Annotated in this window: 46 protein-coding genes (2 of these 46 cut by a window edge); 18 read left to right on the top strand and 28 right to left on the bottom strand. The window is 50.7% G+C overall.

Features of this window, described 5'->3' with window-relative positions; translation table 11 throughout:
* Window positions 1–1,021, bottom strand: partial view of a TMAO reductase system sensor histidine kinase/response regulator TorS gene (gene torS, locus C9I92_RS12540; RefSeq protein WP_047883447.1) — the 5' portion only. Its footprint begins 2,096 nt before the window's first position; 1,021 of the gene's 3,117 nt are visible here — the first part of the coding sequence; the start codon lies at window positions 1,019–1,021; its stop codon lies off the left edge, out of view.
* Between the two features lie 390 nt (window positions 1,022–1,411).
* Between torS and torT the strand changes: the two genes are divergently transcribed.
* Together torT and C9I92_RS12530 are read left to right on the top strand one after the other, a co-directional pair.
* Window positions 1,412–2,479, top strand: coding sequence for a TMAO reductase system periplasmic protein TorT (gene torT / locus C9I92_RS12535; protein WP_047883620.1), 1,068 nt, complete (start codon window positions 1,412–1,414; stop codon window positions 2,477–2,479).
* A 203-nt stretch (window positions 2,480–2,682) separates the two neighbouring features.
* Window positions 2,683–3,141, top strand: a complete 459-nt coding sequence (locus C9I92_RS12530; protein ID WP_047883619.1) for a methylglyoxal synthase — start codon at window positions 2,683–2,685, stop codon at window positions 3,139–3,141.
* On the opposite strand, the gene C9I92_RS12525 is transcribed toward C9I92_RS12530, so the two are convergent.
* Entirely contained in the window at window positions 3,142–3,354 is a 213-nt protein-coding gene (locus tag C9I92_RS12525; RefSeq protein ID WP_047883446.1) for a hypothetical protein, read from the bottom strand.
* Window positions 3,355–3,550: 196 nt separating this feature from the next.
* Between C9I92_RS12525 and C9I92_RS12520 the strand changes: the two genes are divergently transcribed.
* The gene (locus tag C9I92_RS12520) at window positions 3,551–4,531 is read left to right on the top strand and encodes a zinc-binding dehydrogenase (RefSeq protein ID WP_047883445.1); all 981 of its coding nucleotides are present in this window, start codon (window positions 3,551–3,553) and stop codon (window positions 4,529–4,531) included.
* Window positions 4,532–4,743: 212 nt separating this feature from the next.
* Here the strand turns inward: C9I92_RS12520 and helD are convergent, their stop codons facing one another.
* Window positions 4,744–6,831, bottom strand: coding sequence for a DNA helicase IV (gene helD / locus C9I92_RS12515; RefSeq protein ID WP_047883444.1), 2,088 nt, complete (start codon window positions 6,829–6,831; stop codon window positions 4,744–4,746).
* Between the two features lie 257 nt (window positions 6,832–7,088).
* Here helD and yccS point away from each other — a divergent pair, with 257 nt between their 5' ends.
* Window positions 7,089–9,299 (top strand): YccS family putative transporter, encoded by a 2,211-nt coding sequence (gene yccS, locus C9I92_RS12510; RefSeq protein WP_047883443.1) that lies wholly within the window; start codon window positions 7,089–7,091, stop codon window positions 9,297–9,299.
* Window positions 9,300–9,598: 299 nt separating this feature from the next.
* On the opposite strand, the gene C9I92_RS12505 is transcribed toward yccS, so the two are convergent.
* On the bottom strand, window positions 9,599–9,820 hold the full coding sequence (locus C9I92_RS12505) for a hypothetical protein (RefSeq protein WP_146149689.1): 222 nt from the start codon (window positions 9,818–9,820) through the stop codon (window positions 9,599–9,601).
* 238 nt (window positions 9,821–10,058) lie between these two features.
* Entirely contained in the window at window positions 10,059–10,451 is a 393-nt protein-coding gene (locus C9I92_RS12500; protein ID WP_047883441.1) for a DUF2391 family protein, read from the bottom strand.
* 494 nt (window positions 10,452–10,945) lie between these two features.
* Between C9I92_RS12500 and C9I92_RS12495 the strand changes: the two genes are divergently transcribed.
* From C9I92_RS12495 to C9I92_RS12480, 4 genes are all read left to right on the top strand, one after another.
* Window positions 10,946–12,157, top strand: a complete 1,212-nt coding sequence (locus C9I92_RS12495) for an MFS transporter (protein WP_047883440.1) — start codon at window positions 10,946–10,948, stop codon at window positions 12,155–12,157.
* Between the two features lie 27 nt (window positions 12,158–12,184).
* A complete protein-coding gene (locus C9I92_RS12490) occupies window positions 12,185–13,120 on the top strand; it encodes an alpha/beta hydrolase (protein ID WP_047883439.1) in 936 nt (311 codons plus the stop codon).
* 449 nt (window positions 13,121–13,569) lie between these two features.
* Window positions 13,570–14,352 (top strand): hypothetical protein, encoded by a 783-nt coding sequence (locus tag C9I92_RS12485; protein WP_047883438.1) that lies wholly within the window; start codon window positions 13,570–13,572, stop codon window positions 14,350–14,352.
* Window positions 14,353–14,548: 196 nt separating this feature from the next.
* The gene (locus tag C9I92_RS12480) at window positions 14,549–16,492 is read left to right on the top strand and encodes a S9 family peptidase (RefSeq protein WP_047883437.1); all 1,944 of its coding nucleotides are present in this window, start codon (window positions 14,549–14,551) and stop codon (window positions 16,490–16,492) included.
* Between the two features lie 151 nt (window positions 16,493–16,643).
* Here C9I92_RS12480 and C9I92_RS12475 read toward each other — a convergent pair whose 3' ends face one another.
* A complete protein-coding gene (locus tag C9I92_RS12475) occupies window positions 16,644–17,546 on the bottom strand; it encodes a LysR family transcriptional regulator (RefSeq protein WP_047883436.1) in 903 nt (300 codons plus the stop codon).
* A gap of 134 nt (window positions 17,547–17,680) precedes the next feature.
* Between C9I92_RS12475 and C9I92_RS12470 the strand changes: the two genes are divergently transcribed.
* Window positions 17,681–18,271, top strand: a complete 591-nt coding sequence (locus C9I92_RS12470; protein WP_047883435.1) for a LysE family translocator — start codon at window positions 17,681–17,683, stop codon at window positions 18,269–18,271.
* Window positions 18,272–18,426: 155 nt separating this feature from the next.
* On the opposite strand, the gene C9I92_RS12465 is transcribed toward C9I92_RS12470, so the two are convergent.
* The 7 genes from C9I92_RS12465 to C9I92_RS12435 form a co-directional block, all read right to left on the bottom strand.
* Window positions 18,427–19,011, bottom strand: a complete 585-nt coding sequence (locus tag C9I92_RS12465; RefSeq protein ID WP_047883434.1) for a DJ-1/PfpI family protein — start codon at window positions 19,009–19,011, stop codon at window positions 18,427–18,429.
* Between the two features lie 108 nt (window positions 19,012–19,119).
* On the bottom strand, window positions 19,120–19,968 hold the full coding sequence (locus tag C9I92_RS12460) for a GNAT family N-acetyltransferase (RefSeq protein WP_047883433.1): 849 nt from the start codon (window positions 19,966–19,968) through the stop codon (window positions 19,120–19,122).
* Between the two features lie 90 nt (window positions 19,969–20,058).
* Window positions 20,059–20,562 (bottom strand): GNAT family N-acetyltransferase, encoded by a 504-nt coding sequence (locus tag C9I92_RS12455; protein ID WP_047883432.1) that lies wholly within the window; start codon window positions 20,560–20,562, stop codon window positions 20,059–20,061.
* Window positions 20,563–20,614: 52 nt separating this feature from the next.
* Window positions 20,615–21,124, bottom strand: coding sequence for a GNAT family N-acetyltransferase (locus C9I92_RS12450; RefSeq protein WP_211263814.1), 510 nt, complete (start codon window positions 21,122–21,124; stop codon window positions 20,615–20,617).
* An 89-nt stretch (window positions 21,125–21,213) separates the two neighbouring features.
* Complete coding sequence (locus tag C9I92_RS12445; RefSeq protein ID WP_047883431.1) at window positions 21,214–21,822, bottom strand: pyridoxamine 5'-phosphate oxidase family protein; 609 nt, start codon at window positions 21,820–21,822, stop codon at window positions 21,214–21,216.
* A gap of 437 nt (window positions 21,823–22,259) precedes the next feature.
* Window positions 22,260–22,979: an SIMPL domain-containing protein gene (locus C9I92_RS12440; protein ID WP_047883430.1), complete on the bottom strand. Its 720-nt coding sequence runs from the start codon at window positions 22,977–22,979 to the stop codon at window positions 22,260–22,262.
* Between the two features lie 238 nt (window positions 22,980–23,217).
* Window positions 23,218–23,949: a riboflavin synthase gene (locus C9I92_RS12435; RefSeq protein ID WP_047883429.1), complete on the bottom strand. Its 732-nt coding sequence runs from the start codon at window positions 23,947–23,949 to the stop codon at window positions 23,218–23,220.
* A 532-nt stretch (window positions 23,950–24,481) separates the two neighbouring features.
* On the opposite strand from C9I92_RS12435, the gene C9I92_RS12430 reads away from it, so the two are divergent.
* Window positions 24,482–25,123, top strand: a complete 642-nt coding sequence (locus tag C9I92_RS12430) for a LysE family translocator (RefSeq protein ID WP_047883428.1) — start codon at window positions 24,482–24,484, stop codon at window positions 25,121–25,123.
* Window positions 25,124–25,242: 119 nt separating this feature from the next.
* Here the strand turns inward: C9I92_RS12430 and treC are convergent, their stop codons facing one another.
* The 3 genes from treC to treR form a co-directional block, all read right to left on the bottom strand.
* Entirely contained in the window at window positions 25,243–26,919 is a 1,677-nt protein-coding gene (gene treC, locus C9I92_RS12425; RefSeq protein ID WP_047883427.1) for an alpha,alpha-phosphotrehalase, read from the bottom strand.
* Between the two features lie 70 nt (window positions 26,920–26,989).
* Window positions 26,990–28,435, bottom strand: coding sequence for a PTS trehalose transporter subunit IIBC (treB, locus tag C9I92_RS12420; RefSeq protein WP_047883426.1), 1,446 nt, complete (start codon window positions 28,433–28,435; stop codon window positions 26,990–26,992).
* Window positions 28,436–28,666: 231 nt separating this feature from the next.
* The gene (gene treR / locus C9I92_RS12415; RefSeq protein ID WP_047883425.1) at window positions 28,667–29,611 is read right to left on the bottom strand and encodes a trehalose operon repressor TreR; all 945 of its coding nucleotides are present in this window, start codon (window positions 29,609–29,611) and stop codon (window positions 28,667–28,669) included.
* A 366-nt stretch (window positions 29,612–29,977) separates the two neighbouring features.
* Between treR and C9I92_RS12410 the strand changes: the two genes are divergently transcribed.
* Window positions 29,978–31,144: a Card1-like endonuclease domain-containing protein gene (locus C9I92_RS12410; protein ID WP_047883424.1), complete on the top strand. Its 1,167-nt coding sequence runs from the start codon at window positions 29,978–29,980 to the stop codon at window positions 31,142–31,144.
* Between the two features lie 182 nt (window positions 31,145–31,326).
* On the opposite strand, the gene ygjK is transcribed toward C9I92_RS12410, so the two are convergent.
* The 8 genes from ygjK to C9I92_RS12370 all read right to left on the bottom strand — a co-directional run bounded on the left by ygjK (window position 31,327) and on the right by C9I92_RS12370 (window position 45,258).
* On the bottom strand, window positions 31,327–33,900 hold the full coding sequence (ygjK, locus tag C9I92_RS12405; protein ID WP_047883423.1) for an alpha-glucosidase: 2,574 nt from the start codon (window positions 33,898–33,900) through the stop codon (window positions 31,327–31,329).
* 787 nt (window positions 33,901–34,687) lie between these two features.
* Window positions 34,688–35,455, bottom strand: coding sequence for a uridine phosphorylase (udp, locus tag C9I92_RS12400; protein WP_047883422.1), 768 nt, complete (start codon window positions 35,453–35,455; stop codon window positions 34,688–34,690).
* A 490-nt stretch (window positions 35,456–35,945) separates the two neighbouring features.
* Window positions 35,946–37,895, bottom strand: a complete 1,950-nt coding sequence (locus C9I92_RS12395) for a HAMP domain-containing methyl-accepting chemotaxis protein (protein WP_053061699.1) — start codon at window positions 37,893–37,895, stop codon at window positions 35,946–35,948.
* A gap of 454 nt (window positions 37,896–38,349) precedes the next feature.
* On the bottom strand, window positions 38,350–40,788 hold the full coding sequence (locus C9I92_RS12390) for a zinc/cadmium/mercury/lead-transporting ATPase (RefSeq protein ID WP_047883421.1): 2,439 nt from the start codon (window positions 40,786–40,788) through the stop codon (window positions 38,350–38,352).
* 125 nt (window positions 40,789–40,913) lie between these two features.
* Complete coding sequence (locus tag C9I92_RS12385; protein ID WP_047883420.1) at window positions 40,914–41,387, bottom strand: response regulator; 474 nt, start codon at window positions 41,385–41,387, stop codon at window positions 40,914–40,916.
* A 14-nt stretch (window positions 41,388–41,401) separates the two neighbouring features.
* Window positions 41,402–42,817, bottom strand: coding sequence for an SLC13 family permease (locus tag C9I92_RS12380; RefSeq protein ID WP_047883419.1), 1,416 nt, complete (start codon window positions 42,815–42,817; stop codon window positions 41,402–41,404).
* A gap of 421 nt (window positions 42,818–43,238) precedes the next feature.
* A complete protein-coding gene (locus C9I92_RS12375) occupies window positions 43,239–43,655 on the bottom strand; it encodes a CBS domain-containing protein (protein ID WP_047883418.1) in 417 nt (138 codons plus the stop codon).
* Between the two features lie 301 nt (window positions 43,656–43,956).
* Window positions 43,957–45,258, bottom strand: coding sequence for a DUF945 family protein (locus tag C9I92_RS12370; RefSeq protein WP_047883417.1), 1,302 nt, complete (start codon window positions 45,256–45,258; stop codon window positions 43,957–43,959).
* Window positions 45,259–45,463: 205 nt separating this feature from the next.
* Here C9I92_RS12370 and C9I92_RS12365 point away from each other — a divergent pair, with 205 nt between their 5' ends.
* From C9I92_RS12365 to C9I92_RS12350, 4 genes are all read left to right on the top strand, one after another.
* Complete coding sequence (locus tag C9I92_RS12365; RefSeq protein ID WP_047883416.1) at window positions 45,464–47,452, top strand: ATP-binding protein; 1,989 nt, start codon at window positions 45,464–45,466, stop codon at window positions 47,450–47,452.
* Window positions 47,449–47,949 (top strand): response regulator, encoded by a 501-nt coding sequence (locus C9I92_RS12360; RefSeq protein ID WP_047883415.1) that lies wholly within the window; start codon window positions 47,449–47,451, stop codon window positions 47,947–47,949. Before C9I92_RS12365 ends, C9I92_RS12360 begins: the two co-directional genes overlap by 4 nt.
* A 126-nt stretch (window positions 47,950–48,075) precedes the next feature.
* Window positions 48,076–49,065, top strand: coding sequence for a 2-hydroxyacid dehydrogenase (locus C9I92_RS12355; protein WP_047883414.1), 990 nt, complete (start codon window positions 48,076–48,078; stop codon window positions 49,063–49,065).
* A gap of 237 nt (window positions 49,066–49,302) precedes the next feature.
* Window positions 49,303–49,851 carry a hypothetical protein gene (locus tag C9I92_RS12350; RefSeq protein ID WP_047883413.1) on the top strand — a complete coding sequence of 183 codons (549 nt, stop codon included), beginning with the start codon at window positions 49,303–49,305 and terminating at the stop codon, window positions 49,849–49,851.
* A 226-nt stretch (window positions 49,852–50,077) separates the two neighbouring features.
* Here C9I92_RS12350 and dsdC read toward each other — a convergent pair whose 3' ends face one another.
* Together dsdC and C9I92_RS12340 are read right to left on the bottom strand one after the other, a co-directional pair.
* Complete coding sequence (dsdC, locus tag C9I92_RS12345; RefSeq protein ID WP_047883412.1) at window positions 50,078–50,980, bottom strand: DNA-binding transcriptional regulator DsdC; 903 nt, start codon at window positions 50,978–50,980, stop codon at window positions 50,078–50,080.
* Window positions 50,981–51,076: 96 nt separating this feature from the next.
* Window positions 51,077–51,664, bottom strand: a complete 588-nt coding sequence (locus C9I92_RS12340; RefSeq protein ID WP_047883411.1) for a TfoX/Sxy family DNA transformation protein — start codon at window positions 51,662–51,664, stop codon at window positions 51,077–51,079.
* A gap of 277 nt (window positions 51,665–51,941) precedes the next feature.
* Here C9I92_RS12340 and C9I92_RS12335 point away from each other — a divergent pair, with 277 nt between their 5' ends.
* From C9I92_RS12335 to C9I92_RS12325, 3 genes are all read left to right on the top strand, one after another.
* The gene (locus C9I92_RS12335; RefSeq protein ID WP_047883410.1) at window positions 51,942–52,535 is read left to right on the top strand and encodes an LON peptidase substrate-binding domain-containing protein; all 594 of its coding nucleotides are present in this window, start codon (window positions 51,942–51,944) and stop codon (window positions 52,533–52,535) included.
* A 106-nt stretch (window positions 52,536–52,641) separates the two neighbouring features.
* Window positions 52,642–53,565, top strand: coding sequence for an HDOD domain-containing protein (locus C9I92_RS12330; protein WP_047883409.1), 924 nt, complete (start codon window positions 52,642–52,644; stop codon window positions 53,563–53,565).
* A 220-nt stretch (window positions 53,566–53,785) separates the two neighbouring features.
* Window positions 53,786–54,685, top strand: a complete 900-nt coding sequence (locus C9I92_RS12325) for a LysO family transporter (protein WP_047883408.1) — start codon at window positions 53,786–53,788, stop codon at window positions 54,683–54,685.
* 474 nt (window positions 54,686–55,159) lie between these two features.
* On the opposite strand, the gene ptsG is transcribed toward C9I92_RS12325, so the two are convergent.
* Window positions 55,160–56,590, bottom strand: a complete 1,431-nt coding sequence (gene ptsG / locus C9I92_RS12320) for a PTS glucose transporter subunit IIBC (protein WP_047883407.1) — start codon at window positions 56,588–56,590, stop codon at window positions 55,160–55,162.
* A gap of 469 nt (window positions 56,591–57,059) precedes the next feature.
* Window positions 57,060–57,671: the 3' portion of a TatD family hydrolase gene (locus tag C9I92_RS12315; RefSeq protein WP_047883406.1), read on the bottom strand. 165 nt of this gene lie beyond the right edge of the window; only the last 612 of its 777 coding nucleotides appear in the window; its start codon lies beyond the right edge, outside the window — the gene reads right to left on this strand; its stop codon occupies window positions 57,060–57,062.

The raw sequence follows: 57,671 nt of genomic DNA, 5'->3' as shown, positions 1-57,671 counted from the left end.
CAATCAGGCTGTTACGGGCAACGGTCAGGGTTTGCTCAACCTGCGTCACCGCCTGCGTTGTCCCGGTGTTCGCAGCGGTGATAATGTCATCAACGGTCTGATTCAGCTGCTGGAACAACAACAAGTTTTGCTGCTCCATACGCTCGACGTCCTGCCGGGCCTGAATCAAGGACGACAAGTCATCAAAAAATGTTCCTGACTGGTTCAGTTTGGTCGTAAACGTCAGTAACTGCTGTGAACGACTGGGATCTTCAACCGATTTCACCCGCTGGTGCATCACCGATACCGCATAGCTAAAACGTTGCTTCAGGTTATCCAGCGCCTCCTGATTGGTCACGCGGCTGGTATCATCCAGCAGATTGATGACCTGCAATGACAGGAAACGCAGTTCAAACAGGCGCTCGCTGAGATCCATGTCGACTTCCACCAGGCTGTCTAACGCCTGATAAACGGCCTGATCGTCTCCTTGCTTGACTAGATCGTAAATACGGGCAACGTTCGCCACCGCGATAGTATTGGCATTGGAGACCTGCGACTGAGACAGCGAGTCAATCTGTATGGTCGCTGCCGTCAGCGCCTGATTCTGATGCTCCACCTGCTCTGCCAGTTGCAGCTTACGCCCCACCAGCAGGCCGAGTTGAGCCAGATTCTGGACGATACTGTCAACATCCGCCTCCAGCTGCTGCATCAGCTCTGGGGCAAACGAATACTGCTCCAGCGCATCAAGGCTTTTTTTCAGTGACTGGATATGGACCGTCAGCGATTTCCCCTGTCGCTCACGTTCCTGCTCATCTTTGGATTTGGCCAGCACCTGCGCACTGAAAATAATGCGGGTACTGAGATCTGATAACTGACGCGCTTCCGCCAGCGCCGGTACCGCCGAATTGATCACCGTTCGTTCCGTTTGTGCCACCAGCGAAAAACCAGCTACACCGATAACAACCGCGATCATCATCAATCCGGCCATCATCGAAAAGGCGATCAGTAATTTCTGACCAATGCCACGGGGAGTAAGTGTCATATTTATCAACCACGAGGTATAAAGCCGCCGACCATTCACTTAACAGTGTCAGACCCACGGCTCACAGAAAACGCTAAAAATGGTATTATACCTGACTGTCAGTAAGTTGCAGGCAACTCGGATCAAGCCGAGGCCGCATCGAAACACACAACCACCAGCACTGCCATAGTGGCCGCTGATGTTTATCGAACCCGCTCCCTTGGTTTTGTCGTGATGAATGTTATGAAGTTACCGGCTTTTGATACCTACTTTGCCAGATTTTCCACCGCCCGGTTACATCGAGCCGGTGTCCTGCTGTCTAAGCTTTGGACATACCTGGTAACCCGTCTTTCGGTAACTACGTTACAAGGAACTAAGCCGCAAGGGACTAAGTCGCAAGGAATTAAGCGGCTGGCAAACACGCCACTGCACTCGATCCTGATACTGGCGTTGTGCGCTCCGGTCTATGCCGATGATGTCTTGAGTATTAAACCACCTTTTGCCGCAGGTAAAGCAGGCACCCCCATACACTATCAGCCGCTTAAAGCGGCCAGCCAGCCCTGGAAACTGTGCGCTGTGTACCCGCACCTGAAAGATTCATATTGGTTGTCGGTCAATTACGGGATGGTGGAACATGCCCGCCAGCTCGGCGTTCGCCTGAAAGTACTGGAAGCCGGAGGCTACCCAAACCTCTCCCGCCAGATTGAACAGCTGGAAGCATGCCGGGAATGGGGGGCAGATGCCATTATTCTCGGTACTGTCGACAGCCATGCCTACGACGGGCAACTGAGTAAGATCACCGGCCAGATCCCAGTATTTGCCACCATCAATTATCTCGATACGCAGAATCCGGACAGCGCCAGCACCGTCATTGCACGGGTCGGCCTGGACTGGACGGAGATGGGGAAAGCAACCGGAGAATTTCTGGCAAAACGTCATCCTAAAGGCAGCGGAGTGGTCAGGGTGGCCTTGTTACCGGGGCCTCAAAGCCGCGGTGGAACCAAGCCTGTCGTGCAAGGATTCCTTGATGCCATCGCAGGCAGTGACATTCAGGTTGTGACCACACTGTGGGCCGATAACAGCAAAGAGCTGCAACGCAATCTTATCCAGCAGCTTTTCGCCAGTGACCAGCCAATCGACTATATCGTCGGGGGAGCCGTCGCCGCCGAGGTTGCCGTCAGCGAACTTCGCGCCAGCCAGCGTGAACAGACAGTTCATGTGGTCTCGACCTACCTCAGTCACGGGGTATATCGTGGCTTACTGCGGCACAAAATCCTCTTTGCCCCGACGGATAAAATGGCACAACAGGCCATGTTATCCGTCGATCAGGCCGTTCGCTATTTAGAACATCAGCCTGTCGAATTGGATCTCGCCACGGTGGTCGAAGGGCTGACGCCCTCCCATTTGCCGGACGCTGTGATCGCCGATTCTTTGTCACCCGCAGAGTTCCGCCCGGTCTTCAGTGTAGGTCCGCCTTAACAGTACACAGGCAGCGTCGGGTGCAATCACCAATGGCATGAGGTTGTCACTGAGTTTTCTGTTAACTATCTTTGATTTCAACAGAATTATTTGTACTTCGGCGACGGGCTCTGGTAGTTATAACCGCAGCTTTCAGGTGTTTTCCAGTGACGGAAGCCCTGACCGACTTACTCAAGTTATCTATTTGCAAACTGGAGCGCCAGATGCACGTAACAACCCGTAAAATGCAACCTCAAAAACATATTGCCCTTGTTGCGCATGACAACTGCAAATCTCATCTGCTGAGATGGGTGCTCGAGCACAAGGACAAGCTGATCGGCCATACTCTGTATGCCACCGGTACAACCGGCCACCTGATTGCCCGCGAATCTGGCTTGGAAGTGAACTGCCTGCTCAGTGGCCCTATGGGCGGCGATCAACAGTTAGGCGCACTGATCTCCGAAGGCAAAATCGACATGATGATCTTTTTCTGGGATCCCCTCAATGCCGTGCCGCATGATCCGGATGTCAAAGCCCTGCTGCGTATCTCAGCGGTCTGGAATGTGCCGGTTGCCACTAACCGCGCCAGTGCAAACTTCATGATTTCTTCGCCAATGCTGAGTGAAGAGGTGGAGATCGAGATTCCGGATTACAACGCGTACCTGGATGAACGTCTGGGCTAATCACCCCCTGCCCCATGAAATTTGACTCCTCTGGCTGCCTGTTTTGCCCTCAATCGGCGTGATGGCAGCCAGTTTGTTTTCACCGACTCCTTTCTTAGCTGCTTTAGCCTGACCTATTTGAGACTGTCTTGTTTTAGCCTGACCGGTTTTACCTACATTGCTTAGCGAATCGTTTGTACCCACAACCTGTGCCAAACCATTTTTCACAGCCATGGTTAATCCCCTCACCTGTTCTTCTGATAAACAGTCCAGCTATTAAGCACCACACCGGTTAAGTATCACACCAGCTCAGCCTGACAGTTCAGCAAACCCGCCAAGCGGATGATTCGCCCCCGTTTTCAATAATTTGGTTTATGGTTAATAAGATAACGACAACACTAAATTCTTATAATTTTCCAGGTGGTGGCTGATGAAAGCATGGAAACTGACTCAACCCGAGGGCATTCAGTGCCTTAAACTCTCTCGGGCATCCCGCCCGACACCAGCAGCCGATGAGGTCTGTATCAAGGTGAATGCTGCCGGGCTCAACCCCATCGATTACAAACTGGCACACTGGGGCTACGCCACTTGGTCGTATCCTCACATTATTGGCCTGGACGTCGCGGGAACGGTTGCCAGCGTGGGGGATTCCGTCCGGCATTTTCGACCGGGAGACCGGGTCATGTGCTTTCTCGATCCCCGGGTTGCAGGTGGTTTTGCGGAATATACGCTGGCAAAAGCTTATGCCGTCAGCCGGTTGCCGGAGACGGTCAGCTTCACAGATGCCGCGGCCTTGCCCTGCGCCGGTTATACGGCCTGGCTGGCAGTGCACGACAAATTGCGGTTACAAACCGGACAAAGCGTAGTTATTTCCGGTGCCGGTGGTGGCGTAGGCGGCTTTGCGGTACAACTGGCGAAACAGGCGGGAGCAACTGTCTATGCCATCGCTGAAAACCAGCACCACATGCGGTTGTACGATTACGGTGCCGATCATGTCATTGATCCGGAAACCGAAAATACGGCCATGCGGTTGATTGAGCTGACTGAAGATAAACGGGTACACGCGGTCATCGACTGTATTTCGGCGAAATCCGGCAGCATGCTCAGTGCGCTTATTCGCTACAACGGCCATATTGTCATGATTGCCGACCAGTTTAATCAGGTGCCCTTAATGGCCACGACCAAAGCGATCAGCCTTCATGAAGTGGCCCTTCATGGCACGTACGCCCATGGCTTGATCGAACACATCCAACATCTGGCCGATATCGGTAATCAGCTGGCAAACTGGGTCGCCGAGGGCCGACTGGATGCCATGGTCAGTCAGGTTTTCTCTTTTGACGCGCTGCCTGAAGCACTGGAGTTGCTTAAACGTCAGCAACACAGCGGAAAGCTGGTACTCAGCTTGGAGTAAGCCGTCTTTGGAAGCTTTGGCCAAGGTACTGAGGAATAAAACTGATGATCCTAGGAAATAGACTTAACCAAAACGTTTAGATCGCTCGTTGCTGCAAACAACACCAAGTGCTTAATCCGACCAATAACAAAAAACCCGCTGACGCAAAAACGCAGCGGGTTTTATCTTTCATTCATCAAGAGGTATGTGATCACCTCGTCAGATGACGGCGGTTATTTTTGCTTGGCCTTCACACGCTTGATTTTATTGACAACCGGATAGTTATCATCAATCAGCTCATTCACAAACGGCGAGGTTTTCTCCGGCTCGGCACACACCCAGACATGTTTCTTGGCACGGGTCAGGGCAACATAGAACAAGCGGCGCTCTTCTGCATCCGTAAAGCTTTCGCCCCGCGCCTGCAAGCAAGCGGCCAGCCCGGTATCACGATCCGGTGCCGGGAACACTCCCCGGTTCACATCGAGCACAAAGACGTAATCGCCCTCACGGCCTTTACTTGCATGGCAGGTCATGAAGGTTAGTCCCAATTGTGGCCATTTTTCCTGCCACTGCTTGAGCTTTTCCGGACGCTGATTATTATTTCGGGCCAGCAGCAAGGTCGTCACCGGCTCACTGTGCTGCGACGCCAATTGTGCCAGCTCCTGGTCAATCAGATCCTGACACAACAACGTCACCGCTTTTCGCTTCTGTTTCTTGAAACTGGTCAGCGATTTTTTAAGCTGGTTCGGGTTCTGCTGGATGAAGGCATTGGCCACTTCACCAATCATGCTGTTAAACCGGTAAGTGGTCTCCAGCTCGGTCATGTGACAGGCGCCAAAGCGTTTTTCAAACCCGGTTGTTAAATTCACATCAGCACCGGCAAAACGGTAAATCGCCTGCCAGTCATCCCCGACGGCAAACAATGTCGGCTTCTGCGCTGCCTGCTTGGAGTGGCACAATGCTTCAATCAGTGCCAGTCGGTGCGGAGAAATGTCCTGATATTCATCGACCATGATAAAGCGCCAGGTCGGCACAAACTTACCTTCCTTCACGTACTCAGTCGCGCGCTGAATCATGGTATTGAAGTCAATCTGCTTGTGGGTTTTCAGGTATTGCTCATAGGCACGGTAACACGGCCACAGCAGTGCCAGCTCACTCTTCATGCGAGGCTTGGCGGTGTCCTGACTATGTTGCTCGATACTGTCACTGAGCTGAGATTTGTTCGCGCCGCGCTGGCCAATCAGCTCAATGTGACGCCATACCCAGTTGATCAGCTGTTCACTGCGCGCCTGCTTTTCCATCGAGTTTTCAGCTTTGAAGCCGGGAATCCGCCACTGGGTCAGGTGTTTCTGCCAACGACGGGCTGAGGTGTCATTTTCCCACTGCTCTTTCAACACGCCAGCCAACCAGTCGGTACGGGCTTTTTCATCCAGAGTCAGTGGCGAAACACTTGGCATTTCACCCTCAACCGCTTTAATGATTTGGGTCCCCAGACTGTGGAACGTGGCGACTTTAATGTTGTTGTTCACTTTCGCCGCCAGCCGCTCGCTCATCTCTTCAGCGGCTTTACGGCCAAAGGCCAGCATCAGAATCTCTTCTGGCTGAGCAAGCTGGTTAGCCACCAGATAACCTGCTCGCGCCACCAGCACGCTGGTTTTACCGGTTCCGGCACCCGCCAACACCAAGTTATGATCCTGGTTGATCAGCACCGCTTCCCGCTGTGATGGGTTAAGCGGAGAAGATTCAAACTTATCGAACCACGATGACCACTTTTCGGCTTCTTTTTCCAGCCATTTCTCGTTTGAGGTATCAACCCACTCACCGTTCCCTTCCAGCCAGGGTTCGACTTTATCAAACGCCAGTGGACGAAAAGACGCGGCCAGCTCTCGGGTTAACCCCGTTGACGCCAGCGACTGGTCCAGAAAATGATGAAGACGGCGGTGATCGGATTCACGCAGGTAGGCATCCTGAGAAGTAAACGTATCAATGCGTTTGAGCATCTCCGGCAGCAGCGAATCAAGTTTTTCTACTCGGCCCTGCGCCCAGTTACGGTACGCTTCCAGCAACATATTGGCGAACGATTTACAGTACCGCCAGGGTAAGCCGTGAATCGTCCAGCAGTATTCCTGGTCGGCAGAGGTAATTTCAAAACTGCCCCACATCACTCCCCGATGTACGGCAATCGCGCCATCCCACTCATCAAACGGGATTTCTTCTGTTTCTGTCTGACTATCCAAAATCAGACAATTCTCACCTAATGCAATACTGCAATAATCACCTTGGGCGAGCCACTGAGCCAGCCACCCCGCTGTTAAACGCATTGTGTCACCAAAATTTTGTTCGTTGATGCTCGATCAATCTTGGCCCAGAGACGGTCACTTCGCAATGCAATCTCCGAGCCATAAAATAAACTGCTGGTAGAGTATCAAGAACTCTGATTTCACCATAGCTTCAGTACTGCTTTTTGCGTAAAATTTCTGCTAATAATTTGGCTTAACAGCATTTTTTCTGTGGATATATATCCTTTGAAAGACAAACTTTGCTATCTTAGGCACTCCGACGGATTGATAGAGTTACCATGCAAAGTCACCCACTCAAACTGACCCTGCGCCAATACTGGGCAAAAGATCGTATTAATTTCAGTGTTCGGGTACTTATCGCATTGGTGGGGGTAGCCCTTCCTTGCTGGTATTTTGATGCGAATTCAGAAGTAACCCCGCTGGTGCTGGGTATTATTGCCTCGGCACTGGCTGAAACCGATGACAGTCTCAGTGGTCGCATCAAATCGCTGCTGATGACACTGGCCTGTTTCGCCGTCGCCGCCTTCTCTATTGAACTGCTGTTCCCTTACCCGATTTTATTCACCCTGGGTCTGTTTATCTCGACCTTCGGTTTTATCATGCTGGGCGCGATCGGTGCCCGCTACGCCACGATTGCTTTCGCCTCGTTGCTGCTGGCGGTCTATACCATGCTCGGCGCCGCACAAAGTCCCAATCTCTGGTATCAGCCGCTGCTTCTGCTCAGCGGCGCCACCTGGTACGGGGTATTGTCACTGACCTGGCATATCCTGTGGCCGAATCAGCCGGTTCAGCAAGGACTGGCGGCGGTTTTCTCGGAATTTGCCAGCTACCTGGACTGCAAGAGCAAACTGTTTGAGCCCATCGCCAACATGAACCCACAGCCGCTTCGTATCGAGGCGGCCAGCCAAAATGCCAAAGTGGTGACGGCGCTGAATAATGCCAAAGCAAACCTGCTGCGCCGCGTTCGGCGGGGACATCTGAACCCGAGCGGTGACCGTTTCCTCAAAATTTACTTTCTGGCGCAAGATATTCATGAACGCGCCAGTTCATCCCATTACCGTTATCAGGATCTGGCAGCAGAATTTCTGCGCAGTGACGTCCTGTTCCGGTTCCAGCGCTTGCTGACCAGCCAAGCCAATGCTTGCCGGGAAATTGCCGATGCTCTGGCAATGGGCAAACCCTATTCTCACGGCGCCGACAGTGTCAGGAATCTGGATGAACTTCAGGAATCGCTGTTGTACCTGAAGAACCAGCAAAACCCCAAATACCGTATTTTCCTCAGCCAGCTGGATTATCTGTTCAATAACCTGGCGACGGTGGAGCGACAGCTGTCAAATGTCAGTAATCCCGATGCCGCCCAGACCGACAGTGACATAGAGCTGGCCGATACCGAAGCGCACAGCATGAAAGAGCGCTGGCAGCGGCTGATCAGTCAGATGAATCCCAACTCGATGCTGTTCCGCCATGCCATTCGGATGGCCGTGGCACTGACCGTCGGCTACGGCTTTATTCAGTTCCTCGATTTAGAACGTGGTTACTGGATTTTGCTGACTACCCTGTTTGTGTGCCAACCCAACTATGGCGCCACCCGCCAACGTCTAAAGCAGCGGGTTATCGGGACTCTGGCCGGGCTGTTAATCGGCATGCCTCTGCTGTTTCTGTTTCCGGGTCAGGAAGGCCAGATGGTACTGATGGTCTTAGCGGGCGTCCTGTTTTTCGCTTTCCGCGCGGCCAGTTACGCTTTGGCGACCATGTTTATCACTCTGCTGGTGCTGTTCTGTTTCAATCAGTTAGGCGAAGGCTTTGCGGTTATCCTGCCGCGCCTTGGCGATACCCTGCTGGGCTGCTTACTGGCGGTGCTGGCGGTGAGCTTTATTTTGCCGGACTGGCAGGCTCGCCGCCTGCATAAGGTGATGGCAGCGGCCATACAGACAAATCGGGATTATCTGGGCCAGATTATTGGCCAGTACCGTATCGGCAAGCGTGACAGCCTGAGCTACCGGATTGCCCGCCGAGAAGCGCATAATACCGATGCCCAGCTGAGCACGGCGATCAGCAACATGCTGTCTGAGCCGGGACGCTACCGGATGGCCACCGATGAGTGCTTCCGCTTTCTGACCCTGAACCATGCCATGCTGAGTTACATTTCGGCATTAGGCGCGCACCGCACCCGACTGGAGGATGAGCAGACGCACCATCTGGTTGCCCAGGCGCACCGGCAGATCCACGCGCATCTGGATTGTCTGGCCGCACAACTTGACGGCAACGTGTGCGCGCAGGCACCAGATTCAGACAGCCTTTTGGAACAGCGTCTGGCCCAATGGCGGGATGAAGACTGTACGTCTGCCCGCATGGTTCTGCAGCAGTTACACCTGATTCAGCGCATGCTACCGGAGCTGCACTCGCTGGCCAATAAACTGGCCGCGAGGACGAATACCACCCAGAGTACGGCCAGCCCGGAAAAGAGTGAAGCTGCGCCAAGCCAATAATCAGCGATGTCATACAGAGCTCATTTATACGAAGCTTAGTCATACGAAGCAGAACGACGCCGGGCAGACCCATATGAAGTGACACATGGCGACCGTGGCAAAAATAAAAACGGCACAAAACAAAAGCGGCAGCGTCCTGAACATTCAGAGACGCTGCCGCTTCGTCAATTCAATGTCTTCGCTACAAAAGCAATCAACTCAAGCATCTTCAGCACAAGTGCATTCGACCCTCTTATCAGTTTTACATCACTTTTATCTTTTTACATCACTTTCAGCCGTTTAACACGACATCCACTCCGCTAGTGAAGATGCTGCGGATAGTACTGGCGCAATAACGCCCCGATGACGGCATCAGGAGACAGTGCGACCACAAAGTGGACCTTTGGCACTGTAAAGGCCGTGTCATTTTTAAAAACAGGAAAACTTTGAGCCGCCGGCCATTCACGGCTGCGGCTATCGGATGCCGTTTCACTCACTTCAAAATGAATGCCCGGCAACACCATCAGAGACTTGGTTTTCATGGCAGCGCACCCAGCAAAATTATCAACGAGAGGCGAAAAATTCATCGCTCCTTACGGATCAATATATGGCTGAAAGCGGCGGTTTCAAGGGTGAGACACCCGGCTATTTATTCACTCCCGACGGCCAGGTTTTATCGCTATTTTCTGGATTGCCGGGCACGCACTTTTTTTCGTTAACGCGAGTCTTAGGCTTAATTCGCTGGTTTTTATGTAGGTTGTTTATTTTGTTTTTAGGGCGTTATTCCTTGTCGAAACTGTCTACCACAATGGCGCCCATCGATGCCGGCATCGCAATCACGATAACCCGCCGTAATGACATTAACGGGTCAGTCATCAGAGGCAGTTTATCCAGCGCCAGCAACACCAGCCCCACGACCATTGCCGCGATCAGGTATGCCACCACCACACGGAAGAAAAAACCAAAGACCCGGTGTCTGATATTGCCCTGAAAAACACTTTCATACGCAAAAAAACCAAGAAAGCAAAACGATAAACACAGCAACATCAGTAAATTGGGTAACGGCAGCGTTTCACCCAACCGCCAGGCTTCTTCCGAAAAAGAAATCGGCACAGCCAGCGCAAAAGCCCCGACCAGCACCTGACTGACATCTTCCAGATTAAAGTTAAGCATTCATTGCTCCGATTCAAACCACCGTAATCTTTATACTTTATCGCAACATCCGAATGAATTTAGCGGTTTTTATCGAATCTTTCCCGCAAGCTGTGGTGCAACATACGTTACGGCTGCCGCTCCTGAACGCAATGCGGCAATTGAGACCGGTATTACAGGCAGGTATGGCAGTAGAGGACGCTATCTTGATAAATCCCCCTTCCCAAACAAGCCCTTTCAAATTTATCTCTCCTCCCAATAGCTGTCAGAGATCACACAACAGTATTTTGCGAAATCGGCATAATCCTTTCGGCCGTAAACCGCTAGAGTAAACACAGTCTGCCAATGACGGCAGGGAGATAATGATGAGTGGCCAATGGGAATAGGTGGCCAACGGGGCAAGCCGATAACAAGGGATGCGACGTAAGTAACCGGGGGCAGCACGTAATCGTTACCATTAATAAGCGCCCCTCTTTCTCCAATCACGTTCAGCAAAGTCACAGGGAGTGATAGCGATGCAGAAAAAGCACTTAATCGAAGGTGTCATCTTTCTCACCTATGCCTTGTTTGCCATGTCTTGGGTATCCGGAGCCATGATGACAAAGGACATCATGCTGCATTATGGTGTGGAAGATATGACGTCTGCCACCTGGATAACCAACGCCATCACCATTGCCAAAATTGTCGGTAATCTGCTGGCAGCCTGGGTGCTGATCAAACTGGGGCCGAAAAAAGCCTTTACCTTTGCCTCATTGCTTATCGTTGCCGGCATTCTCTGCGCCTTTGCTTCTAACTACCCGCTGTATGTGTTTTCCCGCCTGATTATGGGCTTTGGCGGCGCGTTCGTGATCGTCTACTTCAACCCCATTGTGGTGAAATACTTTGACTCACAAGAGCGTCCTGTCGTGAATGGCATCAATGCGGCGGCTTTTAACACCGGCAATCTGATGGCTTTGCTCCTGACCGGCCTCATGCTGTCGGTTTTTGACGGCTGGCAGCAGGTTGTCTCCGCTATTTCGATAGCAAGCCTCGCGATACTCGTAGTGTGGTGGGTGATCAGTGACGATTTCTCCCTGACGGGGTCTTCTCAAGCCTCCCAATCTTCCACGCCAGCAGAAACTTATTCCCTGTCCGATGGCATGAAAGAGCCGGTTAACTGGTGGCTGCCCATTGCCTACTCCGGACTGTTGTTCTGCTATATCGCAGTCTTTTCGCTGTTCCCTCTGGTTCCGACCTTTGCCGTCGAGGCTAAGTATTTGTCTTCTATCATGATCGCGGCAGGTATGGTGGGAACCGTTGCAGGTATCATCATGGCCAAACGGTATCCGTTACGGGTGCCCGTCATTCGTTATTGCGGCCTCGCCATGACGGCAAGTGCTGCCATCATGATTACAACCAGCAGCCCGGCACTGGCTTACGCCGCAGCCTTTCTGGCAGGATTTTTTATGTTCATGCCAATGACCTGTTTAATTACCCTGCCGCAGGAGTTACCCGGCATGAACCCGGCAAAAATCACGGTTATTTTTGGTATGTTCTGGTCAGTGTCATACATTATTGAAACGATATTGATGTACCTCGCAGGTGTGCTGGCAGATAGCACCGGCAATATTTCGGTTGCAGCCAGCTTTGCTGTCGCTTGTTCCTCGACATTTTTCTTAGCCAGCTTTTTCCTGCCAGAAACAGGAAAACGCGCTGAGCAATTGTCTCCCTCAACACGCCGGGCGTAATTTATTTCAGGATACAGGAGATCAAGGATGCGACAAGTCAGCCCCAAACTTCAGCCATGGTTGGCCGTTTTTAACGAGCAACTAGCGATTCTGATAGAAAACGGCTTCAAAGCGACTCCTGTCAACGCACGGGAAGGACTGGCCAACCTCACCAGAGGGCTGGTCACCACCTCGCCGGTTATCGCCTGGGTACAAGATGACATTGTCGCCGGGGAAGAGTACGACGTGCCGGTGCGTATTTACCACCCGGACCCTACCCGCGAACTGCCGGTTCTGGTGTATTTTCACGGCGGTGGTCACATGGGCGGCAGCGTCACCGTCTATGACCCGCTTTGCCGGAAAATGGCCCTCACCACCCAACACATTGTGGTGTCCGTTGAATACCGCCTGGCACCGGAGTGCCCGTATCCGGCCGGTTTAAATGATGCCTATAACGTGGTCAAACACCTCTGGACAACGCTCGAAAGTCAAGCCGTCCGGTATGCCAGACAGCTCTCGATTGGCGGGGACTCCGGTGGCGGTGCACTGGCTGCCAGCGTCAGCCGTCTGGCGCAGTTTGATGCCAGCGTTTCAATTCATCGCCAGGTACTGATTTACCCCAGCCTGGATTACACCATGAGCATGCCGTCACTGGAGCAGAACGCCATCGGCTATCTGCTGCACACCAGCAAAATCGCATGGTATTTTGACAATTACTTCCGTCACGGTGAAAACCGCTATCAGGCATCTCCCCTGTATGGCGAATTTACTCCTAACTTGCCGGAGACATTTGTTATTACAGCAGAATTCTGCCCGCTGCGTGATGAAGGGTTTGCGTATGTCAATCAGCTTGAGGACAACGACATTCCTGTCAGTCACCTGCATTTTGAAGACATGATTCATACCTTTATGAATATGGAAGATCTGGTTCAGGCCGAATGCGAACAGGTGTACCGGGAAATGGGACATTTCCTGAACAGCTAAACCAGATCACCTCAACGAATTACAAAAATAACAGAAGACTCGAAACCTTTGGGAAGCGCACTTGTGCCCTTCCCTTTTTTTCATCCCATTTTCTGCCGGTTAATCCACTGCGATCTCAAACTTTCTTTTTCAGCATAAACAACTGAATGCATTGTGCTTTAATCCTCGCGGCTCCCGAATTTCTTTTGTCAGTTGGTGGCACAGTGACACGTGGCGCGGAGCGAGATCGGCATTTTGTCAGAGACCAATGCTCAATCAGAGAACCGTGCTAAATCAAAGATCAGTACTAAATCGAAGAACAGCATCATGTCTGAGAACAGAGCCATCTCAGAAAACAGTGCGATGACGAAGAAAAGGACTGTGCCAGAAAAAGGCTATGCCTGAGAAAAGAGTGATGTCGGATAAAGAAGCTATTTCGGATAAAAAAAGCTAGGTCGGAGAACAGCAATATGGACGATTTTTACTGCGAAGAACGCAATCTGGGTGCTTATTTTGAGGCGGAGTGGCTGGAAGTATTGCGGGCTCAGGGTGACAACACCCCACTGGCTTGTGCTTCCAAGCCCGTACCAGATGCCTTTGTTATTTCTCCGTTTTATCGCGAGGTCAGTCAGTTTATTGCGGCCTGTTGCCAACAAGCCGATGTGGCACCGAGCCACTATCTGGAAGTGGGTCCAGCCCTCGGGCGTGTCACCTACGAAACGCTGCGACGCTTTCCCCAGATTCGTCAAAGCTGGCTTGTTGAGCCTTCTCAACGATTGCTCAGTCACTGTCAGAAGTTGCTGATGACACCGGGCTGCTATGCCTTTCCTTACATCCAAGGTCTCAATGAGCGGGGCAGCCTTGTCATTGATACCACCGTAATAGCCAGCGCCTGCCAGCACAGCGAGATCACCTGTATCAATGCCCCGTTTGACGGAAAAACCCTGACCGTCCAAGCCGACTTAACGGTCTGTCTTAATGTGCTGGATCAGTGTCAGTCTCCGCTGACCATCATGGATGCCCTGAAGCAGAGTACCCGTTCTGGCGGTGTACTGGTTGTGTCCAATACTTACCAATGGCAGAAAAAACACCTGCTTGATGCCGAAGACGCGGTGGACGATATCAATCAGTATTTCGAAACAACCGGCTGGGACAAACTGAATGACACCGACATAGGCTATGGATTTCGTTTCAACGAGCGGTTTTCCAAACACTTTCTCTCGCACGTTGTCGGCTACCGAAAACGGGGCTAGCGTATGATTCACCTCAGCCAGATGTAACAAAAGCGTTACCGACATCCCATTAACGGCTTAAATATCAGTAATATTTCCTGACAGCAAAAACTTACTTGCAAATTAGCTGACTAAACCATGCCTATAAAGCAAGTCATCAGTATCTGCATTTTTTAACCATAAGCGATGACTTGGAAAATAACCATGGAGCACAACAATGAAACAAGGCAAGTTACTGCTTTCAGCCAGTTTGGCCGTATTACTGGCCGGATGCAGCCAGTCGGGGACACAACCGACCGCCAACACAACGCCTTCAGAGGCTGAGTCAGTGCCACCGGAATATCCGATTGACTATTTTTTCCGCAACAGCGTGGTGCGCAGCTACCAGATTTCACCGGATGGCGACTTTATTGCCATGCTGAAGCCGTGGCAGGATCGGATGAATATCTTCGTCCATCCGACCGACCAACCCGATAAGGTTGCACGGCTGACTGATGTGACAGAACGGGATATCGCGTATTTCAACTGGGTCGATGACGACACGTTGATTTATTCCCGCGATACCGGTGGCGATGAAAACTACTATCTGGTCATGGTCAACGTCGTCACCGGCAAACAAAAAGCCATCACACCGACGACGGGCACTCAGGCTTTTGTGATTGATACGCTGGAAAATCAACCAGATGAAATTCTGCTGACCAGTAACGAGCGCGATCCCAAAGTGTTTGATGTGTACCGTTATCACCTAGAATCCGGAAAGCGTGAGTTAGTGGCGAAAAACCCGGGGAACGTGACCGAGTGGCTGACTGACAATAACGGTATTATCCGCGCGATAGAGACCACCGACGGCGTGAATACGGCGGTGCTATACCGGGACAACGAGCAAGGGAGTTTCCGCCCGCTGAAACAGCTGAGCTACAAAGAAGCGTTCAACCCCATTGCTTTCACCCCGGACAATAACAACCTGTATGCCGTTTCACGTATCACCCGTGATAAAGCAGCGATCGTCGAGTATGACGTAGCCAACAACCGCGAAATTCGGGAAATATTCTCTCATCCGGACGTGGATGTGGAAGATGCCTTCTATTCCCGCCATCTGAACAAACTGGTCAGCATTGAATACATTACCGACAAGGTGCAACACCATTTTCTGGACGATGGCTTTCAAAGCATGTTCGCTGCACTCCAACGCCGTTTTCCCGACAGTGAAGTCTCGATTAACAACGCCACCCGCGATGAGGCGAAGTTTATTGTCGTCACCAGCAGCGACATTGCCCGTCCGAGCTACTACCTGTATGACCGCACGGCAGACAAACTGACTAAGCTGGCCGACAATGCCCCGTGGCATAAGCCGGAACACATGGCAACGATGAAGCCGATACAGTACACCTCACGCGACGGTACATTGATTCACGGCTACCTGACCCTACCGAAAGGCCGTAAAGCTGAAGATCTGCCTCTGCTGGTGCTGCCGCACGGCGGCCCGTGGGCGCGGGATGTGTGGGGGTTTAATCCTGAAGTTCAGCTGTTTGCCAACCGCGGTATCGCCGTACTACAAATGAACTTCCGTGGCTCAACCGGCTATGGGCGCGAATTCTGGGAAAAGTCGTTCAAGCAATGGGGTCAGTCGATGCAGGACGACATTACTGACGGCGTAGCCTGGGCCATCGACCAAGGATTCGCCAGTAAAGAGAATGTGTGCATCTATGGCGGTTCATATGGGGGGTATGCGACGCTGGCCGGGGTCACCTTCACTCCGGATGTGTATAAATGCGGTATCGACTACGTAGGCGTCTCTAACCTGTTCACGTTTATGGATGCCATTCCACCGTACTGGAAGCCTTATCTGGCCATGTTGCACGATATGGTCGGCAACCCGCAGGATCAGGAAGAAGCCAAAATGCTTCACGCTTATTCACCGGTCTTCCATGTTCAGAACATCAAAGCACCTTTACTGGTCTTGCAGGGGGCAAAAGATCCGCGCGTAGTCAAAAGTGAGTCGGACCAAATCGTGAAGGCCTTACGTGATCGCGGCGTGGAAGTGGAATACATAGTGAAAGAAAACGAAGGGCATGGTTTCTACTCACTGGAAAACCGCCTTGCTGCCTATGAAGCGATGGACAAGTTCCTGAAAACCCATCTGCTGGAGCAAACGCAGTAAGCCTCAAACAGACAAATCGAAACTACAATCACAACCGCAACCAGAGGGAGCATTAAGCTCCCTCTTCTGTTTCCGCACAGCGGCGAGTCTGATGCCGTTTTTTACTTATTACTCTGAAGATACAGCGTTTTTTCAGGATAAAGGAAGACGGCTAACACCGATAGATCCCTTTACGTTGACTGCAGGACTGTTTAATGAAGTCGATAAATAGCTTCATTCGGGCGGGAAGCAAATTGCGGCTTTGATAGATCAGAAAAACGGGCCTAGGCTCCAGCTTGATATCTTCAAGGATAACCACCAGCTCGCCCCGTTTTATATCATCTTCCAACAAAGGCAAAGGCTGGAGAATGATACCAGCACCCAGCTTTGCGCAGATTCGCAAGCTGTTGCCGTTATTGCTAACGAATGTCGACGCATCGAGGGATAACGGCGTCAGGTCAAAACGATGTTTAAATGAAGAACCTGCAAACCAAGGGCTGAAAGCAAGCACGTTATGGTCATTAAGATCGGCTAAAGTCGTTGGCGTGCCGTGTGCCTCCAAATACGCCGGTGAAGCACAGAACCTCATCTGCTGCTCCCCAACCTGCATGCCAATAAAACCTGAATCGGATAATTGCCCCACACGAAAATAAAAATCGTATTTATCTTCAATAATGTCGGAAATTTCATCAGATAAAGTCAGTTCAATACGAATATTGGGGTGCTGTGAACTAAAAGCATGTAATAACGGGCAAAGCTCATACGTCCCATAATTGGTCGGAGCGCAGATCCGTATTCTTCCATCAGGCACTGTAGCGTAGCTTTCAAGGTGTTTTTCGGTTATTGCCAACTCACGCAGAATAGCTCTGCAACTGCTTAAATACATTGCTCCCGCTTCGGTGATCTCCTGCTTTCTCGTATTGCGGTTAATCAATTTCAGCCGGATTTCTTTCTCTAAGAAATTAATATATTTACTGACCATGGTCACAGACACGCCAAGCTTTTCTGATGCCTTAGTGAAGCTACCTTCATCGCACACCGTGATAAATGTTTCGATAGCTTTAAATTTGTCCATGACACCTTCCACCAGTTAGACCAAACGGGTAACCATAAACCATTAGTTAAAAATGTTTAAACCGTATTGATATTATTATCTTTTTGGCAACCCGGTACTCTGATGACACAAAAATGATTCCCAAGGTTACCTACATGAGTTCACTCGTTACTTACTTCATCATATCTGCGTTGACTGTTGCAAGTCCCGGTGCGGCGGTTGTCTTTACGATAACCAATACCCTGACGAAAGGTCCCGGAACGGCGATCAGAGGTTATATTGGCGTCGCAATAGGTATTCTGGTGGTTGGCTATTTCTCTCATGAGATGCTGCTTCGGGTTGATCGCCATATCCCTGGAGGACTGGGATGGGTAACGCTGTTTGGTGCGTGTTACTTTCTATGGCTGGCCGCGGCTAAACCCCATAATAAAAAGGTTGTTCTGCGCGAAAAAATGGCAAGGAATCATGAAATGCTCAGTGGCGTTCTCATTAGTGTCACTAACCCTAAAGCGTTGCTCTTTTTTACCTCGGTTTACCCTTTATACCTCGATGAGAATATTCATTTTTTCTTATTAATTGTTATTTTTGCTGGTAACGTCATTTTTATACATTCGATGTATACCTTGTGTTTTACCACCTATAAAAAACGGTTGTCACTCAACGAGGAGAACTGGCAAAAGATAACGCGCCTTCTCTACTTGTTCTTGTCGATTTCCTGTTTTGTTTACGCCTTCAAACAAATGTAAAAGCGTCACTTCTCACTGACTGACTCAGAGAATGAAGCCCTCAAGGACGACACGCTTTGCTGAGCATCTGAGCGTCAAGAGTGTCACTCGCCAATTGTCATCATGAAAGACTCATTCAGCGTCGGCCAAGCCGACGCTGCGGCTAATCGCTCTTTTCACCCTTGCTTGTTACCCTGCCACTCATACTCCATTTGCCGCGCTGTGCGCTCAGCCAGTGAAACCGATTCCAGCCGGGAAACCAGATGCAGGCTCATATCGATACCGGCACTGATCCCCGCCGAGGTGATGACTTTCCCTTGCTCGACCCAGCGCTGGTTGCTGACAACGTTCAAGGCCGGGAAATGTTCAGTTAATGCCGGAATATCTTCCCAATGAGTGGTAACGGTTAACCCGTCCAGCACCCCGGCTTTAGCCAGAATAAATGCGCCCGTACAAACCGAGGTCGCCCAGGTGGCTTGCTCTGACATCTGACGAATCCACGCCAGAACGTCCGGCTTGGTCAGCTCCTGATTGTGGACACCTCCTGCCACAATCAACACATCCAACGGCGGATGCGCCGAAAGGCTGTAATGAGACTGGACCAGGTAATTTCCCCGAGCAGTGACAAGCCCTCCATGCTCGGATATCAGCGAAACCTGCCAGTCGAGCCCGGCAACTCTTGCCGCAGTAGTAAACACCTCAAAAGGCCCCGAAAAATCGAGGACTTCTGCGTTGTCATAGATATATATGCCGATATTCACCGTACTCACTCCTTTGAATAGTGGGTTTTTAGCACTGTTTTTACTACATTGGGTTCCATGCCAGGCGCTTTAGTACCCGACAAGTCAATACTGCTGGTATCGCTTAAGCTATCCCCGCGTTAGCTTCCACAAATAAGGGGATGTCGTCGCAACATGTTGAAAACCATGCTTTTCAACAATAACTCGGCTCATCTCAGATGCGTCGATGGTCAGGTACTGCTTCTGCTTAACCATCGCGTCACGAATTCGACGCTTCACCAATGCCGAGTAATATCCTTTACCGCGATGGCTGTCGAGCGTCGCGCCGCCCCATAGCCCAGCAAACGGGCTACCTTCGGTAAAGCGGAGCCATGCCGATGAAACCGGCATCTCCGCATCGAACACCACATAGATTTTTAGATCATCCGGCCTTTTCTGCTTAGTGGCAATTAACTCACCGGTATGATCCTCCCAATTACCACCAAACACTTTCGCCTGCACCGACATAGCCGCGCGGATACCAGCTTCATCAATCACTTCAACGACTGATACGGCCTCAGAACGTAATGCCACCAGTTCAGGTTCAAAGCGTGTTGGCTCTATCTCAACTGCAACTGCTACTGCATCAGTATCTGTCTCTGTAGCCTGAGAAACAGGCAGTGGCAGAACCATAAAGCTTTCTGTTGATTCCTTCACGAATCCCTGCGATACCAGTTTTTCTCCAAACCCCGCTGGTTCATCGGTACTGAAGACTTTCCACTCAAAGTCTTTGCCAAGGGTGGTGAAGTAAGCAATCTCTTGCTGAATCAACTGGTCAGCGTCCTGCTCTGGCACCTCGAAAAAACTAATAAAACTGCCAGACTCGCCGTCAGATACGAATCTGACAACATTGGTGGTTACTTCCTTGCGAAAGCCTTCCAGCACCAGTCCCTGACGTTCAAAACGACGATACGCGTCGGTTACCTGTTTGTTGTTCATTTTTCTTCCCTGAACCTTTTCACATGGCGGCAGATAGCTGCGGTAAATACATGAGTATGTACTGCTTGAGATAACAACTTGTCTCCCAACTCATGTGGCAGGCTGCCTTACCATATAGACAAATTGTGTGTCCTGGTTTTCAATCTCAAAGCCAAATCGCTGATACAGCTCCCCGACACGATTTCCCTGCAAATAACACAAACGCATCAGATTACGCCTCCTGTCAGCCTGCGCGACACACCGTGCCAGAATCGCACTCCCGATGCCTTTGCCCTGAAACTCAGGCAATAGAAAGAAACGACAGAAATACAGTTCCGGAGAGCTTTCGTTGGTCAGTTTATCCCTGATATTCCGCTCTTCCACCAGATAGCTGCCGGCTCGCTGACCATTGACACAGATCACCTCGGGCTTGGCCGCAGACCACTCATCATGGTGAAATTCACGCTGCAGTGCTTCGTCCCACCCGAACACGGCGCTGATTGGTCCGAATTCGGCGGCCTTTTTCAACTGAAACAAAAATTCATAGTCGTCTTCACCGGCCGTGCGGGTTGAGAGACTGACGGGGGCATTTGTGGGGTGACATGTGTTATTCATACATTTCCATGGGGCTTTCGCTCTGGTTCAGGTGTTAGCTCTGATACGGGCTTTAGCACTGATGTAGGCTCTGGAATCGCACCTGATAATAATCCGTTTGCTTTGGCGGCATCTGGCAGTTGGACTTCAGGAAATTCCAACCGTTTTTCTGGTAGTGCCTGAGAGCCCTGACATTGGTTTTACTGACAGAGAGAATTGCACCCTGGCACCCCAGAGAGAGAAACTGCTTGGCTAGGTAATGTTGCAGCTTATCTGCTATTCCGGCTCCCCGATACTCGGGAGCCAGATAAATCAGATGCACATAACCCAAACCCGGCTCAAAAGAATAGGCTTTGTATTCCAACTGACCAATAATCTCATCTCCCAGCCAGACATGTTCATAACGCCATTCCGGTAATTCAAGACGACTGCGTATACGATCTTCATAATCCTCAAACACATCATCAAACCCGTCAGTATGGCCAAAGCTGCACTGATATGCCTCGCGACGAAACGCGAGGCATTGCGGATAGTGTGCATCAACATCCACGGTTTTAATGTGTAGGGTTTCCGTACTCTTCACGGTGCTTTCCTGATGGTTAAGTATCCCATTCTCGATGCTGCGTCGCCGTCTTAACGCTGCTCTGTCGATCAAAGACTGGTATTCAAGGGTTACAGTGTACTTTGGTAGTAATCCACCATTTCTTTCTGCTCCATGGCTTCTCCGTCCAGATTTTGCTGTTCTTTGAGAATCTTAGCCAGAGAAGGCAGAATATCACGGTCAACGGTATAGGTACCGTCCCACAATTTTGCCCGCATAATCGCTTTGGCACAGTGGAAAAATGTTTCCTGAATATCGACTTTAATGACCAGTTTTGGCGGACGCTTTCCATCCAGACAACGTGCCAGCCACTCTTCGTCATCGTGCAGGCTGGCGGTCCCCTTTATTCTCACGACTTCTTCGACACCTGGCACCATCAGCATCAGACCGATTCCCGGTCTTTCCAGCAGGTTGCGGAAGGTATCCAGACGGTTGTTGCCGGGGCTGTCCGGTATAAGAAGGGTTTTATTATCCAAAATAGCCACAAAGCCCGGCATGCCACCTCGCGGAGAGACATCGGTCATCCCCTGTTCATCCACGCTACTGAGCAGTAAAAACGGACAATGCTCGATAAACGTTCGGGTATAACCATCCAGTTCATACAGTGACTTATTGGCAGCACGGGTACTTGGTTGGCTGTAGAACCCACCCAGTTGCTCGATTGAGGTAATTTGGGCCATAAATAGCGTCCTATATCGTGAAACAAAGAGATCAAAAGAGATCAAAAGAGACATTGAAAAAGGGATAAATGAAAAGGCGTAATGAAAATGCACTCAATTCCGGATAACAAACAACGTCACTAGCAGTTCCCACGGCAAACGGTTCTCAGGACAAGCGATGCTCACGACAATCGATGTCCATGTGGCCAGTGAAGACAGAAACAGCCCTGTGGGTCGTTCTCGGCTTGATGCTTGAGCGTTGAAACAGCAAAGCCGCTTGAACCACCAGCGAATACCCTGACGGTGCAATAACAGGCTCAAGAACGGAATGCCTCAGGAGGAATACCTTGCCGCCGAAGCGGCATGGCATCTGAAACGATGATGGTGTATGGCGAGATCTTGGGTCAGAACTGTCAGCGTGAGGGCAACGTTTTTGCCCCCTTACGCCATCTGCACGATTAATCTGACAGGTAATACTCAACGGTTGAGACAACACGGATACGTTTGATATGAGGGTTATTTCGATCCCGTGCTGCAATGCTGAATTGCCCCTGCGAGGCTTTACGAATTTTGCCTAAATCGCTGTGAGAGTCCTGCGCAAATTTTTCGGCTACTTCCCGGGCATTCTGGGTGGCTTCCTGAATCATTTCCGGCTTCACGTCGTTCAGACGGGTAAACAGGTATTCAGTCTGGCTTTGGTAGTTATCCCCGGTAAAAACAATGCCCTGTTTACCCAATTCAGACAACGAACTCATGACCGACCGGGCGGCATCAATATTTTTGGAATACACCGTCACTGTCTGAAAGGCGGTATAACGGAATTTCGCCTCGGCATCATTACCGTATTGCTGTGCCGATTTATCGGTAATCGCCGGTGATGACACGGAAATATCCGCCTCTGCGATGCCATTTCTCAATAGATAAGTGCGAATTTTATGGGTCTGGTCATCAATGCTCTTATACAGCTCCGTCAGATCATTCCCGGCCACATTAAACTGGATCGGCCAGATCACAATGTCAGCCTTGTACTCGCGCTCTGACAACCCTTTCACCGTGACGGTGCGGTCATACATTTTGTACTGAATCGCAGCCTGACCCAAAATATAGCCTAACGCCGAAAGGCCAAGCAGCACGCATATCCCCAGCACAATCAGGCCGGATTTATCGGAACGTTCCATGTCTGTCTCCTTTATCTGTTGTGCTTACCACCCTCCATCCTACTTCACTGCACAACGTGACTAGCTAGGTGTGATGAGTTGTGGCTAAGTATGGCTAAACTGTTCATTGATAAAATCAGCGAAGGGTTGTCCTACTCGGCGGACGCTATCATCGGTTCCGTAAGCACCGGCTCGGGCTGTCCATGGCCGTCAGAAACTGCGCCAGCCGCAGACAACTGGCGCATTTACCAAGAGGTAATCAGGACGTTTCACGACAAGGCAACGACGATGCCTGCTCTTTCGCCGGTTGGGCCAGTGCATTCATATCGATCCCCTGTTCAGCCAGCAGCTTTTCAAACATTGGCATCAGCGGCCCCAGGTTCTCAGTCAGGGTATCTCTGACAGTATCAACCACCACCTGCGTACCCCGCTCAATCTCCACATTCACATGTTCACCAACTCGCTTGGCTTCCAGGTTTGTCGTACGGCGGGTTTCCGGAATCAACCAGACTTCAAACCAGCCCGAGTCTTTATTCACAGCAGATACCGTCAGGCTGGCACCATTAATGGCAATATAACCTTTCGGGAAAATGTAGCGCTTCCACTCGTCACACAGCACAAAGCGCAGGCAGTGATTATCGTCTATTCGGGTGATCTGCAAAATCGGTGTGTGGAAATCAATGTGGCCCGACAACGGATGGCCACCAATTTCGGCTCCGTCCTTGGCGGCTCGCTCAACATTGACGATATCCCCTTTCAGGTAGCGATCCAGCGCTGTTGTCTCCAGGCTCGGCAACATGATGTCCAAACTGACCCGTGTTTCTGACAGGATTTTCGTTACAGTCAGACACACACCGTCAACGGCGATGCTGGCGCCAACTTCCAGCCCGTCACAAAAGCCTTTTTTAAACTTCAGGATAAAGGTTTGAATTCCGTTTTCATCGCTGATGTCATCGATGAATGCCACTGATTGAACAATTCCTGTAAACATAACGTGTCCTTTTCAAATAGCTATGGTCTGAGAGTGAACTGATAACTATAGAAGTGATTGCGCACTGTCGCACCTTACTTACTATACGGTCAGTACTCTCATCACAGTCTATTAATGAGGCTTAAAAAGGGTCAGTATATCGAGCACAATCTGATAGACATCACAGGGCATATACAGTTGCAAATCCGCCTTCCCCATTGTTAACCGGTTAACGACAAATATGCTACCGCCCAAGATCACACAATCCCGTCACGATAAAATCACTTACCCACCAAGTAAGCAATTGATTGTATATATGACGTTAATTGATTGCTATAAAAATACCGGGCAGATGTGAAAAGAACGCGTAAAACGCCAGCCAGCTCACGCCATACTTTCAGTGTGATGTTTTTTTGACCACTCAAATCAGAACATCTCTCCACTCACTCATGTTAAAACAGATCTAATTACCACCAATCAAGTTAAAAACAGTTCAATTTGACCATCACAATCGGTAGAATCCAGCTCCTTCTAAACCAACCCAGATAAGCAAATGATTGATTTCTCCATACTGCCCGTTTACCTCACTGCTGTGATTGCCCTGCTGCTTATTCCGGGGCCGGATATGTTACTGATCGCCAGCTCAAGCCTGAGCTATGGCAAAAAAGTAGGCGTGTTTGCGAGTCTGGGGAATGCAACATCAGGCCTGATCCTGACACTGCTGGCGGCCATGGGCGTATCGGCACTGATTGCCATGAACCCTTTCGCCCTGGAAGTCCTGCGGGTACTGGGCGGCGCCTATCTGCTGAAAATGGGCTGGGACTGTATGCGCACTCAGCCAGCTGATACACCGGAAGTACAAAACAGCCAGAGCCTGGCGACAACCCTGTATCGACGGGCGGTGATCAGTAATCTGCTAAATCCTAAAGCGCTGATTTTCTTTGTTCTCTTTTTGCCGCAATTCGTATCCTCACAGGTAACTGCGAGCTCTGGCGAGCAAATGCTGGTACTGGGACTGCTACTCAATGTGCTCGGCCTGCTGTTTAATCTGTTTCTGGTCACCATGATTGGCAGCCTGGGTCAACCACTGCTGAAAAACGAAAAATTCCGTACCAATCAGCACAAATTCATGGGGCTGATCTTTTTTGTGCTGGCGATCTGGCTGCTGGCCTCGCAAGTGCCTTCAGTCAACTGAATGCCGATTGTGAGCAAGATGCCCGGGGTGAGCTGAGCGCCCACATCACTGACATTAAACACAAAAAGAGCGCCAAACGGCGCTCTTTTTCATGGTGATAATCAGTACTACCCAAACCATCATTTCGCGATAAGAATAATCCGGGTTTCATAAGGCTGCATGGTAAAGCACGATGTCATCGGTTGCACCATTACCGCAGGATAGTTCGACAACAGGCACTGCCCATTTGATACAGCCAGGGCTTCTGGTAACTGACACTCCGCCGACTCGCCATAGTAATTATTGATACACAACAAAATCTGACTGTCTGACTCACGCTTGTAGCAGAACAATTTCTCATGCTGCGGCATCAGGTCGGTATAATCGCCGGTGGTGATCACGTCCACCTCTTTACGCAGCCTGATCAGCTGGCGATAAAAATGGAACACGGAGTCTTCATCTGCCACCGCTGCTTCTGCGTTGATTTCACGGTAATTACCCGCCACTTCCAGCCATGGCTCAGCCTGAGAAAAACCCGCGTAGGCCGAGTCGTTCCACTGCATTGGCGTTCGGGAGTTATCACGGGATTTCTGCGCCAGAATGGCCAGCATCTCCGCATCGCTCATCCCCTGCTGTTTCACCATAATGTCGTACATATTGGTACTTTCCACATCGCGGTACTGGGTAATGCTGGTGTAACCCGGATTGGTCATACCGATTTCTTCACCCTGATAGACATACGGCGTACCCTGCATCATGTGCACGGATGCACCCAGCATTTTCGCGGATTCAACCCGGTAGCGGGTGTCATTCCCCAGACGGCTGACCACCCGAGGCTGGTCATGGTTACACCAGAACAGTGCTCCCCAGCCCTTGCCGTTCAGTCCGGTCTGCCAGTGATTAAAAATCTGTTTAAGCTGGATGAAATCAAATGGCGCTTTGGTCCACTTATCGCCGTTCGGATAATCCACTTTCAGGTGGTGGAAATTGAACACCATCGACAACTCTTTACCATCCAGTGACGAGTACTGCTGGCAATGTGCAAGGGTCGTCGACGACATCTCACCCACTGTCACCGAGCCGTATTGCCGGAAAACGGCTTCACTGATTTCCTGCAGATACTCATGAACCCGCGGGCCGTCAGTGTAAAAACGTCGGCCATCGCCGCATTCATCATTCGGGAAATCCTGCTGTTTCGAAATCAGGTTGATTACATCCAGCCGGAAACCATCGACCCCTTTTTCCGCCCAGAAGCTGATCACTTGCTTCACTTCTTCCCGTACCTGCGGATTTTCCCAGTTCAGATCCGCTTGCTCTGTAGCGAACAAGTGCAAATAGTACTGACCGGTTGCCTCATCGAGTGCCCACGCGCTGCCGCCGAATTTCGACTGCCAGTTATTCGGGACGTCGCCTTCTACCGGGTCTTTCCAGATATAGTAATCGCGATAAGGACTCTGCTTATCCCCCAACGCCGACTGAAACCAGGCATGTTCAGTAGAAGTATGGTTGACCACAATATCCATGATAATCCGGATACCCTTTTCATGCGCCTGCGCCAGCAGGGCATCGAAATCCGCCATGGTGCCGAATTCCGGATTGATCGCGTAGTAATCCGAGATGTCATAGCCGTTATCCACCATCGGCGAGCGATAAACCGGCGTCAGCCAGATAGCATCCACCCCCAGCGTTTTCAGATAATCCAGCTTAGAGATAATGCCCTGAATATCCCCCGTGCCTTTGCTGCCACTATCGCAGAAACTTTTCGGATAAATCTGATAAACCGTTGCAGTCCGCCACCATTCATTTTGCGCTTTCATCATAAACCTGCACACTCAAACTACAGAAAAGGTAGCTGGCCACCGCCAGCTACAAAATTAACAGACCAAATCAGGCTGCCGCTTCAGCACTGGCTTCTTCGTCATTGCCCAGTTCACCTTTCGCTTCTGCGCGCTTATACATGAACAGGGTCAGCATCATTGGCACCACAATCGCTACCGCCATCGCCAGCAGGTACACCAGCCAGTATTGCGGCTGAATCGACAGAATCCCCGGCAGGCCGCCCACACCAATGCCATTCGCCATGACTCCGGCACTGCCGCAGATCGCCGCCGCCAAACCAGAGCCAATCATGGCGCTCAGCATCGGGAATTTGTATTTCAGGTTAATCCCGTACATTGCCGGCTCGGTGACCCCAAGGTAGGCCGAGATAGCTGCCGGCACCGAGATTTCACGTTCATTGTGTTTCTTGCTGATGAGGATAATGCCCACCACCGCCGAAGCCTGGGCAATGTTCGACAAGGCAATCAGCGGCCAGATAGGTGTGCCGCCCATCGACTGCATCAATTGCAGATCAACGGCATTGGTGGTGTGGTGGATACCGGTAATCACCAGAGGGGCATAGAGGAAACCAAAAATCATGGCGCCCAGAATCGCAAAGTCACCAGTCATCGCCGCACGTGCAGCCGCACCGACAGCATCACCCAGCATGCGACCAAACGGGCCGATCAATGCGTGTGCCAGCACCACGGACACCACGATAGAGATGAACGGCACGATCACCAGATACAGGTACGCTGGAATAATCTTCTTCAGGTTGGTTTCAATCAGCGCCAGAGCAATACCTGCCAGCATGGCTGGGATCACCTGTGCCTGATACCCGACTTTTTCAATCACAAACCAGCCAAAGTCCCACACTTCCGGTGCCTGCTGGCCAATCAGGTAAGCATTCATCAGTTGCGGTGACACCAGCGTGATCCCCAGTACAATCCCGAGGATAGGTGTTCCGCCCATCTTCCGGACGGTTGACCAGCACACCCCGACAGGCAGGAAGAAGAAAATAGCCTCGCCGATCAGCCACAAGAAAGAATGCACCGTCGCCCAGAACTGACTGATTTCCGTCAGCGTTTGGCCATCGAACATTTTGATGTCGCCAATCACGTTCCGGAACCCCAGAATCAGGCCCCCGGTAATGATAGCTGGCAGCAACGGGACAAAAATTTCGGCCAGATGGGAGATCCCGCGCTCCAGAATGTTCATGTTCTGACGGGCCGCGACTTTCGCTTCTTCTTTGCTGGCCCCACCCTTGCCCGTCAATTCGGTCAACATCTTATAGACCTGATCCACCTCAGTGCCGATTACCACCTGAAACTGGCCGGCATTGGTGAAACAACCTTTGACCATCGGGATCTGTTCAATGGCTTTAATATCCGCTTTATCTGTATCGGCCAGTACAAAGCGGAGGCGGGTCAGGCAGTGACTGACACTGGCGATGTTCTCGCTTCCTCCGACTTGTTCGAGCAGGCGCTCCACCTGTTGTTGGGTAATCTTACTCATGCCGTTGTCCATCGTTATTGAAATAGGAATGTTGTATTTTTCGTCGCACATTTTTGCCTGTATAGGCAGGCTTTTGCCATGTATGGGAATGTTCCCATTGGGCAACAACAATCATTCCAAAAACTTCTCACATTGAAAATGGGAACATTCCCATTGCGTGAATCAGTTCACACCTTGCTGTTAAGAAAGTCTAGCTGGATCTGCCAGCAACGATGGACAATGACGAAGTGATCAGACGGATGCCTGCTGCACCAGATGAGTTATGCCTGCCGGTTCTGAAAGCTGCCGGATTAACAAGCGGGCGGATTCTGCCCCGGCCTGGTAGTAGCCGGGATCAATACTGAAGGTATTGGGAAATAAGAAAGAAAGCAGTGATGTCGCGCCAACACCGGATACCTGAACGTCAGTGCGCCCCAGTTCCTGCAGGCGTTTGGCTACGCCCATGGCAAGGGTGTCACTGGCGCAGACGATGGCTTGAGTTTCAGCGAGCAGCACCTTGTCAGTCAGGTGGTAAGCGCTTTCATAACTGAGCTGACCGGTTTGAAAACAAGGCGAAATGCCCAGCCGCTCGCAGCATTCTTTGTACGCATTCAAACGCATCAGACCCGTTGTTCGGTCACTCTCATCCACCCCGATATAACTAATGGCTTCAAGGCCCTGCTCCACCAGCTTATTCACCGCCAGTTCAATCAGCCCCTTGTGATCATAATCGACCGAAGATACCTGATCGGTATCCACCGCAATGACGACGGCACGGTGACCAAAGGTTTCAATGGCCGACATATCGCACCCGGAAAAACCGAACACAATCACCCCATCGACATTGCGCCTGGTCAGCACCTCGAGGTGCTCATTGGTTTTTTCTGCGCTGAACTGGCTTTCCATGATGACGGCATCGTAACCCGCCTGGTAGATCACATCGAGGATACCGCTGACGGCTTTATTTTCTGACGGGGAGTCAAGACGCGACAGAATCACCCCTACCACTTTGGCGCTGCCGCCGCGCATCGCCTGCGCTGACTTTGAGGGCACATAACCGGATTCGCGAATCACCTGTTCCACTTTTTCCCGGGTCGCAGGCTTCACTTTAGGATCGTTAGTTAATACGCGCGAAACCGTGGATTTTCCGACACCGGCAAGCTTGGCAATATCTAGGATGGTCAGTTTCTGGGTCATGACTCGTACAGGTTGATGATTTCCCGTTTATTGTCACTGCCAGCACAATAATTTCAATCTTTTTCCCGAAATTTACGGCAGGTTTCCTGGCTTACATAACAAAGTGCGGGCGGAAATTACGTCCTGAAATCTGGATTTACGAATTTTTATTTATGCTGACAAAGACTTACATTACTCAGACATTTCTTTGATTTGCTTGGCTTAGAGTAAAGCTTCCCGGGTATGACTTGAAATTCTGACACTCGGGCCACATATATTAAGAAAGACAATGAAAAGCGTTATTTTAATGACCTTACTATCCGGAGCTGACTTTTATGTACCCTGTTGATTGCCGGAGTAAGTCACTGAAAGCGCCTAAGGATAATTATGATTACTCACGTTGGCATTATTGATCAAGATCCTGTCAGACTGATCACCCCGCTTCTCGATCACGGCATTCCTTCTGACAAGATGATTTTTCTCGGTACGGCTTCTCAACAGGATCAATATGAACGCCTTGCCTCTATTCTGACTCCCCGTCACATCGACACCGAATTCTGGGTTATCCCCGACTCTATCAACGTTACCAAAATCCGCGCCACCGTGATTGAGCTGGCGGAACGCCTCAAGAAAGAAAACACCGATGTCTGGTTCAATGCCAGCTGTGGTCTGCGTCACCGCCTGCTCTCTGCTTACGAAGTGTTTCGTACCTACCACTGGCCGATTTATGTCATCGAACCATTCAGCGATGAGATGTGCTGGCTTTATCCGGCCGACCGCGAACAACAGCAGGTTGAAGACCGCATTCAGCTGACCGATTACCTGACCATTTTTGGTGCCCGTTGCGAACTGCCGGAATCTCAGGTACCAGAAGCCCTGAACGAGCAACTGTGGGAACTGGGCCAACGCTGGGCTAGTGCGGCACTGGAACTGGGGCCGGGTCTGGCGACACTAAACTACCTGGCGACCACCTGCCGTAAAGAACAAAAACTGGACGTTGAACTGAGTGACAAGCAGCAAGGCTATAAAGAGCTGGGCATGCTGATTAATGATTTAGAGGAAACCGGACTGGCCAATTACCAAGACGGTGTACTGACCTTTAAGCATGAAGAGGCCCGTCGCTTTGCCAACGGTGAGTGGCTGGAGAACCTGGTGCACAGCACAGTGCGTGCGATTCAGAACGATCTGCCGACCATTCAGGATCACTCCCTTGGGGTGCAGGTTTACCGCCAAATCGGCGACCGTGAAGTACGTAACGAGCTGGATGTGGCAACCGTGGTGAACAACAAACTCCACATCATTGAATGTAAAACTAAAGGCATGCGTGATGACGGCGACGACACCTTGTATAAGCTGGAATCGCTGCGAGATCTGCTGGGTGGCCTGCAGGCGCGCGCAATGCTAGTCAGCTTCCGTCCGCTGCGTCACCACGATCTGGTCCGCGCTCAGGATCTGGGTCTGGCGATTATCGGGCCGGAGCAGTTAGGTGATTTGCAGACACATCTGCATCAGTGGTTCAAAGCGGCAGGTGGCCAGAGCCAGGATTTGGCCTAAGTCTCTGCAATGCTGCTGACAGCTGCCCACAAAAGGCAAACAAAAACCGCCACGACTGTGGCGGTTTTGTTTTTATGACAGTTCTTTTTCTGAAGGGGTCTTTTTGCGGTTCTGTGCTTCTATCCTTCGACTTCTACCCCCTTGCCCTTCTATCTCAAGCCTGAGGATAATACCTTCTCACGCTATTTGGTTTCTTTGAAGAAGTCCCGATACAGCATGTAAAGATGCGCCGCACTCCATGAGAAGTTGCTCGCGCCCTGCACGGCACCGGTTTCCGGGTTATAGTTCTCTCGAATCGCGCCGTCACCCACCATGCCTTCGGCATTGCTGAACAAGGCGTTGGCCAGTTGCACCGCTTCTTCACCGTAGCCGTATTGCTTCATGCCCTGCACCCCAAAATAGAACTGATCCAGCCAGACGCGACCACGCCAGTAAATATCGGCATGATACGCCGGGTTGCTCTGCGACGCAGTTGGCAGCGAAATACCGGCCCCTTCATACTTCAATGCGGTGTTAAACTCTTCTGCATTGAGCATTGTGTTCACAACTTTATCCGCCGTTGCCTGCGTCGCTGCGCCATTAAACAGCGGTCCCCAGCCTTCAGGGCCGCGGCCACGGGCTACGATTGGCTCACCCGCACAGGCCACGCCATTTTTCATCACTGGAGCAAGCTTGCCGTTCGGGTCGACGTTCATCTGAATGTCGTAAAAAAACTGGCTTTCTGCATCGAACATACAGGTGTTGATATAGGTATGCAGCGCTTCAGCGCCATCAAGAAACTCCTGTGCTCGCTGTTTGCCCGGTACCGACTTGGACACAAGCGCCGCCATTTCGGCCAGATATTTGTTGTCTGAGTACATGTATGAAGCCTGATCAACCGACTCCTGCAACATGGAGAATCCCAGTAGTTCACCGTTATCATCCCGGTTTTCCGCAAAACGTACTTCCCAGTCTTTTCTTGCTGCCGACAGATTACCGCCATAGTGGCTGTCGGCATAAGCTTGCAACTGTTCGTCCGAAATAAAGCCAAACCGGGCAGCATTGTCCATTCCGGATTCCCAGCCTGCCGCTTCCTGTGCGCCCACATGCAGCGCGGTGTAATTCACCTCATCCAGGATGGTGTTGTAGTTATCCATTCCCCGCACTTTATAATCGTTGCCTTTGTGCTCCAGCACATCCGCCCCAAACCGTGCATTCAAGTCTTCCGTGGTGGTTACCCACACATACATGTGGCCATCTTCGGTATTGTGAGCCGGATCCACCGCGGCACCGTATTCCGGCACACCGTTGTTATTGTGATCCCGATTTGTCAGCCACCAATCATGATACGCCACCAGTTTAGGATACATTTCATCAATCCAGGCCTGTGCATCTGCCGGACGGTTAAATTCATCTTTCAACGCATGGTAGACTTCCATCACAGCCCAGGCAGCCAGTGACGGCTTGGTGTTTCTCTCATTCCAGTTTTCTGACCCGGCACCGCCCCGGCTCTGCGGCAAGGAATAGCTGACCACATCCAGCAAGTATCCCTGGTCCTGCGGACGGATAGGGTCATTGCCTTTGACCTGATACTCAAACACCGTACGGATATTATCCATCGCCACATCCGGGTTGAAATGCGCCATGGCGTAAGCCTGTTTCCAGGTATCCCACGGCCAAGTCAGATTACCAGAGAACCAGCGAGCCGTGACGGAAGGCGTTACGGTTGACTGGTGAATATCCCCGGCTGCCGAACGCCAGTTGCCGTTCAGGGTCATCATCGCTTTAACCCCCACACGAGCCTGAGCTTCCGTTGCCTGCTGATTCACCATGCCCGATGCAATATACGAGTTCCAACGCTCATCCGTAGCCAGCATATAAGGCTGCGGATTAGCAAGAATGTCGTTGATTTTGCGCGCTTCTTTCTCCACTTCTTCGGCATTATGGAGATGTGAGTACGTGGTGTAGATCTTCACCATGCCATCGGCAGGAACGAGCTGGTCAGCCGTCGATGAGAACGCAATATTATTGCTCTCAACATGGGTCTGGTTAGCCACAGAGCGCACAATCCGGAATTCCGCATCCCCATCATTGCGGATGGCCCAGTTGTCTTTCATCTCGCCGAAACGAATTTTCAGACCGTTTTCAATTGGTTCGATACGGCGCTGGTAATCCGGATACATGTCATCCACTGACATGGTTTCATAACCCGGTGTCGAACGGGCTTTTTCCAACAGCTCACCGTCCCAGGTCAGCGCCAGTTCCATCGCTTTACCGCTGTGGTTGGTAATCTGAGTCTCGACCAGTGAGGTCCGATCCGTCACAAACCGCAGCACCATTTGTACGGTCAGCACGTCTGTTTTGAGAATTTGCACTAATGCGCCCGGCGTGCTGTACACCGTTGCTTCAGCACCTGCGAGATCAATCACTTCCCCGCTCAGGCGATCGGCAATGTGGAGCTTGTCAAATGCCTGTCCTGACATGTAATGCGCATATTCCTGGGTAATCTGCATGATCCCGCCAAATGCACCATAGCCTTGCTCATCGGCTGGCAACAAATGCCCATGCCACGCCCCTAAATCAACAAATGCGTTGTATTTCAGGTTGCTGTACTCGTCATAGTCACGAAGAAACGCCGGTGATCCGGTGCGGTCGATAACGTTTTTGTATGGGCCGGATGGTACAGCGGCGGTTTTCTCATCCTGGGAGCTGCTATTACAGCCCGCCAGCGCAATGACTGAACCTATCAGAGCGGCTAACACTGTGTGTCGAAACATATTGATTCCCTCTCTTGCTCCCAGTGCCAGCGTCGCCCGGACACAGGGAAAAATGGTGCTGAAAAGAAATTGCCTTGCTCAAAGAAAACAATCGCAATGTCATAAAATACGAAAATTCGGAGGGATAATAATTTGGTAAAACTTTAAGTAAAAGATACCGAAATCACACTTTATTTTTTTAGTGAATCAATTATCAATAGTAAGAATGGAAAACGAAGGGGATAACAATGAATAACTATTTAAAGCGACGGAGAGAGTCTGGACAAAGGATCACACTGTATTGGAATTGAACAGTTAAGCATTTGTTATTACTGATAACTATGGGGATTTTAACGCGTAACTTAATTCGTTACATACAGAAAGAAAGCAGGCAGAACTCTCAGAAAGGTTTCTGGAACAAGGTCACGTATTCCTTGTAAGGCAATGACGGATGGACACAGTGTCGTGCGAAACACTGGTTAAATCATGACATTTTTCAGTTAACACATGCCATTCTTAGCCATAGATTGTTTCGTTAATCTCTCATTTGTAACTCAACGTATCAGCCGTTTTTTATAGCGCCGGACAAGCCCGCTTCTTCGTTTATGCACTCTGTATTCAGTTACAAAAAACGAGTTTCGTCATGGGGGCAATGCGATGAATTTGGCTACCACCGTGCCTGAAAAGAAAAAAACCAGTGCTTTCGCACTGGTTTTTTCATAATTTTTTACCTGATACGAGACTGACGAACAGACAGAGCGTTTTACACCAAATGAATAGCCGCTCCTGCCGGTCTCAAACTCAGTATTTACTGGGCCAGCATACGGCGTGCAGCTTCAACCACGACTTTGATTGAGCGAGCTTCTGTTTCTTTCAGCGTGGCGTGGTCAGGAATTTCTTTCTGTGTACGGTTGATGATAACACCCGCCACACAACCAGCACGCAGGCCAGAACTTGCACACATGGTCAGCAGCGTGGCTGATTCCATCTCAAAGTTCAGCACACCCATTTCCTGCCACTCTTTCATTGAGCCCTGGAAACGACGTACCACACGGCCGGAGAATGTGTCGTAACGTTCCTGACCTGGGTAGAAAGTATCACTGGAAGCCGTTACGCCAGTGTGAACGGTTGCACCATCAGCATCACAAGCCGCTTTCATGGCTGTTGCCACATCAAAGTCAGCCACGGCAGGAAATTCCATCGGCGCAAAGTGCAGGCTGGCACCGTCCAGACGCACAGAGCCGGTAGTCACAATCATGTCACCCACATTAATATGCGGCTGGATTGCACCTGTGGTACCGACACGCAGGAAAGTACGAACGCCCAGCTGAGCCAGCTCTTCCACCGCGATAGAAGTTGATGGGCCACCGATACCTGTAGAACACACTACTACTGGCTTGCCGTCCAGCTTGGCACGGTAAACTGTGTACTCACGCGCACTAGCCAGAAATTCAGGATTTTCCATCAGGTTCGCGATTTTCTCTACGCGAGCAGGGTCGCCAGGAATAATCGCCAGTTCAGCACCGTTAAGATCGGCTTTGGTCACACCCAGATGAAATACTGCGTTGTCAGACATAGTCATATCCTTTTTTGTTATTGCCGCCAGATAGGGATAAGAGGCTAGCGGCTCTACGTGAGTTGTTTCACAAGCACTCGATAATCTGTTACTCAAAAGGCTTCGCGTCAGAAGCACTTGTGAAACACAGAATAACGATAGCTCATAGCAACCAATAGTTAAGTGATGATTGTCACATTAAGAGAAAGGTATGACTTTTAACATTTCAGTTAATAGTGACTATAGTCACATAAAAACGTTTACCTTTGCGATATATCACACTATTTGTTTTGAATATCACCAGTAAAAAAGCCGGCTGCATCTTGCACCCGGCTCTTTACTTGATGGAATTTACAACGATTTTTTGTCCGAGATCAAAACGTTCGACTCTTTTTTCTGACTATTTTCTTCTTACTGAAGACCTTAAACCTGTCTCTTTTACCTTTGCCTCTTTTACCTTTGCCTCTTTTACCTTTGCCTCTTTTACCTCTGTCTTTTATACCTTTGTCCCTTAAACCTTGAACTGGGTCACCATCCCTTTCAATTGCTCTGCCAGCTGCGCAATCTCACTGGTCGCATTCTGACTCTGAGTGGCAGCAACGGCATTCTCCTCTGCAATCCGTCGTACCGACACCACATTTTGGTTGATACTTTCAGCCACCGAACTTTGCTCTTCTGCTGCACTGGCAATTTGCATGTTCATATCATTAATCACACTCACCGCATGAGTAATGGCTTTCAGCGCAGCTCCGGTATCGGCGGCCTGTCCCACGCTGGCAACGGCTTGATCCTTGCCGTGGTTCATCACGGTTACCGCACTTTTCACACCAGACTGAAGCTGTTCAATCAGCGTCTGAATCTCCTCGGTAGATGACTGGGTACGCTGTGCCAGCGAGCGGACTTCATCAGCCACAACAGCGAAACCACGTCCCTGCTCACCGGCTCGTGCGGCTTCAATGGCAGCATTCAGAGCCAGCAGGTTGGTCTGTTCGGCGATTTCCCGAATCACGTTGAGGATCCGGCCAATATTCATGGTCTCTTTCTCGACCTCATGAAGCTTCGCTGAGCAATCCATCACCTGATCAGAGAGCTGATTAATCGACTGAATCGTCTCTTCGACCACCTTCCCACCGACAGTGGCTTCGCGGTCTGCCTGATCAGCCGCTTCCGCCGCCCGTGCCGCATTATCGGCAACGTCATGGACAGTCACGGTCATTTCGTTCATCGCCGTCGCAACCAGTTCCGTCTCTTTTTCCTGCTCTTCAATGCCGTGATTAGACTGCGCTGCAGTCACGGCCAGCTCTTCGGCCGCAGACGCCAGCTCAATACTGGCTGCAGAGATTGTGGTGATCATATTGCGCAGGTTCGTGGCGGTATGTTGCACCGCGTCCAGCAACTGGCCGGTTTCATCCTTGCTGTGGTTGTCAATCACCAGCGTCAGATCCCCTTCCGACAGCTGGTTCGCCGCCTGCACCGCGCGCCGGATAGGCCCGGTAATCGCCTTGGTGAGGATATATGCAGCCACCGCCCCCGCAATCACCGCCGCCACAGAGAGAATCACGTTCATGGTAATTCGACGGCTGGTCACGGCCACCAACTGTGGCCCGAGCTGATCCTGATCATTTATCACCGACATTTTCACGGCATCCAGATCGGAAGCAATCGCTGGCCCGATTTTATTCAGACTTTCGTAGATCAGGGTATTGCGCGCGTTGATATCGCTATAAATGGTACTCAGGCTGTCCAGATAATCGCGATGGGCGGTGTGAAACTGGCCCAGCAACCCTTTGCGCACCGGATTCGCCACCAGCTGATTAAGACGATTCAAAGGTTCGCTGATCGAAGTGTCCAGCGTTGAACGCGCCATATTAAAATCGGTCTGAAGTCCGGTGTGCAGAAAATCAGTGATATAAAGCCGCCCGGTTTGCAGTACTTCCTGCACTTTAGTGGCAAAGAAAAAGGTCTGGTAATCATTGTCCTGATACGCTGAGTGGGCAATTGATGCCATCGTGCTGAACAGAGTGTCGTAGAGTGGCTCCAGCTTATCTTTACGGACCTGATTGCTCCGTTGGGTCAGCGCTGCCATTTCCTCAAACGACTGATTGTATTCCTTCAAACTATCATCAATTTGAGTGAGCAACGCTGAACGTTCCGGATCATGAACCGACTGACGGGTTTCAGCCATTAAGGTATTCACTTTATCCAGATAACGGGTGAATTGCCGCAGATCTTCATCACGCTGGCTCAACAGGTAGTCTTTGACGTTCATCCTTACCATCAGCATGTTGGCTTCCAGACGTCCGGTCAGATTACTGTCGCGTGCCAGCTCCCGGTAAGAACCAATCCCCTGCTCGGTATCACGCAGCGCCATGATACTGATGGTCAGGATCACAGACAGCAGACCCAATACAACGGCAAAGCCAATTCCGATTTTCCATCCCAGTTTTAAGTCTCTGACCATAGTGTCCCCCCAACTCCCTCTGTTTTGGAGTGCTCAATTTGTCCCGATCTGTATTAGATATCCTGTATTGAATACAGTGGCGGCAGCGATGTACTCATTTCGCCCCTTCGACATCAATGCCCGACTAAATATATGTTGATGTCAGCTCTTATTGGCAATCACTATGATCAGTTATAGCAAGAAACAGTATGCATATTATTTTTTGTTTCGGATGATTGATGGCGGTCATTATTTAACCATTACTTTTTCAACCAACCGTAAACAGCGTCTTCTCCGCCAACCTCTGGCATGCCAATGCCGAGCCCGCATCATGGGTATTCCCCCACGCCATACAGAAAATCAGTCAGATAAAAAAGGACACTGTTCGAATAACAGTGTCCTTTGATGATGTAAGAGAGAGGGTCAATTTGCGGGTTGAATACTGTCTGGGGACGGCACTCACCCCGGGGAACCCCTACGATTTAAACTTCAGTAACCGAAGCGCGTTAAGCGTCACCAGCGCGGTAGCGCCACTGTCCGCCAGCACAGCCAGCCATAAGCCGGTCATGCCCAGCAGGGTTGTCACCAGAAAGATCCCCTTAAGCCCAAGAGCTAACGTAATATTCTGGCGAATGTTCGCCAACGTAGCCTGCGACAGGGCAATCATAACCGGTAGTTCCGCCACTCGGTTATGGGTCAGCGCCGCATCAGCCGTTTCCAGTGCGACATCACTCCCGCTGCCCATGGCAATTCCGATTGATGCGGTTTTCATTGCCGGCGCGTCATTAATGCCATCACCAACCATTGCGATCCGGGTATGCTGACTGACCTGCTCGATTTCCTTCACTTTATCTTCCGGCAGCAATCCAGCCCGGTATTCAATGCCGATTTCACGGGCGATCGCAGCGGCAGCACGAGGGTTATCGCCGGTCAGCATCACCGTGCGGATCCCCATTCCATGCAGCGCTTCAATGGCTGCAGCACTGTCCTGCCGCAGTGTGTCGCGCCAGGCTATCAGCCCGACCGGCTGCTGATTACGGAGCACGACGACCAGCGTTTTCCCTTCGTCTTCGAGAGCGAAAATCTGATCAGCCTGCGGCTTGGTCAGACTGACTGTCTCTGGTAACCGATCGGCCGCAGACAACATCAGTAGTTCACCGTCAATCTCCCCCTGAATACCGCGACCCGGCAGGGCTTTTCGGTGTGCTGCTTCCTGAACCGTTAAGCCACGCGCTTCTGCGGCCGTGATAACCGCTTTGGCTAACGGGTGTGCCGAGCCGACTTCAATGGCCGCGGCCTGACGCAGTAGCCGATCTTCATCGCCGTCCCAACTAACAATATCGGTTACCGCAGGTTTCCCTTCGGTCAGAGTGCCGGTTTTATCAAAGGCCACGGTTTGAATCCGGCCTAACTGCTCAAGAGCCGCGCCACCTTTAATCAGGGCACCACGACGGGTGGCAGCAGCCAAACCAGACGTAACGGCCGCCGGAATAGAGATCACCAATGCGCAAGGACAGGCAATTAACAGCAATGTGAGCCCTTTATACAGCCAGGCTTCCCAGCTTTGCGCAAAAAACAGCGGCGGAATAACCACAACCAGTGTCGCCAACGCAATCATGGCCGGGGTATACCAGCGGCTGAAGCGATCAACAAAGCGTTCCAGCGGAGCTTTGCGAGATTCCGCCTCTTCAATCAGGTGCAAAATGCGGTCAATGGCATTTTCCCCTTTCCGCGAGACCACTTTCAGCCGTACTACACTGTCAGCTGCCAACGCCCCCGCCATCACGGTTTCTCCCGGGTTGCGTTCAACCGGCAACGATTCGCCGGTCAGAGCACTTTCGTCAAAACTGGCTGCATGTTCGAGCAGAACAACGTCGGCCGGTAATCGGCCACCCGGTGCGACTTCAATAATATCGCCGGGCTGCAGCGCGCTCGCGGCAACCTGTTCGCGTCGACCATCAGACAACAGCCGAGTTGCTTGTTCAGGTACTAAAGCCATCAGCGCTTTGACCCCGCTTCGCGCCTTCGCCGAAGCATAGCCTTCTAACTGCTCACCAATCATGAACAGCAGCAAGACCATGGCAGCTTCCGCTGTTTCCCCCAGATACAGGGCACCAACAGCCGCAACGCTCATCAGAGTCTCGATGGAAAACGGCGAGCCATTTTTGGCAGAGGAGACAGCCTTGCGCACAATCGGCACGAGCCCCAGCAATGTGGTCGCAGCGAACGCCACCGTACCAGTCATGTCATTGAACTGGCTGAGGATGACAGACAGCAACATCATGCCAGCCAGAGTCAGTACCGGCAGATTCGCTTTGAGCAAACTCTGGCTTTCTGATTCCGACGGGGCATTTTCAGCGTCCAGCAGACTGAAGCCGGTTTCTCGTGTTTTGGCGATAATGTCCTCGGAGAGGCTGGCCGCAACGCGTTCTGAAAGGCAGCTGACCACCAGTTTTTCTGTCGCAAACATCACTTTGGCCGACGTCACCCCTTCTAACGCGGAGATGGCCTTTTCAAGTTTGCTGGCACAGCTAGGGCAGTCCATGCCACCGACTTTCCAGCTTAACGTGGCGCGGTCGGGTGGCGGTTCTGCCGTTACTTGCTCTTCGTCAGCGACAGACTCAGCAGAACAGCAGCCACCCTGACTGCAACAGGAGGATTCGGTATCGGCGGGCGCCGACGTGATGCGATTGACAGCAAGGCCAGCGGGCGGTCTGGGCGCAGGCTCCTCATCGCCGGGGGAATCCCCTTCGTTGATCACCGGATCGGTACCGTTAACTGAGCTGCAACTCGACGAACCACAGCAGCTGCCGCCATCATGCTGGTTATTGGCAACCTGAACCGTTGCCGGGCTGTCCTGCCCTGGATGGGCAGCATGAACGTGCAATTTCTTGTTATTACATTGAGCACACATAAGGCCATTCTCCTTAGTTGATAATGGTTTTCATCTCCATATATCCAACTATAAACCTTAGAGCCAAGTCCAAGGTCAAGCGGAGAATGATTTTCTTTGGCACTTACTGCGATGGTCTGTTTCTGTCAGGTCAGCCGCCGGTAAATCACACTGTTGTCTAAGGCATCCAGCCAGGGCTCATAATCCAGCCCCTTATCGAACAGATACTCAGTTACCAGGCTGCGGGCGCGAGCCAACAATGCTTCTGCCTGCCAGGGTTTCTCAAAATAACTTTCGATACGCGCCTGATTAATAGCTGCGATCGTATCCTGATGCGTAGCCTGCCCAGTCAGTAATACCTTCTTGGTCTGGGCGAACCGGACATCCTGCGACACTTCGGTCAGCAGCTCAACGCCGGTTTTACCTGGCATCACATGGTCCGAAATCAACAGCGCGACGTACTCTCCGGCAGCATCCAGCTCATCTATCAGGGCCAGGGCTTCATCTGCTGATTCACACCCTTCAACCTGAAAGTACGCATCCAGCGGTGACAAATCCTTTAACACCGCGTTCAGCACTTCCCTTTCATCATCCACGCAGATGATATTCAGTTTATCCATAACTCCCCCTCGCATCAGATATGGTCAATCATATGCAACAGCCAAATCATCCCGAAACTCAGTATAACCCCGACAACCCCGATAATGACCCCGACTCGTGCCATCTGGTTACTTTCCACATGACCGGTCGCATGTGCCAGCGCATTGGGCGGCGTACTGATAGGCAGTGACATCCCGAGTGAAGCAGCAAACGTCACCACCAGAATCAGGGTGATTTCGCCTCCCAACGGGACGAGCGAGGTCATCGAGGTGCCCAGTGCTGCCATGATTGGCATCAGCAGGTTAGCCGTCGCGGTATGTGACATAAAGTTCGCCATCAGCAGGCACAGCACCGCTGAACCGACCAGCACTACATATGGCGAGAATTGATCAAACGGGATGCTGTGTACCATCAGTCTGGCAAGGCCGGTCTGATCCAGCGCCAGCCCTAATGCGATCCCCCCGGACACCAGCCACAGCACATCCCAGGAAATTTTCTTGAGATCCTCTTTGTTGATGATTCCGGTCAGGGAGAAAATCGCCACCGGGATCAGCGAGACTGTATACGAGTTCATGCCATGTGCCGTTCCCATCAGCCACAACACAATTGTCAGTCCGAAGGTCAGGTAAACCGTGATTGCCTTGGGGGTTTTCAGGAAAGTGCCTTTAATCGTAAGTTCAATTTTGTCCTGCTCGGCCGGGTACATGGCGTTAATCAGTCCCCAGGCGAACACCAGCAGGACGGCAACGAACGGCACCCCGAAGAACATCCATTCGCCGAACGTAATCATGTTCTCGCCGGTCAGGTACTTCAGGGCAATTGCATTAGGCGGTGTACCAATTGGCGTACCGATACCGCCGATATTGGCCGCCACCGGAATACACAGAGCAAAAGCAATTTTGCCCGGGTCCTTAGGGCCAAACAGGGCAATCACCGGCGCCAGAATCGACAGCATCATTGCCGTGGTCGCAGTATTGGACATGAACATCGAAAACACGGCGGTGATCATCATCAGGCCAAACATGACAAATTTGGGCTGAGTACCGAACGGCTTCAGCAGCACTCGGGCAAGGTTGACGTCAAGCCGGTATTTGGTGGCCGCCATGGCCAGAAAAAATCCGCCCAGAAACAGCATAATGATCGGGCTGGCGAACGTCGCCATAATGTCACTGTGGTTGAGCAAATCCCCAAACTGCGGGCTGCCCTCATCAAGGCGGAACAGATACAGTCCCTTGTCTGACAGCAGCAATAGTTCCAGCACAATAATCACCACGGAGGTGGCATAAATAGGAATAGGCTCCAGAACCCAGCACAGCGCCGCCAGCAGAAAGATCGCAATCACCCGCTGCTGAATCACCGTCAGCCCTTCAACCGGAAAAGCCGAAGCCGGCAGCAATAACACAATCAGGGGTATCAAAACAGGCAGCAGGTACTGCATAGAAAAACGCATAGTGGCAACAATCCCTTAAGACTCAATAACAAGTACCAACAAATCCAATCCGGTAAAGTAGTGTCGTAAGCAAACGTTACCGGTGCCAGGCTCTCAGACATTCATTCGACTGAGACGCGTCGACGGAGGCCATAAATCAACCGCACCTTGTCAGATGGAAGGGGTTTGTTCCCGGCGTTAGATCAAGAAACCAGTGAAGTCACAGGACTTTAACGTAAATCTGTGAGGCAGGTTTGAGGAACCTTGTGGCTGTTACTATCAAGCACATGATAAGTAACAGGAAAGTGCTGTTATCTGTGGGGCTTCTCGTCAAAGAAATGACCGCTCAACGGATAAAATAAAGCCAACCTATTCAGGCTGGCCTGGAGAGAAGCGTAATCGCGAAATGGGAAAGGTGTCCCTACACGAGTTCAAAACCGGACTACACCGGATGTTTAAAGCAATCCCCGATTTGGTTACTGATTGCGGTCAGAACGTCACGGCGGGTAATTACACCGATTAATTGGTTCCGCTCCACAACCGGATAAATCTTAGGCTTCTGACCGGCCATTGTTTCCGCCAGCTCAATAATGGAGTCATCCGGAGAAACCGTCAGCACATCAGGTCGCATGCACTCTTCCACGGTGTGGGTATCCTGACAGTAGTACCCGACTTTCAGCAATTTGTGGATCATGTCCTGCTCAGACAAAAATCCCACCACTCTGCGGTTCTCATCCACCACCGGGCCACCGATTTGCTTGGACGTCAGCAATTTATCTAAGGCCTTGGCAAGTGACATCTTAGGCTCAAATGTCACCGGGCGCATATTCATGTAATCTTTCACTTTCAATGATTCCATGCATCCCCCTATAACCTATCTTTTTCATTCTGAAACCGGCGCGATGATGATTTCCGGCCGTCTTCAAATCATTATTGTCACTATGGTGGCTCCTCTGTGAGAGCACCTCCTTTTGATATAAGTGTCGTCTATTTCGTTGACATTACTAAATAGAAAATACCGATTTCAGTAATCGTTACCTTCTATGACATAAAAACGACATCAAAAAGACACAAAAAAAACCGCCCCTGAGGACGGCTTTGAAAGAACCCGTTTTTAATGCCGATTTTGCGGCAAGAACGAGGGATTTACATGCTTTACATTACATGAATAGCATAAACAACATAGCCAGTGGCAACTGATCGCCGGATGCCAGAATGATCTTGTCACCATCAATCTTCATATTAAGCAGATAGTGGGTCTCGTTACGCTCAACGATGCTGCTTTGCTCCATCATAGTAGCACGCTCGCTCAGTACCGGGTCAGCCTCAACCAACTCAACCGGCAGGCTAAGCTGAATGTCACCTGTGACATTCTCGGCGATACGCGCCATGTTTTCAGAAGCGCGCTCCAGCCCCGGGGAAACCGTCAGGCTCAGGTGGCTTTTGACGCTGCCCTGCGGTGTCATCACACTCAGGTCGCTGATGGAAAACGTCAGACCTTTGGCCACCAGCTCATCCAGTGCTTCTGCGGCTTCACGTACCTGATCTTCTGTCATCTGCTGCTCAAAGCGTTCAGACAACTCTCCCAGTCGGCTGATTGCCGGATAATCCAGCCCAGCGAAAGACAACTGGAAATTAAAGTCTTTGTACTGCTCGCCATCCAGCGAAGTCAGGTTCCCCACCGTCACCTGATTGGTGTTGGTCAGGATCGGAGACGCGCCTTTTTCTGCAGGTTCAGACAGAACGTTATTCATGTCGATGGAAATACGGTTGATATCAACGCTTTTCTCTGCCGACAGGTCTTTAAAGCTGACGCTGTTCAGGCTGAGATTCTGGCTGCCGATCCAGAACTGGCGGTCCAGACGGCCTTTCCCGCTGCCTTCCAGGCCTTCAAGCTGCATCTCTTCGCTGGCTACCGTCGTCAGGCTCGCCGTCGGCAGTTTGTAATAAAATTCGCCGGCCCCATCAGCATTTACGCTACCAGTCATCACAAACGCCGCAACATCGGCACGGTTACCATTGAGGTTATCCACTTTGATCGGATTCATGGTGAACGTAAAGTCGGTTGAGCGAGTAATCGCGGTCTGGGTGGTAAATGCAACCGGAATCGCATTCTCTCCCCACAGCTGTTTGATCACCGGTTTAATGTCATCGTTGACCATCAGTTCGCTGGTTGAGCTGATACCCGTCACGCCATGGCTGACGTGATGTTTAAAGTACCATTCCGTCGGCAGCCCTTCATCTTCAAAAATGGCTTTCAGCTCATCTTTGAACACCACTTTCGACACCACTTCCGATGTCAGGTAGCCACGATCATAGCTGTCATTGGTGACGGTCAGGTACGGGTTGTCGTACTGACCAAGTGTATCAAGGTAGATTCGTTCACCAATCTGACCCGTCGCCAGCGGCCAACAAAGCACCAGTGCTACCGCACCGCCTACCGCACCAATTTTCTTCAACATTGTATTTGGATTCCCAGTAACCAAGAGTCGAAAACTGAGTCTAACACAGCCGTGTGAACAGTCTATTTATCGATGGCTAATCATTAACTTAACTGAGACCTTCATACACTTACCGGTCAGTTTGCAATCGGCTTCTCAGTCTCAGTGCCGGGTTTCCGGTACACTTAACCACACGTCAGGGTGACGCAGTGTAAAGGACAAACGGGTGAATAATTTTGCAATTGTGTGCCTCGATGACGATCCGCGCATCGTCGAACGTCTGAATCAGGAACTGACCGGCTTTGCGGATCTCTTCGATATTTTCAATGCCTACAGCCTGAATGAAGCCCACGAGGTACTCAGAGACATTGATCAGGGCGGACAGCGGGTTGCGATGGTGATCTGCGATAACGATCTGGGTGCCGATAAAGGCGTCGATTTCCTGATCGCTCTTGCCCAGTACCCGGCCAGCCAGCAGGCTCGCTCTGTGCTGCTCAACGACAAACCGCAGCTGGACGTCATCATGCAGGCCGTCAATGAAGGACGGCTGCACTATTGCCTGAATAAACCCTGGAGCCAGCAGGAATTACGCCAGGTGCTGATCAAAGAATTGACCAGTTTTATTCTCAAACATCCGGATGAAGACTGGCTGCGCTACAGCCAGGTGCTGGATCACCGACGTATTCTGAACGCGCACATCGAACGGCAGATGAATCGGTTCCGCTCCGGCTTTATTCAGGATACCAGCACCCTGGACGATGCCAGCCTGGCCAAGCAGGTGTCTGACGCCCTGCACGAATTTTTTGCCGGTAATGATGAAGACCGTGCCCGCCGCACTTATAGCGAGCACCATCTGCTGACCCAGGAAGGTGAGCCCAACCGTTTTCTGTGGTTCATTACCGAAGGGGAAGTTGCCCTGTACAAAAAAGACGAACACGGTTGCCGCCATGAGGTGGTTCGGGTGGGTCCCGGCCATCTGGTCGGCGGTATGTCTTTCGTGACCGGGGAAAACTCCTTCTCAACCGGGGTCACACTGTGCCAGACGTCGGTGATCAAACTCGACCGTAATCTCTTCAACAAGGTCATGCACTCACGCAGTGAGTTACTGCCGCTGTTTACCAACCTGCTGTTAAGGAACTTCAACCGACGCCTGCAAGGCAGCATCAAAACCGAGCTACGCTTACAACAGACCCTGAAGTCGCTCGATGAAGCCTATCACCAACTGATTGAGAAAGAAAAAATGGCCATGCTGGGACAGCTGGTTGCTGGTGTGGCCCATGAGCTGAATAACCCGGTGTCCGCCATTCTGCGTGGCAGCGATACGTTAAAACAGACCATCGGTAAACTAACCCACACCTCGCTCAGCGAAATTAACCAGGAGCGCGGGCACATCATCATGCAGCGCGCCATGCAGTCCCGCCCTCTGTCGACCTCAGAAACCCGCCAGCGGGCCAAAGATCTGGAACCGGCAGTCGGCGATCGCCAGCTGGCTCGCAAAGCGGTGCAAATGGGCATTGACGACGCTGACCATCTCAACCAGTGGTTGCTTCCGCAAAAAGGCGATTTAGCCATGGTCATGGGCGAGTGGGAACACTATTACCAGATGGGCAACTTCCTGCGCTCTATCAATGTCTGTGCCCAACGAATTGCGGATTTGGTGAAAAGCCTTAAAAGCTATGCCCGCCAGGATGATGAAACCCTGCATTCGGTAGACATCCATGAAGGGCTGGAAGATACCCTGGTCATCTTCGAAAACAAGCTGAAACGCCATACGCTCATCAAAGAATACGCCCAGTTGCCGCCACTGACCTGCCAACCCATTGCCTTGCAACAGGTCTGGACGAACCTGATTTCCAATGCGCTGGATGCCATTACCGAGCCCGGCGAAATTCGGGTGATCACGCGGCTGAGCCAGCCGTTCGCCAGCGAGAATCCAAACGCCCCCGGTGCTGCACAACCTGAGCAGGCTGCCATTGAGGTTGTGATCGAAGACAATGGCAAAGGGATTCCCCCTGAAGAGCAACAAAAGATTTTTGAACTCAATTACACCACCAAGCGCGAAGGCAACTTTGGTCTTGGGATTGGCCTGTCGGTGTGCCAGCAAATCATCCACCAGCACAACGGCACCATCCGGGTTGAATCGGAGCCGGGCCAATACACACGGATGATCGTCACGTTACCTTTAGAGGATGTCACTAAGAAGGAGGCCTCATGAACAAATATCTGATACTTTGCGTGGATGATGAGCGGGAAGTGCTCGACAGCGTACTCCATGACCTGAGCGATCTTGAAGACCACTTTGTGCTTGAGGCTGCCGAATCGGTCGATGAAGCCAAAGAAGTGATCGCCGAGTCGATCGCGGATCATATCCCGCTGGCGCTGATCCTATGTGATCACATCATGCCCGGCGAAACCGGTATCGATTTCCTGATTGAGCTCACCCACCAGGAAGAAAACAATGACGCCCGCAAAGTTCTGCTGACCGGTCAGGCCGGGCTGGAAGAAACCGTGCAGGCGGTCAACAATGCCAGCCTGGATTACTACATTGCCAAACCGTGGAACGGGGATGCCCTGAAGCAGGTGGTTATTGATCAGCTGACTACCTATGTCATTGAGCATGAAAAAGATTTAATGCCCTGGATTCAAGTGCTGGACACTCAGCGAGTGATGCAGGCACTCAGCGATCGCAGGCTCTCCTTGTCCGATAACTGATTGGTTATTATTTGTCATACCATTACTTTGCGAGGCACTATAATAGTGTTATCTTGATCACAGAAAGTATCTCAGATAACACACTGCCAGACGATGAATCAGGCAGGTAACCTCAAAAGGTGATCGATGAAAGTTGCAGTTTTCAGCGCCAAGAAATACGACCAGAAATCCTTTGACCAGATTAACCAGCATTTTGGTCATACACTGGATTACTACGATTTTCACCTGACGGAACAAACCGCGCGGATCGCACATGGCTATGATGCGGTCTGTGCCTTCGTGAATGATGATCTCAGCCGTCCGGTGCTGGAGTCGCTGGCATCAGAAAACGTCCGTCTGATTGCAATGCGTTGTGCTGGCTATGACAAAGTCGATCTGGCTGCCGCCAAGGAACTTGGGCTTCAGGTCGTACGTGTTCCGGCCTATTCTCCGGAAGCCATTGCCGAGCACGCCGTTGGCCTGATGCTTTGCCTGAACCGCCGTATTCACCGCGCTTACCTGCGTACCCGTGATGCGAACTTCTCCCTGGAAGGGCTGACCGGATTCAATTTCCACGGGAAAACCGTCGGTGTAATTGGCACAGGGAAAATCGGGATCGCCACCATCCGTATTCTGAACGGCCTGGGAATGAAAGTACTGGCTTACGACCCGTTTGAAAATCCGGCCGCGATTGAGTTGGGTGTCACTTACACCACGCTGGATGATATCTATCAGCAGGCAGATGTTATTACCCTGCACTGCCCGATGAACAAAGACAATTACCACATGCTTGATGCTACAGCGTTCGAGAAAATGCGTGATGGCGTCATGATCATCAACACCAGCCGGGGCGAGCTGATCAACTCCAAAGATGCCATTGACGCGCTGAAAGAAAGCAAGATTGGGGCGTTGGGTGTCGATGTATACGAAAACGAAAAAGATCTGTTCTTCGAAGACAAGTCAAACGACGTGATTCAGGATGACGTGTTCCGTCGTTTGTCGGCCTGCCACAATGTGCTGTTTACCGGCCATCAGGCATTCCTCACCGATGAAGCCCTGACAAATATCGCCGAGTCAACGCTGAGCAGCATCAAGAAATTTGAAGAAGGTGAACGCTCAGGCAATGAGCTGATTTAACGACTGCATCTGCCAACTCTCGGCATGATTCGGGGCAGAGTGATCAGGTCGCTCTGCCCTTTTTCATCATCGCCGTAACCCGCTGTAGCGACGGCAGGATCACAAAACCAGCACTTCCTTACCCTTTTTGACGTTTTTTGACAGTAAAAAAACAACAGAGTCCGGCAAAAATCTAGGATCGCGCAATGTTGTCCTTTAAAATATGCCAATCACTTTTAGCCCTGCTGGACTAATCACATGCGTAAAATACTACTTGCAACAGGTTTAATCCTGGCTTCTATCTCTACCGCTCAGGCCGAAAACGCGCCATCAATGAGCAATTTCAGCTACGACTATGCGGAAGCCCGCATTGGTGTTGGCCCGCTGACGTACGGCGCTGGCTTCAGCAAGTCCATCCATCCGAACGCGCACATTCTGGGTAGCCTTGATACCGAATTTGACAGCGACTGGGATGCCGCTTTCGGTGTGGGTTTCCACGCGCCAGTTAACAACTGGGCAGACGTTACCGGTGAGCTGAAAGCCCGTAACGTGAAAAATAAAGACGAGTTTGACAGCTCCGGCGGCAAAACCGGGATCGAAGTGAACCTCGGTGTACGTCAGTGGCTGGGTCCACAACTTGAAGTTGGCGGCCAGATTGGTCACCTGAACATTGATGATCACGACAAGACCATCGGCAGTGTTTACGGCCGCTTCCACGCCACTGAGCTGTTTTCTATCGGTGTTGCCGGCCGTTTCAATGATGTATACGGCGATCAGGTGCTGGTGACAACGCGCTTTAAGTACTGATTGCCTCACGTACGTATTCTTAAGCATTTGTTAACTAAAGTGCTTGTTAATTTCGTACGACTCGCATGATTTACCCGGTCTAAAACACCCCGGCTCAGTCCGGGGTGTTTTTTGCCCGTTTTTTAACGCGTCTATTTTTTGCCTGTCGCATTCATTCCCCAGATGGCATATACCTGATGCCAGACTTCGTTTGACAGGCCTAAGACGCCGTAATGGCTCACACCGGTTATTTAATTTCTTCCAGCCAGTCGATAAAAGCCTTGATCCGCGGCGAAGTAGCCATTTCTTTACGGCACACCAGATAATAGCTCTGCGGGGAGGTCACCGACAGGGTAAACGGCGCCACCAGCCGACCTGAAGCCAATTGCTCGGTAACAAACGAGGCACGCCCCATCGCCACGCCAATCCCCCGCTCCGCAGCCTGCAGTGCCAAGTCTGCACGATCGAATGTACAACCCGCTTCCGCCAGCGCCACGCCATTTTGCTGTGCCCAGTACTGCCATTCATCATTGCGGCCGGCACGGGCCCACGGCGCCGCATCGTGCAACAGCAGGCAAGAGGACAGCTTCGCCGGGTTACCATACAGGCCATGCTCAACCGCATATTCGTGACTGCAGACAGGGATGATGCTTTCATCCATAATTTTACTGACATGCAGTCCCTGATATTTGCCGTTACCGAAATAAATGGCGCAGTCAAACGATTCAGTCTGAAAATCGACCAGCTCATTACGGGTGCGCAGGTGGAAACGAAGCGCCGGGTACTTTTCAACAAATGACTTCAAACGTGGGACCAGCCAGCACTGGGCGAAGGTCGGCGGAACGGACACATTGAGATCACCGCTTAAATCCAGGGTCTTCAGATCCCGCAGCTCATTCGCAATATCACCGAAATTGTGGGCAACCACTTCTTTGAGCCGTTTACCTTCGTCCGTCAACACCAATTTTCTTGGCTGACGAATAAACAGCTTCACCCCAAGCGTTTCTTCCAGGTTCTTGATTTTGTGGCTGACCGCACTCTGGGTCAGGCACAGCAGCTCGGCTGCACGGGTAAAACTCATCTGGTCGGCAGCAATCAGAAAGCAATGCAGTCCTGACAACACCGAACCGGTTAATCGTGGAAGTCGCATAAGTCATTATCACCAAACCATTTGCGCTCCATCATACAACAAAAAGCCGCCAAAAGGGCGGCGGCTTAGACTCCGTTAAAAAATAAGAGCGATAACTTATTCAATACTGCGTAATAACTGCTTCTTATGGTCGTCTTTCAATAAGGTCCAGTGACAACCGTCGATAGCACCAGCAAACATCCAGAGCAGCTTCAGATCCAGGTCTTTTCCCTGGCTCTGACGTACCTTACGAAACACCTCTACTGCCCCCAGCGCCACGAAGCTGCTGACATCCGGAATCCCGGCCTTTTTTACCATCCGTTCCAGCGTCAGGCGCATATTTGGTAAATCTCTCAAGCGCTTACTCTGATCCGATAACTTATACACCTTCTCTGATACAGCAACATCAATTGAGTGTCGAATCAGCTCAGAACAGCGGATTTTGTCTTGCAGGTACACATCCGTCACATTGTAATAGTTCACTACAGCGGTAGTGCTGCGCTTGACGTGTCGGAACCTTTCACACCCCTGTGCCATTAATTGAGAATCGAGCTGTTCACCACCACGAAGGTAAAGAGCGCGATCTGTGATGATGGCATACATGGCACCGTTGATAAAAACACCTGTACCACCGAACATTGAACGCTTCTCGAAACCACCAAATTCGTGAAGATAATTAAATAACTCTTCCTTAAAATCCTGCACAGTAAATCTCCCGTTAAACGTTATTTCCCTGGCAAAGCCCCAGTAACGCTGGACAATTTAGCGTCAATATCGTGACTTGCTTCTACCCTATACATATTTTTTCCATATGAAACAGCGAACACTTCAAAGTGGGATTCCAAACATATTATGGACCAAAAAATAAGCGTTATGGGACAAAATCGACCTTATTCTGCAACCGCATAAAACTGACAGATCACCTAAACTATTCAGTGAGCTCTTAGCTTTTTTTCTTATCCACAAACTATAAAGCCGTTGTATGCCAGAGACAGATAAACCGTTAGAAATTGCCCTTTTTCCCTCCTCATCTCATCTGTTACCGGATGGGAGAATGGATGTGACAATCTGCGAGGCACGGCACATTCAGATGCTGAAGGATTCGTTGGCTGGGGTGCGTCAATTTGCCGTCTGTATGCTCAACGAGATGGAAGAAGATAGCGATGTAAAAAAAATTCCGGCTATCGCAACCCTTTGCAAAGTGATCAATTTCGACCAGCTTGAAGGCGGCTTACTGAGCATTGCGCTGGAAGGAACCCACAAGGTTCGGCTGCTTTCGATCCGGGTAGAAGACGATGGATTGATGAGGGCAAAATGTACGTACTTCCCGAATTGGGACTATTTGCCTCTGGAAAGCAAAGACAATGAACTCGCTGAAAAACTTAAAGTTTTCTATCAGTCCGTGCCGGAAATTGGCGCCTTCTATCCCGATCCGGAGTTTGATGATTTATGCTGGGTTTGCCAACGTTGGATCGAAGTTTTACCGCTGGAAGTACATTACAAACAACTGCTTATCACCCAGGATTCCCCGCGCCTGACCGTCCGTTTTCTGCACAAGCTGTTCCTGACTGACTAAAAATAATTCATGCAGTTTTAAAAAGGTTTTTTTCATCTTTTTTTTCTGTCACTTACCATTAACTATGGCTAGAATAGCCTTGTTAAAACTATTTCTATTATTTCAAATGACTCATGTATCTTTCTTTTGGTTAAAACCTGAAAACGACAAGATAGTAAAAGGACTGGAGTCAGAATTTTGTGGCCTGGTCCAAAATGCCATCAAACAGGATAAATTAACCTTACCCCCGATCCCTAATGTCTTGATCAGGCTTCAGCAACTTTGTAAAAACGAAGACACCTCGCTGAACGATATTGCCGAGCTTCTGCTGGACGACCCCGGGATTGCGGCTTACATCATCAAAATCTCCAATACCATGATGTTCAATCGCCGTAATATTGTCTGCCACGATATCTACGCTGCCGTCAGCAGACTGGGGATGTACCGCGTCAGAGACATCATCACCGCAAAAGCCATTGAAGAATTAAAAACCCGCCACTTATTCTGCCAGGAAGGCAATCAACTACTGACACAAAGTGCAATTCGCTCCCGCCAGCTGGCTGCCACTATGGCACTCATCGCCAATGGTCTGGCAACTCACCCTGAATTTCCCAAAGCGGTTGAACCGGAGAAAGCCCTGCTGGCCGGCCTGTTTGCCGATATTGGTTTATTTAGCCTGGTACACGAATACCAAGCCTATCTCGACGGCGGTAACTATCTGGACCTGGATATCGCCAAATACGTTTTTGAACACAGCTGTCAGGAAGCCAGCATGATGATTCTTAAACACTGGGGATTTGATGATGATTATCTGGAAGTGGCATCAAATCGTCCGGCACCTTACCGTGCCACGATGAAAGAACATATCTATCTGGATATTGCCCGCATGGCGCACTATTTGTTGTTATTCAAAAACAATGATGACGCCATTGATGAGCATCATGTCGAGATGGATTTGGCGGCTGCCGAAGTAATCTATGAACTGACGAACCTGCCGGATCCCGACTTTAACCATCGCCTCAAAACCGTGTTTAAAAATAGCGGCTTCTGATTTCCTCCCCCACACCCTACTACCGGCAGAAATAAAGCCGGGAAAGGCTGAGAAAGCATATTGACCGTTTCTCAGCCTTGCTGATAAGCTGTTGAATTCATACTCTGTTTACAACTTATGCTGATTCTGGCCGCATTTAGCAGCGCATCCTCATCTGCTTATTGCCGGTAGGAATGGATTCTATCGTGCAGTTCAGCGTGAACACTGTTTAAGGACCCTCATGTTCTCCGGAATGCTTTACATCTTTCTGCCACTGGTTATTGGCTACCTGATCCCTGTTAACAAAGCGTCGGTGCTGGAATTCATTAATACCCAGACCACCCGCCTGATTCTGGTTATTCTGACCCTGATGGGGCTCAGTCTCGCGGGGCTGGATAACATCAGCCAGAACCTGAGCCAGATAGTCACTTACACTTTAGTATTTTTTCTGGTTATCAGCAGTTGCAACCTGTTGGTTCTACCCGTTCTCGATAAACTGTTGCCGACGTCTACCGAGCATACTCATCAGCAATTGCCTTTCCGGGAAATGATACTGGAATCCGTCAAACTGATTTTCGTGGTGGCCGGTGGCCTGCTATTCGGTTTAGTTAGCGGCATTGATTTAAGTTGGGTTGATCAGGCCAGTGAAGTTATCCTGCTCATCCTACTGTTTCTGATCGGTATCCAGCTACGCAACAGTGGCATGACGCTGAAACAGATTCTGCTGAACAAGAAAGGCATTTTGATTGCTCTGGCTGTCATTGCCACCTCCCTGCCCGGCGGACTACTGGCCGCTTACTTTCTGGATATGCCTTATAATCATGGGTTGGCAATGGCCTCCGGGTTTGGCTGGTATTCCCTGTCGGGGATTCTGATTGGTGACAGCCTGGGACCTGTCATGGGTGGCGTGGCCTTTCTTAACGAACTGCTGCGGGAGCTGGTAGCCCTGAGTATGATTCCCCTGATGATTCGTCGGTACCCCAGTACGGCTATCGGATATGCCGGTGCCACAGCCATGGACTTTACCTTGCCGGTCATTCAGAACTGCGGCGGGATCCGTTGTGTCCCTATCGCCATTGTTAGCGGGTTCATTCTGAGTCTGTTAGTCCCGGTGTTGATGCTGTTTTTCCTTTCGCTCTGACCGTTACTTTCTGGATACACCAAACGAACGAGAGCACATTGCTCTCGTTTTTTTGGTGACGTTTCTTTTGATGATATTTGTGTCTGTTTACCAGCGACGCGGACAAGGATAACCCACAGCACACAGAACCTCTGAGTTAACTCAAGGTGTCCACACACTGCTTCGTCGATAAACCTGTCGCGCTCATCAGCATGCAGCCCATCCAGGAACAAGCTAATGAAATCGTCTCAACCTGGCATTGAGCCTCGCGGGAGCATACTCTTGTGTGTGGAGCCTGATAAAACGCAAACACCGCTGTCAGGCAGTCTAAGAGCCCTCAGAAAGAGTAAATGAAAAGAGAACATCCATCTAGGTCGCCATCATCCTAACCCTCTGAGACTCATAGTGTGAGTGAACGGAGCATGGAACGCAGACACGAAAAGGGAAGCCGAAGCTTCCCTTTTGTCTTTACTGTCAGATTAAGTGACTGCCGTATTAGTTATTACGGATCCACTCATCCATGTCAGATTTCAGGTTGTCAGATTTTGTACCGAAGATAGCCTGTACACCGCTACCTGCAACAACCACACCGGCTGCACCCAGTTTCTTCAGGCGATCCTGGTCAACGTTCTCAACCTTGGCAACAGAAACACGTAGACGTGTAATACATGCATCCAGGTTTGTGATGTTGTCTTTACCGCCGAAAGCCATAACCAGGTCTTTCGCCATGTCAGAACCTTCAGATGCTACACCGTTAGAGGTTTCTTCCAGCTCACGACCAGGTGTTTTCAGATCCAGCTTAGTGATTACTACGCGGAATACTGTGTAGTAAATCGCTGCGTATACCAGACCTACCGCAATCATCAGACCCATCTTCTGTGCATTACCAGACAGAACCAGGAAGTCGATCAGACCGTGAGAGAATGATGTACCGTGTACAAAGCCCAGCAGGTTAGACACGACATATGCTGAACCAGCCAGAAGTGCGTGGATTCCGTACAGTACAGGCGCAACGAACAGGAATGAGAATTCGATTGGCTCAGTAATACCAGTCAGGAATGATGTCAGAGCAGCTGACAGCATGATACCCATTACTTTCGCACGGTTCTCAGGCTTAGCACAGTGAGCGATAGCAATCGCCGCTGCTGGCAGACCAAACATCTTGAACATGTAACCACCAGCCAGCTGACCAAAGCCATTACCCGCAGCACGAGAAGCTTCATCAGCAACCAGGTAACAAGTCAGTACACCGTTCTGAGGTTCACCGGCTGCGTTCACACAAGAACCGGCTTCAAAGAAGAATGGTACGTTCCAAACGTGGTGCAGACCAAATGGGATCAGAGAACGTTCAACCACACCGTAGATACCGAATGCAACGGTTGGGTTCTGGTGAGCAGCCCAGTCAGAGAATGCACCGATCGCCGCACCAACAGGTGGCCATACGAACGACAGGATGATACCCAGAGCAATAGCAGAGAAACCTGTGATGATTGGCACCGCACGTTTACCGGCGAAGAAACCCAGGTACTCAGGAAGCTGAATTTTGTAGAAGCGGTTGAAAGCCCAAGCTGCCACACCACCGACTAGGATACCGCCTAGTACACCAGTATCGATCTTTTCTACGCCCATCACTGTAGCCATTACGCCCAGTGTCGCTGTCATGATGCCGTAGCCAACGATAGCTGCCAGGCCAGCAACGCCGTCGTTATTTGTGAAGCCCAGGGCTACACCCACGGCAAACAGTAGGGCCATTTGGCCAAATACAGAGCCACCAGCCTGCTCCATCAGATTCGAAACGATATCTGGAATAAAGCCAAGGTTAGCGGCGCCCACGCCTAACAGAATACCTGCTACCGGCAAAACCGATACAGGCAGCATTAGCGCCTTACCGACTTTTTGCAGGTTAGCAAAAAGGTTCTTAAACATATTGTGCTCCTGAGTGAGGTTTTTAATTAGATATCAGGCCAGTATCAGCGACCTACCCCCGTAGTCGTGTATCCGATACGACCCTCTTTTTGAATACAGCATAAGTATAAGATGCGGCGCTAAATATAACTTGATGGCTATCAAAATTACCAATGCACCATGAAATATAATTTCAAAATAAAATATAGATCACAGTGAAAAAATTGGTTAAAAAGCAAGAAATCAAAACATAAGATACTGTTTTATATGAAATAATAAGGAATTCGGACAGGGCACAAGAGTATGTAATTATCTTTCAATACTGTAAGCTATGTTACTTAACGTTACGAAATTACATTTCAACTTTTTTGTACATTTAAGAAGCCATTTTTCAAATTTGTTGAGTAACTTGTTTTATTCTGGGTGATTTTTCGCCTGACTCATAAAATAAAGACGAAAAAAAAGGAGCCAACGCTCCTTTTTTATTCTGTTACTGTTTTGCCTGCGAAAAAAGTGTGAAGAAGTTTTTCGTGGTGACAGCTTCCACTTCTTCAACCGAAACCCCCTTCAGCAAGGCAATATATTCAGCCACTTCGCGCACATAAGCAGGCTGGTTTTGCTTTCCGCGGTGCGGGATTGGCGCCAGATACGGAGAATCTGTTTCGACCAGCAAGCATTCCAGCGGCAGTTCACTAACAACGTGTTTCAGATCACTGGCTTTATTGAAGGTCACAATCCCGGAAATCGAAATGTAGAATCCAATCTCAATTGCCTCTCTCGCCATTTCCAGACTTTCAGTAAAGCAGTGCAACACACCACCGCACTTCTCCGCGCCTTCTTCACGTAGAATCTGCATGGTGTCTTCGCGAGCCATTCGGGTATGAATAATCAGAGGCTTGTTCAGTTCAACGGCCAGGCGAACATGCTGACGAAAAACCTCTTTCTGCTGCTCAGCCAGCTCAGGCTGGTAGTGATAGTCCAAACCGGTTTCACCGATCGCAACAACACGCTCATTTTGCGCATACTCTTTCAGCTTGTCGTAATCGAAGCCTGCTTCAATATCCAGCGGGTGCACCCCACAAGATGCAAACACATTCTCGTA

It is taken from the genome of Photobacterium ganghwense (assembly GCF_003025595.1).
GTDB classification, from domain to species: Bacteria; Pseudomonadota; Gammaproteobacteria; order Enterobacterales; family Vibrionaceae; genus Photobacterium; species Photobacterium ganghwense.
Note: the sequence above shows the minus strand (reverse complement) of the source record. Positions and strands in the feature narration are given on the sequence as shown.

Excerpts from the sequence above, each read along its gene's own strand:
- ygjK (WP_047883423.1), bottom strand. The coding sequence starts at position 33,900 with ATGTTTCGACACACAGTGTTAGCCGCTCTGATAGGTTCAGTCATTGCG.
- C9I92_RS12480 (WP_047883437.1), top strand. The coding sequence starts at position 14,549 with ATGAAACAAGGCAAGTTACTGCTTTCAGCCAGTTTGGCCGTATTACTG.
- C9I92_RS12335 (WP_047883410.1), top strand. The coding sequence starts at position 51,942 with ATGCCAGAGACAGATAAACCGTTAGAAATTGCCCTTTTTCCCTCCTCA.
- C9I92_RS12370 (WP_047883417.1), bottom strand. The coding sequence starts at position 45,258 with ATGTTGAAGAAAATTGGTGCGGTAGGCGGTGCGGTAGCACTGGTGCTT.
- C9I92_RS12330 (WP_047883409.1), top strand. The coding sequence starts at position 52,642 with ATGACTCATGTATCTTTCTTTTGGTTAAAACCTGAAAACGACAAGATA.
- C9I92_RS12520 (WP_047883445.1), top strand. The coding sequence starts at position 3,551 with ATGAAAGCATGGAAACTGACTCAACCCGAGGGCATTCAGTGCCTTAAA.
- yccS (WP_047883443.1), top strand. The coding sequence starts at position 7,089 with ATGCAAAGTCACCCACTCAAACTGACCCTGCGCCAATACTGGGCAAAA.
- C9I92_RS12475 (WP_047883436.1), bottom strand. The coding sequence starts at position 17,546 with ATGGACAAATTTAAAGCTATCGAAACATTTATCACGGTGTGCGATGAA.
- helD (WP_047883444.1), bottom strand. The coding sequence starts at position 6,831 with ATGCGTTTAACAGCGGGGTGGCTGGCTCAGTGGCTCGCCCAAGGTGAT.
- C9I92_RS12470 (WP_047883435.1), top strand. The coding sequence starts at position 17,681 with ATGAGTTCACTCGTTACTTACTTCATCATATCTGCGTTGACTGTTGCA.
- treB (WP_047883426.1), bottom strand. The coding sequence starts at position 28,435 with ATGAGTAAGATTACCCAACAACAGGTGGAGCGCCTGCTCGAACAAGTC.
- C9I92_RS12410 (WP_047883424.1), top strand. The coding sequence starts at position 29,978 with ATGATTACTCACGTTGGCATTATTGATCAAGATCCTGTCAGACTGATC.
- treR (WP_047883425.1), bottom strand. The coding sequence starts at position 29,611 with ATGACCCAGAAACTGACCATCCTAGATATTGCCAAGCTTGCCGGTGTC.
- C9I92_RS12525 (WP_047883446.1), bottom strand. The coding sequence starts at position 3,354 with ATGGCTGTGAAAAATGGTTTGGCACAGGTTGTGGGTACAAACGATTCG.
- C9I92_RS12360 (WP_047883415.1), top strand. The coding sequence starts at position 47,449 with ATGAACAAATATCTGATACTTTGCGTGGATGATGAGCGGGAAGTGCTC.
- ptsG (WP_047883407.1), bottom strand. The coding sequence starts at position 56,590 with ATGTTTAAGAACCTTTTTGCTAACCTGCAAAAAGTCGGTAAGGCGCTA.
- C9I92_RS12505 (WP_146149689.1), bottom strand. The coding sequence starts at position 9,820 with ATGAAAACCAAGTCTCTGATGGTGTTGCCGGGCATTCATTTTGAAGTG.
- dsdC (WP_047883412.1), bottom strand. The coding sequence starts at position 50,980 with ATGCGACTTCCACGATTAACCGGTTCGGTGTTGTCAGGACTGCATTGC.
- C9I92_RS12455 (WP_047883432.1), bottom strand. The coding sequence starts at position 20,562 with ATGAATAACACATGTCACCCCACAAATGCCCCCGTCAGTCTCTCAACC.
- udp (WP_047883422.1), bottom strand. The coding sequence starts at position 35,455 with ATGTCTGACAACGCAGTATTTCATCTGGGTGTGACCAAAGCCGATCTT.
- C9I92_RS12395 (WP_053061699.1), bottom strand. The coding sequence starts at position 37,895 with ATGGTCAGAGACTTAAAACTGGGATGGAAAATCGGAATTGGCTTTGCC.
- C9I92_RS12445 (WP_047883431.1), bottom strand. The coding sequence starts at position 21,822 with ATGGCCCAAATTACCTCAATCGAGCAACTGGGTGGGTTCTACAGCCAA.
- treC (WP_047883427.1), bottom strand. The coding sequence starts at position 26,919 with ATGAAAGCGCAAAATGAATGGTGGCGGACTGCAACGGTTTATCAGATT.
- C9I92_RS12325 (WP_047883408.1), top strand. The coding sequence starts at position 53,786 with ATGTTCTCCGGAATGCTTTACATCTTTCTGCCACTGGTTATTGGCTAC.
- C9I92_RS12430 (WP_047883428.1), top strand. The coding sequence starts at position 24,482 with ATGATTGATTTCTCCATACTGCCCGTTTACCTCACTGCTGTGATTGCC.
- C9I92_RS12485 (WP_047883438.1), top strand. The coding sequence starts at position 13,570 with ATGGACGATTTTTACTGCGAAGAACGCAATCTGGGTGCTTATTTTGAG.
- C9I92_RS12390 (WP_047883421.1), bottom strand. The coding sequence starts at position 40,788 with ATGTGTGCTCAATGTAATAACAAGAAATTGCACGTTCATGCTGCCCAT.
- C9I92_RS12435 (WP_047883429.1), bottom strand. The coding sequence starts at position 23,949 with ATGTTTACAGGAATTGTTCAATCAGTGGCATTCATCGATGACATCAGC.
- C9I92_RS12385 (WP_047883420.1), bottom strand. The coding sequence starts at position 41,387 with ATGGATAAACTGAATATCATCTGCGTGGATGATGAAAGGGAAGTGCTG.
- C9I92_RS12500 (WP_047883441.1), bottom strand. The coding sequence starts at position 10,451 with ATGCTTAACTTTAATCTGGAAGATGTCAGTCAGGTGCTGGTCGGGGCT.
- C9I92_RS12380 (WP_047883419.1), bottom strand. The coding sequence starts at position 42,817 with ATGCGTTTTTCTATGCAGTACCTGCTGCCTGTTTTGATACCCCTGATT.
- C9I92_RS12440 (WP_047883430.1), bottom strand. The coding sequence starts at position 22,979 with ATGGAACGTTCCGATAAATCCGGCCTGATTGTGCTGGGGATATGCGTG.
- C9I92_RS12375 (WP_047883418.1), bottom strand. The coding sequence starts at position 43,655 with ATGGAATCATTGAAAGTGAAAGATTACATGAATATGCGCCCGGTGACA.
- C9I92_RS12490 (WP_047883439.1), top strand. The coding sequence starts at position 12,185 with ATGCGACAAGTCAGCCCCAAACTTCAGCCATGGTTGGCCGTTTTTAAC.
- C9I92_RS12530 (WP_047883619.1), top strand. The coding sequence starts at position 2,683 with ATGCACGTAACAACCCGTAAAATGCAACCTCAAAAACATATTGCCCTT.
- C9I92_RS12350 (WP_047883413.1), top strand. The coding sequence starts at position 49,303 with ATGCGTAAAATACTACTTGCAACAGGTTTAATCCTGGCTTCTATCTCT.
- C9I92_RS12460 (WP_047883433.1), bottom strand. The coding sequence starts at position 19,968 with ATGAACAACAAACAGGTAACCGACGCGTATCGTCGTTTTGAACGTCAG.
- C9I92_RS12495 (WP_047883440.1), top strand. The coding sequence starts at position 10,946 with ATGCAGAAAAAGCACTTAATCGAAGGTGTCATCTTTCTCACCTATGCC.
- C9I92_RS12355 (WP_047883414.1), top strand. The coding sequence starts at position 48,076 with ATGAAAGTTGCAGTTTTCAGCGCCAAGAAATACGACCAGAAATCCTTT.